This is a genomic window from Campylobacter concisus (genome assembly GCF_003049085.1).
GTDB lineage: Bacteria > Campylobacterota > Campylobacteria > Campylobacterales > Campylobacteraceae > Campylobacter_A > Campylobacter_A concisus_H.
Window position 1 is genome coordinate 57,672 of record NZ_PIQX01000005.1, and the last position, 57,025, is coordinate 114,696.

The window sequence follows — 57,025 nt, forward strand, 5'->3', positions numbered from 1 at the left end:
CAACCGACATTTTCCTTATCCAAGAGTCTGATTTTAAACCCATTTTTGCTCCTTTTTTGGGGCGATTATAACGCTTTGCGTCTTTAAAGTAAATTTAATGGCACTTTGCAATAAATTTTGAGAAAATCAGTATAATTTTGAGAGAAAAATTTAATAAAGGACAAAAATGCAAGAGAGAAACGCTGAAATTTTCACAGGAGAACGAGCGATGTTTGGGGCAAAGGGGATAAATTTTATTAACTGCATCTTTAAAGATGGCGAGTCACCGCTAAAACACAGCTCAAATTTAAAGCTAAATGAGTGCGTTTTTGCCTACAAATATCCACTTTGGTACGCAAGCGACATCACGCTAAATGGCGGATACTTGGAGCCTCTAGCAAGGGCTGGCATGTGGTACAGTACAAATTTAAGCTTCAAAGACGTGCTCATAAATGCGCCAAAAAGTTTTAGAAAAAGCTCGCAAATTTCACTTGAAAATGTAAATTTCTCAGATGCCGCCGAGACACTTTGGGGGTGCGTGGACGTGAAGATAAAAAACGTCTTTGCAAAAGGGGATTACTTCGGGGCAAATAGTGAAAATTTAGAGGTTGATGGGCTAAATTTAGACGGCAACTACTGCTTTGATAGTTGCAAAAATCTTCGCATCACAAACTCAAAACTCATCTCAAAAGATGCCTTTTGGAACTGCGAAAACGTGGTCGCGCAAAACTGCCTCATCTCAGGCGAGTACCTAGCCTGGAACGCGAAAAATGTGACACTCATAAACTGCACGATAAAGAGCTTGCAAGCGCTTTGCTACGTGGAAAATTTGGTCGTGAAAGATTGCATTTTTATGGATACGAGTCTTGCGTTTGAATATTCAAGTGTCGATGTAAGCACAAGCGGAGCGATAAAAAGCATAAAAAATCCAAAAAGTGGCGTGATAAGAGCAGCAAAGATAGATGAGATCATCATCGATGAAAGTTTAGTTGATACTAAAGGTATTAAGATAATTATTACTGAAAAATAACTTAGCAAAAAAGAGTAGCTTTGAGTTCTCGTTTTTGCTTCATAAAAAAATTTTTTATCTAATTTTCGCTACAATTAGACGCTTATATAAAAATTTAGGAGAAATTTCTATGAAAAAAGAAGATATAAAAGAGCTTATCGAATTTTTTAATGATATGGAGATGAATCATATCAAAATAAAAAGTGGTGATTTTGAGGTAGAGCTTGAAAAATTTTCAGATTATTGCGCGCCTGCTAAACCAGCAGCACAAGCACCAGCTCCAGCACCTGTAAATGTAGTCGTTAATTCAGAGGTAAAACCAGCTGCAAACTCGCCAAAAGATAGCATAAAATCTCCTATGGTAGGTACTTTCTATGCTGCTCCAAGCCCAGGTGCTGCTCCATTTGTAAAAGTAGGTCAAAGAGTAAGAAAAGGCGATGTAGTAGGTATCATCGAGGCTATGAAGATCATGAACGAGATCGAGGCTGAGTTTGACTGCCAGATCACTGAGATGCTAGTCTCTGACGGACAGCCAGTTGAGTTTGGATTGCCGTTATTTGGCGTGGAGAAAAATTAATGGAATTAAAAAGAATTTTAATCGCAAACCGAGGCGAAATCGCTCTTCGTGCTTTGCGAACGATAAAGGAGATGGGTAAAGAAGCCGTTGTAGTTTATTCAACCGCTGATAAAGACGCACTTTATGTAAAATACGCCGACGTGGCCATTTGCATCGGTAAAGAGCGCTCAAGCGATAGCTATCTAAATATCCCAGCTATCATAAGTGCAGCTGAGATCAGCGAAGCAGACGCTATTTTTCCTGGATATGGCTTTTTAAGTGAAAATCAAAATTTTGTTGAAATTTGCTCACATCACAAGATCAAATTTATAGGACCAAGTGTCGCTGCGATGGCTTTGATGAGCGATAAAAGTAAGGCAAAGCAAGTCATGCAAAGAGCTGGCGTACCAGTCATTCCCGGCTCAGACGGCGCTGTGGCTGACACAAAAGCTGCAAAAGAGCTAGCTAAAAAGATCGGCTATCCAGTCATTTTAAAAGCTGCTGCAGGTGGTGGCGGACGTGGTATGCGCGTGGTTGAAAAAGAGGCTGATTTAGAAAAAGCATTTTGGTCTGCTGAGAGCGAGGCGATGAGTGCATTTGGCGATGGCACAATGTATATGGAAAAATATATCCTAAACCCACGCCACATCGAAGTTCAAGTAATTGGCGATAGCCATGGCAATGTACTTCACATCGGCGAGCGTGACTGCTCGATGCAGCGTCGCCACCAAAAGCTGATCGAAGAAAGTCCAGCTATTTTACTTGATGAAAAAACAAGAGAGAGACTTCACGAAACAGCCATAAAAGCGGCAAAAGCGATTGGTTACGAGGGAGCTGGTACGTTTGAGTTTTTAGTTGATAAAAATTTAGACTTTTATTTCATTGAGATGAATACAAGACTTCAAGTTGAGCACACAGTGAGCGAAATGGTAAGCGGACTTGATATCATCGAGCTTATGATAAAAGTGGCTGAAGGCGAGGCACTACCATCACAAGAGAGCATCGAGCTAAAAGGTCATGCGATCGAGTGTAGGATAACAGCTGAAGATCCAAATACATTTACGCCGTGTCCTGGTAAGATCACAAAATATGTCTGCCCAGGTGGCCGCAATGTAAGAATGGATAGCCATATCTATCAAGATTATTCTATACCGCCGTATTACGATAGTATGATTGGCAAACTGGTAGTTTGGGATACTGATAGAAATAGAGCGATCCATAAGATGAAAGTAGCTCTTGATCAACTCATAATAAATGGCATCAAAACAACAAAAGATTTTCACATCGCTATGATGGAAAACAAAGACTTTTTAAACAATAACTACGATACAAATTATCTTTCAAGACACTAAATTTTTAAGTCAGGATTTGCAAAAAGCAGATCTTGGCTTAAATATATTAAATTTTTTTAAGTTTATCTTAGGGGAAGCATGGTAAACAAAATCAAAGATCAAAATACAAAATTTTTCTCAAATGCTGATCTTGCGAAGCTATTTTTCCCTATTGCGGTTGAGCAGTTTTTAGAGTATAGCCTAGGGCTTGCAAACTCGCTAATGGCAGCAAGTGTTAGTGAAAGCGCTGTAAGTGCGATTAGTCTTGTAGAATTTGTCATGGCGCTATTTATTAGCATATTTACTGCTATCGCTACTGGCGGCTCAGTGGTTGCTAGCCAGTATCTTGGTAATAAACAAAGTGGCAACGCCAAAATCACAGCAAATCAGCTCGTTTGGTTTAGTTTTATCTTTGCCCTTTTTATCGCAGCGGTCATCATAGTTTTAAAAGATATTATCCTAGATTATGTCTTTGGCGATATTGGCGAGCAAGTAAGGCATGATGCTAGCCACTATCTTGTTTTCTCGGCCATTTCTGCGCCATTTTTGGCTGTCTATGCAGCAGCTGCGGCGATCTTTCGCACAATGTCAAACGCAAAGCTTCCTATGTATATTATGGCGGCTGCAAATTTATTAAATGTACTTCTAACTGCCATTAGTATTTATACATTTCATACTGATATTTTAGGTATCGCCATCAGTACGCTTATAGCTAAGGTGCTTGCTTGCTTTGTCATAGTCTATCTACTCCTTGATATAAAGCTAAAACTTCACATAAGAAAGAGCTTTATCTATAAATTTGACTACGAGATCATCAAGAAAATTTTAAATATCGGAGTGCCTTATGGTTTTGAAAATTCGATGTTTTACGTAGGGCGCATCATCGTTTTGAGCCTTGTTTCACTCTTTGGTACAGCAAGTATCGCTGCAAATGCCGTGGGAGGGACGATCGTGATGTTTCAAGTTCTTCCTGGTATGGCGATAGGTACAGGGCTTAGTGTGGTTATCTCAAGGTGCGTTGGCGCAAACGACTTTGCTCAGGCTAAATTTTACGTAAGAAAATCGATGATAAGCATCTATATTGTCCAGCTTTTTAGCACAGCTGTGATTTTACTACTTCTTGAGCCACTACTTAGGGTTTATAATCTCTCAAGCGAAGCCATAAATTTAACAAGACAGATCGTTTGGTATCACGGTATCGCGATGTGCCTTATCTGGCCGCTTGCCTACACATATCCGACCGTTTTTCGAGCAGCTGGGGATGCTAAATATCCTATGATTGTAAATTTAGTTTGTATGTTTGCTTGTAGAGTCATCTTGGCCTATGTCTTTGCACTCACATTTGATCTTGGCATGATAGGTACTTGGTTTGCAATGTTTGCTGACTGGGCTGTAAAGGCGGTGCTTTTTACGATTAGATACCTAAAAGGCACATGGATGAAATTTAAAGCTATTTAAAAAGAAATTTAGTAATATACAAGCGATTTTGTCGCAAAGGATAAAAAATGAAAAATGTATTTAAATTTGGTGCAGTTTTGCTTACGGCAGCTCTTTTTGCTGGATGCGCGAGTGAGAGCTCAAGAGTTGTTGAGTCTCCAAAAGTAGCAAGCTACGGCACAGTTTACAATGGTCAAAAAATTTCGGTTTCGATAGGTCGATTTAATAATCAATCAGCTTACCAAAATGGTGTATTTGCTGATGGTGAAGATAGGCTTGGTAACCAAGCTCAAAGCATTTTGATCACAAATTTACAGCAAAGTGGCAGATTTTTGGTGCTTGATAGATCAAATATGAAAGTGATCAAACAAGAGAGCGAGCTAAGCAAAACCACTCAAAATTTAAAAGGTGCAAGATACGTAATAACTGGTGATGTGACCGAGTTTGGACGAAAAACTACGGGTGATCATCAGCTATTTGGCATACTTGGCAAAGGTAAGCAACAAACTGCCTATTCAAAGGTAAATTTAAATATCGTTGATACCAAAACAGCTGAGGTTGTCTATTCGGTTAGCGGTGCTGGCGAATATACCCTTTCAAACAGAGAGATCATCGGCTTTGGTGGCACAGCAGGATACGACTCTACGCTAAATGGCAAGGTTTTAAGTCTAGCTATTATTGAAGCGGTAAATAATCTAGTAAATGGCATAGAAAGTGGAGCATGGCAAGTAAAATAAGGCTTGCCTGCCTTGCACTTTTTGCACTATTTTTAGCGGGTTGCAGTCATTCAAGTGGCCCAAGATCACTTTATTATTGGGACGGATCATATAGTAGCTCGCTATATAGCTACCTAAATGAAGAGGGCGATACAAACGAGCAAATTTCACGCTTAGAAAATTTGGTGCAGATATCAATACAAAATGGTTACAAGATCGCTCCTGGCGTATACGCACACCTTGGACTTTTGTATCTAAATAATGGAAATTTAGGTGCTGCAAATGCAAATTTTGACAAAGAGGCACAAAATTTCCCAGAGTCAAGGGAGTATATAAATTTCATCAAAGGCTCTAAAAATTTGACTCCAAAAAAAGTAGAGCAAAAAGAGGGAGCAAATAATGAAAAATAGCCTGAAATTTATAGCCTTTGCATTTTTAGCAGTATTTTTTACGGGCTGCTCTATAAAAGAGCCTGAGCCATACGACTACTCAGAATTTTTACAAAAAAGACCTCACTCTATCTTAGTGCTTATGCCAACAAACGATAGCACAGAAATTTCAGGTCCAGCAGCAGTTTTAGCAAATGCAGTCGCGCCACTAAGTGAGGCAGGATACTATGTATTTCCAGTAGCTCTTGTAAATGATACCTTTAAGCTAAATGGCATAACCGAGCCAAGCGAGATCGCGGCAGTGCCACTAAATAAGCTTGATAAAATTTTTCATACAGATAGTGTGCTTTACATAAATATAAAAGATTATGGTACGAGCTATGCGGTCATCTCAAGCTCAACAAAGGTTGTCCTTGAAGCAAAGCTTATCGATATAAAAAGCGGCGCTACTCTTTGGCAAGGTAGTGCTATGGCAGCAGAAGATAGCAGCAGCGGCCAAAGTAGCCTACTTGGCATGTTAGTCTCAGCCGTCATTTCACAGGTGGCAAATACCATCTCAGATAGATCATACGATCTAGCAGTAATGGCAGATGCTTATTTATTTTCAAGAGATTGCCATAACTGCATACTTTATGGACCATATTCGCCGTATTACGGCAAAGATGCACAGCTTCATAAAGATAGATAATTAATGAACACTCATCGTCTTGGGATACTCCTTACTTTAGTTGGCGGTATCCTTTGGGGATTTAGTGGGGTTTGTGGGCAGTATCTATTTTCACTTGGTATAAATTCTGATTTTTTGGTGCCATATAGACTGATGCTAGCTGGCATTGTTATTGTGATTTTTTATGCTTTTAAAGAACCAAGTACCGTTTTTGCTCCGATTAAAGATATAAAGCTACTTGGTGAGTTTTTAGTCTATGCTTTGCTTGGGCTTATGATGACGCAGTACGCCTACTTTTACTCCATTGAGCTTTCAAATGCCGCAGTAGCGACTGTTATTCAATACACCGCGCCAGTTCTCATCCTAGCCGTCATCTGCCTAAAAGAGAAGCGAGCACCAAGACCACTTGAAATTTTAGCTCTGCTTTGCGCGATGCTTGGCGTATTTTTCCTGAGCACACATGCTCAAATTTCATCTCTTGTCATCTCGCCAAAAGCGCTATTTTGGTGCTTAGTTAGTGCCGTTTGTGTTTGTGTTTATAATCTTGCTCCAGCAAGGCTGAATGCTAAATATTCAGTCACTCTCACGCTTGGCTGGGGCATGGTTATGGGCGGAGTAGTGCTTGCTTGTTATATGAGAGTTTGGGATTTTGCTGGGCTTAATGGGATAAATCAATGGCTGGCATTTATTGCTGTTATTACGCTTGGCACCATTTTTGCATTTAGCTTTTATATGATAGGTGTTAAGCTAATAGGAGCAGCAAAAGCTAGTTTATTAGCCTGCATAGAACCACTAAGTGCAGCATTTTTTGGCTACTTTTGGCTTGGAACAAAATTTGTATTTTGGGATTTTTTAGGATTTGCTCTAATAATCTCTTGTATATTTTTACTATCAAAAAGAGAAAAAATATGATATTTCTAGCACAAACTGATACGACAGCTGGCTTTTTAAGTAAAGATTATAAAGAGATAAATAAGGCCAAAATGCGTGATGAGAATAAACCTTGTCTTATCACGACGGCAAAATTTAGCGTTTTAAATGAGCTTGTTAGAGTGCCAAAAAAGTATAAAAATTTTATACGCCGTTCAAGAAAAACTACATTTTTGTATCCAAATTTAAAGGCCATTAGAGTCGTAAAAGAGTGCGAGCACGAAAAATTTTTAGCTAAATTTGACTGGCTTTATTCAAGTAGTGCGAACAAAAATGGACAAAATTTTAATGAAGCTTGGGCTATGAGCGTGGCCGATGAAATAGTAGATGATCATTTTTTCGAAGATACTCCATCAAAAATTTATAAAATTTCTCGAAAAAAGATAAAGCGTTTAAGATAACTAGTGAATTTATACAGCCACCACCTTTTTAAACTCATCTAAATTTTTTAGCGCTTCATCTATGCCAATCAGCCAAAATTCGCACTTTGTCGTATCTTTTTTAAAGTGTTTTTTCATTAGCTCTTCCACGCTTTTTGTGCCACACTCTATTAAAAATTGTTTATAAATTTTGCAAAATTTTGCTTCATCTTTTTTAAACTCACTTAGAAAGAATTGTGATAGCAGATAACCGACGCTATAAGGATAGTTGTAGATATAGTTGTCTGTTTTATAAAAATGTAATTTTTTGCTTTCTTGCTTGTAAAAGTCTCGCTCTGGCAAGCATTTTTAATCTACTTTTAGCTTTTTAGCGATATGATTCCGCAAATTTTAACAAAGGAAACAACATGAAAACTCTTGTGATTTTATCGCACCCAAATCTCGCCGCATCGCGCGTAAACAAAGCCTTATCTCAGGTAGCAAAGGCCGCAGCGGACGCTAAGGTGCGGCATTTGGAGGGGCTTTACGGCTTAGATATCGCGCGCATAGACGCCCGCGCAGAGCAAGACGCGTTAGCGGCTGCCGAGCGCATCGTATTTTTGTACCCGATGCACTGGCTAAACGTGCCGCCTATGCTAAAAGCCTATATCGACATCGTCTTTTCGCACGAGCTGGTGGGTTCCGGCGCGCTTAAAGGCAAGGTCTTGCAGCTTGCGCTAAGCGTCAGTACTCCGCTTAGCGAATACTCTAAACAGGGCGCGATCGGCTTTAGCTTGGATGAAATTTTAACGCCGCTTAAGATCGCGGCAAACTACTGCGGGATGGAGTTTGCCGTGCCGTTTATTAGTAGCGGATTTGAGCCGGGCGAGTTTGGCGACGATGCCGTAGATGCCGCAGCTGCGCGCTTTGGCAAGCTTTTACGAGGAGAGCTAAGCCCAGGCGAATATCAAATTTAGCCTCGTCTTTTGCGACCGCGAGTTAAAATTTCGCGACAACAACGTGGCTAAAAGCATTGCAATACGTCTGACTGGTACGTGTTATACGATGTTTGCGTGATATTAAAAAATACGTTTTTTAGTAAAATTTGCGCTTAAAACCGGAAGATCACGCATCAAGTAGTAGTGCCAAGCATGCCCAAGCTCATGAGCTTGCTGGATTAAGTGCGAAAGAGTATTCATGTAGGTGGTAAAAATTCTTGGTTGCTTAAATTTTGGCAAACTTACAAAAAATGCTCCACCAGCTTTATTTTCTCGCACATCGCTTTCTATCCAGTGTTTGTCTATCATAAGCTCTATAAAACTATCTTCGCCCAGTGGTTTTAATGCTTTTTTGATGATTTTATAGATGAGATTGCTACTTTTATGACTAAGATGCAAAAGATAAATATAAAATTTTAATATTAAGTACGACTATTGCGGTGTTATTTAAAGCCAATTAAAATATGTAAAATACAAAAGGACGTAAATATTTGGTTTGGTAAAAATTCAAATGATGCCAGTAGCAACTTATTTTAGTATTTATTCCCTCGGAAGTCCGTTTTTACCCCGCTTATCGCTGATTAGCTTACCCGCTTCGTCGTATTTTTTGGCGCGGATGAGCCTTCCGCGCTCAAACTCGCCCTGGGCTTCGAGTTTGCCGTTTGCAAAAGACGCTGTAGGTTTGGCGTCTAGCATTGCCGACGTCGGCGTAGTTACTACGAAAACGTCGAAATTTTCGGAGATTTTGCTTGAAAATTTAGGGGTCTTAAATTTTATAAAAGTAGTGGTAGGCCGCGACGACGTGCTAAATCCAAAACCTAACGCGGAGCCCGTAAATTTAGCTCTCGCAAAACTTGGAAAAGATAAGCGAAACGCATTTATGATAGGCGATACGCAAATGGATCTAATGGTGGCAAAGAACGCCGGCATCAAAGGTATCGGCCTAACTTGCGGATACGCGGATGCGCAAAGTCTAAAAGAGCATTCGGATTTAATCTTTCAAAACGCTTATGAAGCGGTAAAATTTTTAGCAAGCAACTAAAATTAGTGGATTTTATCAAACGACCTTGCTTACCGCTCGGCTAAGTCATTTCCTTCGTCTAGCGACCGTTTTGATTAAGCATAGACAGCGCCGCCTCAACCGCCGCGTCAATGTGTATCTGCGTCGTATCAAAAAGCCGCAAGTCCGTATCTGCCTGCGATATTAGCATGCCTATCTCGGTGCAGCCAAGTATCGCTCCTTGCGCACCGCGCGACCCAAAATCCTCGATGATGCGCAAGAAATTCGCCTTTGAGCTAGGCGCGATTTTGCCGCAGCAAAGCTCCTCAAAGATGACGCGATTTATTTCCGCCATATCCCCCGCGCTTGGCAAAAGCACCTCCGCGCCGCCCTCTATCAACCGACTCTTGTAAAAATCCTGCGTCATCGTATAAACGGTGCCGAGCAGCCCTACCTTGGCGACGCCGGCGTTTTTTAGCGCTTTTAGCGTGGCGTCCGCGATGTGCGCCACAGGCACGCTAACGGCGCTTTGCACGGCGTCAAAGCACCTATGCATCGTATTTGTGCAGATGAAGATAAAATCCGCCCCGCCGCCTTGCAAAATCCTAGCGTGCCGCGCCAAAATTTCGTCCGCATCCTCCCATCTGTTTTCGCGCTGGCAGGCCTCGATCTCCTCGAAATTTACGCTGCTTAGCAGTATCTCCGCGCTGCTAAGGCCGCCTAAGCGCTCGTTTATTTTGCGATTTATTTGCTCGTAATACGTTATCGTAGACTCAAAACTCATCCCGCCGATTAGGCCGATTTTTTTCATTTTTTCTCCTTAAATTTCAGCGATTTTACGGTTTTAAATTAAATTTGCTCTAAATTTAAATTTCGTCCGCCGCGTTAAATTCGGCTGCAACTGCCTAAAATAACGAGTATAAATTAACTGCGTAAATTTTTAGCCTGCGACGTAAAAGAGCAAATTTAACGAAATAAACGCGCTAAATTTAACGAACCGATGGGGCCGAATTTACAAAGGAAATTTAAACGCTCGGCTCGGAAGATAGCTTAAATGAAGAGAGTTTAAATTCGGCGCTTGCGATCCGAATTTGCGAGCAAATTTTCTCTTTGGCGCGTAAATTTTATCGGCTCAAAGCGGCGTTTTGATTACTTCGCTGGGGGTGGATTAAATTTACGGCTTTTCGGTTTGGTAAAGTTTTATTTTTTGCAAGAAAAACCGTCTGCGGATTTTGTCCGTTCGCGTCCGCAAGTCTCGCGCCTACGTTTTGGCGCGCTTTGCCAGAAGTCGTTTCGGCGTCTTTAAATGCGAGCTTGACGCCCAAACCGCCTCTATTTTACGCCCGCAAACGCCAAAACGCGAGTTTTGGCGTCAAATTCGCGCAAATATCGCCGCTTTACGATTTAGCGCTTTAATCTCGCGCCGTGAAATTTAAGCGCCGTTTGCGCGTAGTCGTTTCGCGCGGTAAAATTTCTAAATTTTCGCAGATTTTGCTCGGCTTTTATCGCTTCACCGCTTTTTTGAGCTTTACACGCCAAATTCCCCGCCAAAGCGATATAAACGTTAAATTTACGGCTAAAAGCTAAAATTTAAAGAGCGAATTTAAACCGCAAAGGCATAAATTTAGCTAAATTTACTCCCTCGGAAGTCCGTTTTTATCAGACTTGTCGCTGATTAGCTTGCCCGCTTCGTCGTATTTTTTGGCGCGGATGAGCCTGCCGCGCTCAAACTCGCCATGGGCCTCTAGTTTGCCGTTTGCGTAGTAGTGGCGCGCCTCGCCGACCTCCAGCCCGTCCTCAAACATCACTCTGGCTTTTAGCTTGCCGTTTTCGTGATACTCCTCGTACAGTCCGTGATAGCGCCCGTTTTTAAACATCACTTTTGCCGCCAGCGCCCCGCTCTCGTAGTAGTCCAACCCCGCGCCCGTTTGGCGGCCGTCTTTGTACTCGTATTCGCCTCGTAGCTTGCCGCTTGGGTAGTATTCGCGCGCGACGCCGTCCTTTTCGCCGTCTTTGTAATTTTCTACCACGCGCGTTTTGCCGTTTTCGTAAAATCGCTTCCAAACGCCTTGTTTACGGTCGTTTTTGTATTCGCCCGTCTTCTCCACGGGGCCGCTTTCGTAGTACCATGTCTCCGCACCCTCTCGCTTGCCCTCTTTATACGTTCGCTTGCCGCGGATCTTGCCGCTTTTGTAGTAGTCGACGTTCTCGCCGTTTCGAAGCCCGCCCGCGTACGGGCTACGCGCGCTAACCTCTCCGCTAACGTAATAGTCGGTAAACACGCCCTCTCGCTTGTCTGCCTTGTAGGTGCCCTCCTGCTTTAACGCGCCACCCTCGTCAAAATAGTAGCGGCGGTAGCGCCCGTCGCGGACGTTATTTTTGTATTCGCTCTCGCCCATCAGAGCACCGCTATCTGCGTGATAGTGCTTCGCCGTGCCCTCGCGAACGCCGTTTTTTAGGTGGTATTCGTTTGAGGGTTTGTCCCTGCCGTCAAAATAGTCCCTGTATCGCACCGCCGTGCCGCCCTGCACGTCTATCTCGCGTATGAGCGTAGGCGGCAGAGGTTTTAGCCTCGGATAGATCATGCCCATCGCATTTACGTCATATAGGTCCTCGACGCTGTAACGTAGCATCTTTAACGTACCGTCGTAGAGCTTGCCTTTTACGTAGTAAAGCCCGTTTTTTAGGGTAGCTTCGGGCTTCATTACGACTTTTGGCTCTAGAGCTTGCGCACCGATGGCTAGAAGCGGAAGTAAAAATAGAATTTTTAGGATTTTCATGGTTCTCCTGCTTTGTTTGATTTAGGTAATTTTAAAATTTGAAATTAAATTTAAGGTGAAGATGATGCTAAAATCTGTTGTTTGTTTTTATTTATTGATAATTAATTTACAAGTTGGTTTTTGATAGTATTTCGCATAACGTAAATTTTTAGCATATGCATGATAGCGAGGTTTAAAAATGGGTTTAGATATAGATAAAATTTTGCAAGTACCAAGAGAAGAGATCGAGCAAAATGATCTTGAAAGACTTAAAGAGCTTGGAATTATTAGCGAAAATATATATCTTTTTGATACACTAGAGCGGCCTAAAAAACAGTATTGGGTTAAAAAATGCGAATATGACGGTCAATCTTTTTTCATTTTTAATTATTTTTTCTTTAGCTCGGATCCAGGTCTAAAAAATCATATAGATTTAGAAAAGTATCTACAAAGCGATGAACCAAATATAATCCTACAAAACTGCCTTATAGGAAATCAAAAAGATATAAAAAATTTAAACAAAATCAAGCAAGCTATTATAGCTATCAACTCTGAATTTCCCAATATCATCTCTTGCGAATTTGAAAACGAAATATTTTTACGCAACATCAGCAATAACAGCACATTTGGTGTATGCGAATTTGCAAAAAAAGTTTACGTAGATGGATATGCGTTTTTTTCAGGCATGCACGTTTAACGGCGATTTCATATCTGCAAATGCCATAAACGGTGTTTTCATACCCGAAAAAAATGCTAAACAAGATATATCCTTTGCAAGTAGTATCTTTAATAAATCTTTTGAATTAGTTACAAAGAATGAGTTGGAAGGGTTAAAATTTGAAGCCGCCTATTTTAAACAAAAATTTATTATGGATATAGGGAAATTTAGCGTTCTAGATTTCTAAAGTGCCGAATTTGATTGCGAGCTTAATTTGCACTCAATGCAGTTTGACGGGATAAATATAAATTTTACCAAGGCCAGATTTAATCAAAAGCTAAGTTTTCATAGGAGCGTAATTAACTGCGAAGTGCTTTTCAAAGAAGCTTGTTTTGAGGATGATTTGATTTTTACAAAAGCTAAATTTAATGATCTGGTAAATTTAAGTAAAGTAGTTTTTAAAAAAGAGGTACATTTCCATGGAACTAAATTTAATAAAGCGATAATAAGTGAAACAAATTTTGAAAATAAAGTTGATTTTTCAAATGCAATATTCAAAGAAAAAGCACATTTCAGAAATGCTATTTTTACAAAAGACGTAAAATTAAATAATATATTGTTTAAAAATAATGCATACTTCAAAAATACATTATTTAAAGATTTTGTTAATTTTAGTGAGACAAATTTTGAAAAGAATGCCAACTTTTATAGCGCAAATTTTGAAAAGCCGGTTAATTTCTCGTCAATCATTTTTAACGGCGCTTTAAATTTTGTAAATGCAAAAACAGATTTTACATATGATGAGCTTAAAAAGTTTATCGAAGATACAAGCACCAACAATATAAGTGCAACCAATGATTTTAGAGACGGGTTTAGACTCATGAAACACGCTTTAAACAACAAAGGCAATGCGCTAGACGCAAGCTTGTTTCACCGCCTAGAACTATACTGCAAAGAGTTGGAGCTGGAATTTACTCTTGAAAATGCAAAGGCTAAAGATAGCAAAAACGATAAAAAAGTAAAATCTGCCAATGAAGTAGAAGCCAGGCCTAAAAGCAAAAATCGTATTGAGCTTTTTTTAGATTTGATAACACTAAAATTATATAGAAACACTAGCGATCATCATACAAATTTATTTAAGATAATAAACTTTACTATTCTAACTATTGCTATGTATGGATTGTCTTTTTGGGTTTTAGATGATTTTTTGTTGAAAGCAATGATTGATAGTCCTAAAATATTGGTGCTATTGTTGCTGTTTATTTTTTTAATTGGACCACTAACATGTTTATTGTATTTTGTAGCGGAGTATAAAATACTATGGGCAACTGCGCCGATAGGAATTTTTGCATATATCATTTTCATTACACCAGGCTTAGTTAATGTCTTTGACTATTCTGTTTATGTTATTGTTTTTATACTTTTATATGTGACATTATATGTTTTGTCGTTTTATTTATTTAGATTTAGTTTTGTGCGTTTTATGACATATTTAATTTTTATGGCTATTTTTTGGATAAACCTGTATTAATAACTCCGTTTATTGGTATTTTTACATCAGAAAAAATAGCTGAAAGCAAATTTGAAGAATACATAATAAAATACAATAATAATGGCTTGGACGATATGCTTTTGGATGCAAATTTTACCAATACAAAAGCAGAACATAAGATCAATTTTATAGTTAAAAATAGAAAAATAATTTTAGAAAGATTGGATAATAGTAGAACAAGCACTCCTTTAATTGATTTTGTGAAAAAATACATAAAATATTCAAAGGAACCCATGGATAATAATGTCAGCTACAAAAATTTAAATGAAACTACTAAAAAATCGTATGAAAAGGTTCTAAATGCTCTAAAATACGATGAAGCAATGCAATCAATACAAAAAAGTGCAAATTTACTTTATGTTTTTATTATGCTACTCGTCATCTACTCTCTTACAAAAACTGCACGTAGAAATTCTGTAGTGCCTAGCTAGAGGTTTATGTCGCTATTAGTGGCAATAAGGTGAACAAGCCTTTTTAAATTTTGCTCGCTTCTTAAATAGATATTGGCGAAATTTGTCAGGGTCTTTACTTTAGATTTTGCCACTTGTGATAACAGATAAGTAAATTAGCTAAATTTAGATAGATAAAAATTTAGCCGTCTTTTAGCGCCTCTGCGACTACCGTCCACTCTTGCGCAAGCTTTTCAAAGCTAAAATTTGCGTTTGCCGGGCTAGTCGAGGGTAATTTGAGGGGCGGTTTGCCCGTTGCGTTTAAAATTTTATCTTTTAGGTATTTTTCGCAGATTTCGTGAGCTTTGCCGCCGTTTGCGAATACCTGCACTATGCGCGCTCCGCTAAAAATCGGTTCTAAATTTGCGGGCGAGACGGCGGTCATTTTAGCATCGCTCGAGCCCTTTATCTCGCACGAGATCGCAGCGTCGTAGATAGCGATGCGGCGGGCGAGCAGGAAATTTATCTTTTCATCCGTGCTTGTAGGCAGCGGAGCGTTTAAAATCCCGGCCAGCACCCGCCAAAAGCGATTTTGCGGATTTGCGTAGTAAAAGCCAAATTTACGAGAAACTACGGAAGGGAAGGATCCGAGGATTAAAATTTTAGAGTTTTTATCAAAAATCGGTTTAAAAGGATGGGTTTGGCTCATTTTGCGCCTTTTAAATTTGCCGCGTTAAATTTAAAATTTCAAATTTGAAAGCAAATTTAACCGCCCAAACGAGCAGCCAAATTTACAGATATTTTCTCTCGCCCGTCAAATTTAGGCGAGAGAAATTTGCTCCTTACTCGGCTACGCTGCCGGCAGAGACATCCTCGGCGCTCCCAGGCGCGTCAGACTCGATCTCGTCGCTAAAATCAGCCAAGCTTAGGCGTTTTAGCTGGCGGTAGCGTCTTTGCGCGTCGGCCTTGTTTTTAGCTAGCAGCTCGTCTGCGTGCTGCGGGTTAGTTTTCTTAAGCGAGTTGTAGCGAACCTCGTTTAGCAAAAACTCCTCGTAAAGCGACCAATCCGGCTCTTTTGAGGTCATTTTGAGCGGATTTTTGCCCTCTTTGATTAGACGCGGATCGTAGACGTAGGTCGGCCAGTAGCCACACTTGGTCGCTAGCTCGCCTTGACCGCCGGAGTAGGCCATGCCGCCTTTTATACCGTGCGCGATACACGGCGAATACGCGATCACGAGGCTAGGTCCGTCGTAGGCTTCGGCTGCGGCGATGGCTTTTATCGTGTTTGCCTGGCTCGCGTTTGAGTTGATTTGAGCTACGAAGATATTTCCGTAGGTCATCGCGATGTAGCCCAAATCTTTTTTCTGCATCGGCTTGCCGCTAGCGGTAAACTGCGCTATGGAGCCCGCGCGACTTGATTTTGAGCTTTGGCCGCCGGTGTTTGAGTAGACTTCGGTGTCAAGTACGAGCACGTTTACGTTCTCGCCGCTAGCTAGTACGTGGTCAAGCCCGCCAAAGCCGATATCGTACGCCCAGCCGTCGCCGCCGATGATCCACTGGGACTTTTTGACGAGATATCTTTTTAGCTCTAAAATTTCTTTAACGCCCTCTACGTCTAAATTTTGCTCCAAAATCGGCGTTAAAATTTTAGCGATTTGCGTCGTTTTCTCGCCGTCGTTTTTGTGCGTTATCCAGTCGGAGTATAGCGCGGCTAGGGCATTTGGCGCGGCGTCTTTGGTGCGTAGCATGACGTCTTCGATACGGTGGCGCAGCGTCTCTACCGCGACATTCATACCCATGCCAAACTCCGCGTTATCCTCAAACAGCGAATTTGCCCACGCTACGCCCTTGCCCTCTTTGTTCGTCGTATAAGGCGTCGAAGGCGCGCTACCGCCGTAGATCGAGCTACATCCGGTGGCGTTTGCCACGATCATACGGTCGCCGAAAAGTCTCGTAACAAGCCCGATATAAGGCGTCTCGCCGCATCCGGGACACGCACCGTGAAACTCAAATAGCGGCTGCGCAAATCCCACGCCCTTGACGCTATCTTTGCTCATCAGGTCGTCTTTGTAGGTTACTTTTTTAAATAAATAATCGGCGTTTTCCTGCTCGTGTCGCTCCATTTCCTCGGCTAGCGGCACCATGACGAGCGATTTTTCCTTGCTCGGACAAATTTGAGCGCACAGCTCGCAGCCCGTGCAGTCAAGCGGGCTAACTTGGATTTTGTATTTTAGTCCTTTTGTCTCTTTGCCTTTGGCGTCTAGGACGCGATCTTGCACGGTTTGCGGCGCGGCGGCGAGCTCGTTTTCGTCGATGAGAAATGGCCTGATGACCGCGTGCGGGCAGACGAAGGCACACTGGTTACACTGGATGCAGTTGCTCTCGATCCACTTTGGCACCATTACGCCGATGCCGCGTTTTTCGTAGGCCGTGGTGCCTGATTTAAAGTGTCCGTCTTCAAAGCCCACAAATGCCGAAACGGGCAAGCTATCGCCCCTGGCGGCGTTTATAGGCTTGACGATTTTTTCTATAAATTCGTCGCCGACGTATTTTTCCTCCGCACTCGCGTCATCCGTCAAATTTGCCCAGCTAGGATCAACCGCAACCTTAACCAGCCCATCCGCGCCCATATCGATGGCCTTGTAGTTCATCTCTACGATCGCTTCGCCCTTTTTGGCGTAGGCTTTGTGCGCGTACTCTTTCATGTATTTTTGCGCGTCGGCAAACGGGATGATGTCGGCGAGCTTAAAAAACGCCGACTGCATGATGGTGTTCGTGCGGTTTTTTAGCCCGATCTCGCGAGCTAGCTTGGTAGCGTTGATGATGTAGAAATTTACCTTTTTAGCGGCCAAAATTTTCTTTACTTTGTTCGGCAGTTTAGCGACCGTCTGCTCGGCGTCCCAGATCGAGTTTAGCAAGAACGTCCCACCCTCGCGGATACCGTCTATGACGTCGTAAATCTCAAGATACGCCGCGACCGAGCAGGCTACGAAGTGAGGATTTGAGACGAGATAGGTCGAGCGGATCGGGTTTTTACCGAAACGCAGATGTGAGCGCGTGTAGCCACCCGATTTTTTGCTGTCGTAGGCAAAATACGCCTGCGCGTAAAGATCGGTTTTATCGCCGATGATTTTGATTGAGTTTTTATTCGCCCCAACGGTACCGTCCGCGCCAAGGCCGTAAAATAGGCACTCTTTCACGCTTGCGTCGCTTAGCGAAATTTTCTCGCCGACTTTTAGCGAGGTGAAGGTCACGTCGTCATCGATACCGACGGTAAAGCCGTTTTTAGGCTCACTCAAATTTAAATTTTCAAAGACGGCTAGCATTTGCGCAGGATCGACGTCTTTTGAGCTCAGACCGTAGCGACCGCCCACGATCACGGGCTGATTTTTGCGTCCGTAAAACGCTGCCTTAACGTCCAGATATAGCGGCTCGCCGAGGCTTCCCGGCTCTTTCGTGCGGTCTAGCACGGCGATCTTTTCTACCGTATCAGGCATCACGTCAAAGAGGTATTTTAGGCTAAACGGACGGTATAGATGCACCTTTAGCACGCCCACCTTTTCGCCCTTTGCGCGTAGGTGATCGACAACCTCTTCGAGCGTCTGCGTTACCGAACCCATCGCGACCACGATGCGCGTAGCGTGCGGATCGCCGTAATAATTAAACGGCTTATAGTCTCGTCCCGTGATTTTTGAAATTTCTTTTAGATACTCGGCTACGATGTCAGGGACGGCGTCGTAGTAGCGATTAGCTAGCTCGCGCGTCTGAAAGTAGATATCGTCGTTTTGCGCCGTACCGCGAGTTTTAGGACTCTCTGGACTTAGCGCCTCGTCTCTAAATTTTTGTAGCGCCTCGCGGTCAAGAAGCCTATCAAAGTGCGCGTAGTCAAGCACCTCAACCTTTTGTATCTCGTGGCTCGTACGAAATCCGTCGAAAAAGTGCAAAAACGGCACGCGACCCTTGATTGCAGCTAGGTGTGCGACGCCGGCGATATCCATGACTTCCTGCACGGAGCCGCTTGCCAGCATCGCAAATCCCGTCTGGCGACAGGCATAAATATCCTGATGATCGCCAAAGATAGAAAGCGCCTGGGCCGCGATAGAGCGCGCGCTCACGTGGATAACGCCGGGCAGTAACTGGCCTGCGATTTTGTACATATTCGGGATTTTTAGCAAAAGTCCTTGCGAAGCCGTATATGTCGTAGTTAGCGCGCCTACTTGCAGCGAGCCGTGCACGGTGCCCGCAGCCCCGCCCTCGCTTTGCATTTCGACTACCTTAACTGGCATACCGAATAGATTTTTCTTGCCCTGAGCCGCCCACATATCAGTGTAATCAGCCATCGGCGAGCTAGGGGTGATCGGGTAGATGCCCGCAACCTCCGTAAATGCGTAAGCCGCGTGCGCCGCAGCCTCGTTTCCGTCCATAGTTTTCATTATTTTAGCCATTTTTCCGCCTTAAATTTTCTTACGATTTTTAAAAATCTTTTATTATAGAGATAGTTTCCAAAATCTACTATTAATCTATGTCATTAATAAATTCTGAGAATTTTGTCTTTTGAATTACTAACTTTAAGCAAAATTCCATTACCGTAATGAAAAAATAAGATTAAGGATAAAATTTGATAAGTGTTCATAGGGTAGCCTATTTAAGGGTTATAGCTCTTGCTTTTTGTGCTTTTATATTTAACACTACTGAGTTTGTTCCAGTGCCACTTTTAAGTGATATTGCAAAAGACTTTGATATGAGCACGGCTGATACCGGTCTTATCATCACGATTTATGCGTGGAGCGTCACTATACTCTCTTTACCGCTTATGCTTTTAACTGCAAATTTAGAACGAAGATCTCTTCTTTTAAAAGTTTTTATCGTATTTGTTGTAGCTCATACGCTTTGTGCCTTTGCTTGGAATTTTAAAATTTTAATCATTGCTAGGTTGATGATAGCTATTGCTCATGCCATTTTTTGGGCTATCACTGCTTCACTTGCTGTTAGGCTAGCTCCGATAAATAAAAGCTCGCAAGCTCTTGGATTGCTAGCTCTTGGTACATCGCTAGCGATGATACTTGGTCTGCCACTTGGAAGAATTTTAGGTGACGCACTTGGTTGGCGTGTGACCTTTGGGCTGATCGGAATTTTTGCTGTTGGTGTTGGAGCTTGGCTATATAAAATTTTGCCACTTCTGCCAAGCAAAAACTCAGGCTCGCTTAAAAGCTTGCCAGAGCTTGCAAGAAATGGCCTTTTAATGGTCGTATTTTTACTAACTGCAATTATCATAAGCGCGCATTTTAGCACCTATAGCTACATTGAGCCATTTACAAAAGATATCAGTGGCTTTGATGGAAAATTTATCACAATATTCTTGCTTATATTTGGTGTTGCTGGTGTAGTTGCAAGCCTGCTTTTCTCTAAATTTTATAAGCTTATTCCAAATGCATTTTCAGCAATTTCTATCATGCTTATTTTATGTTGCTTGCTTGTGTTAAATTTTATTGCTAAAAATGAAGTTTTAATGCTAGTTTTGGCCTTTGTTTGGGGGCTTGGCATAGCTGGTGTAAATATGAGCTTTCAAATAAAAGTGCTAAATTTAGCCTCAAACGCTACTGATGCCGCAATGGCGATATTTTCAGCTATTTATAACATAGGTATCGGAGCAGGAGCGCTAATAGGGCATCAGACGATAGTTCATTTAGGCGAGCAAAATATCGGTAATGTTGGTAGTTTTTTCGCCGCAAGCGGACTTATCATATTTTTATTTGCGGTATCTAAGGTTAAGAGAATTTAGATGTTTAAACATCTAAGTAAAACGTTACAAATTTCTACATATAAGTGATAATAAATATCATAACTAAGAAAAATTTTAGTTAAGCTTCCTTATAATCATTATCAGAAAATGAATAAATTTTAGGAGCTTATTATGTCAGTTTTAGTTATCGGTGCAGATGAGATAACGCCTATCAAGGCAGTTTTACATGATTTGGGAGCTGAGAAGATAGAGCACTGGGATGCTAGAAATGAAAACCGCGTAAATCGCAAGCCAATCCCTCAAGATACTGAGTGCGTGGTGATGCTAACTAGTTTTTTAAACCACAATACGATGAAGACTATTAAAACTCAAGCAAAAAAGAGAAATATTCCAATTGTTTGTGCAAAAAGAAGCGTTAGTTGCGTATTTTGTGAGTACTGCAAGGTCTTTGGGCTAGATAAGGAATTTGGATGCAAAGAATAATCAATGAGATTCGGGCTTTTATCAGATATTGGCGAAATAACTCCAAATATTTTTGCAAAGCTTGATAGGCTTTCACGTGCAAAAATTTTTATTGCACTTTATAATTCTGGTGTAGAAAGTGAGCTAAAAATACCACTTTCTTACGCTAAATTTCTAAATTTCAAAGAAATTTTTGAGGCTAGGATAAATTTCCTACTTCGAGGAAAATGTCTAAATTTTAAGCCAGCAGATCGCTTTTGTATTTCATCAAATATCATCATAAATGCTTATTTAAAAGGCGACTTTTCAAAGATAAAATTTATAGCAAGAGAGCCAAAAATCGTGGCTGCAAAGATGATAAAAATGCTTTATGCAAGTGGAAAATTTGAGTTTTGTATCGATGCGGCACAGATGTTTTGTCAATTTGTTTATGATAAAATACGCCTCCGCCATCAAGACAAAGAGGTCGTGCTAAATGGTGGTGTCATCTCGGTCAAAAAAGATGGTAAAAATTTGCTCAGCGTCATGCCAAGCTTTAAAAAAGTGAGCTTTGATGATATGAGAAATTTAAACGACGATATAGATAGAGCCGTAGGTGTGCTTGGTCACGAGTGCGAGATGGTTTATATCGTTTTTCCTAGAAATGAGGAATTTAGGCGACACGTTGAGGTTAGGCACTGTTATGCGAGAGGTTTGATCAAGCTTGTGCCTTATACGATTATTAGTAAAATTTTTTAAAAAGGATAAAAATGATAGGTATAGTTTATGGAAGCAGCATGGGAAATACCGAAGATGCAGCAAAACTTATAAGTGAGGGTTTAGGCCTTGAAAATGAGCTTTTAAACGTTGCTGATGTAGATGCAGCGAAACTAAATAGCTTTGACAAGCTAATCCTTGGTACATCAACCTGGGGTAGTGGCGATCTTCAAGATGACTGGGACGCGTTTGACTTTAAAGCATTAAATCTAAGCGGAAAAACAGTTGCTGTTTTTGGCATGGGCGATAGCGAGAGCTACTCTGATGAGTACTGTAATGGCATGGCAAAGCTTTACGATGAGGTCGTAAAAGCAGGTGCAAAAGTAGTTGGCGAAGTTAGCACTGATGGATATACATTTGATGGCTCTGATGCCGTAAGAAATGGTAAATTTGTAGGTCTAGCGCTTGATGCTGATAACCAGAGCGACAAAACTGAGGGTAGAATTTCAGCTTGGATCGAGCAGATAAAACCATACTTTGCGTAATTAATTTAGCTAGATTTTCTAGCTAAATTTATATATCCATAGCCGAGATGAAGCTTTTTATCCTCTCATTTTGGCTGTTAAAAAACTCATCTACCAAGCCATCAAATGCGATCATGCCTTTATCTAAAAATAAAATTCTATCAGCTATCTTTCTAGCAAAATTCATATTATGAGTGACAATGATCATAGACTTTTTCTCTTTTGCAAGAGATAAAATAACCTTTAAAACTTCAGCCTCAAGCTCTGGATCAAGCGCGCTTGTAGGCTCATCAAGCAGTAAAAAGTATGGATTTACGGCTAGTGCTCTAGCGATGGCTACACGCTGTGCTTGACCGCCTGAGAGCCTGTTTGGATAGGTATCTTCTTTGTGACTAAGCCCCACTTTGGCTAAAAGCTCTTTTGCCTCTTTTATTGCTTCGTTTTTATCTTTCTTTTGAACGTAGATCGGAGCTTCTGTGACATTTTGAAGCGCTGTTAGGTGTGGAAAGAGGTTGAAGTTTTGAAAGACCATGCCTGTTTTTTTGCGAATTTCTAAAAGCTCTTTTGAGCTAAGCTTCTCTTTAAAATTTACAGCTCTATCATCTATCTCTAAAACACCACTTTGTGGGATCTCAAGTAAATTTATGCATCTAAGAAGCGTTGATTTGCCACAACCAGATGAGCCAACTATCACGGTCGTTTGACCCTCTTTGAAGCTTGTATTTATGTTATCTAGCACCAAATGATCGCCGTAAGATTTGCTTATATTTTTAAAATTTATAGCCATTAAACATACCTTGAGACAGCTTTTTCAAGCCTTGATTGAAGATAGGTTAAGAGTGTGCAAACCACCAGGTAGATAAGTGCTGCTAGGATGTAGAGGATGAGTGGCTCAAAGGTTCTTGCTGCGATCCTTTGAGCGACCATAAACATATCTACTATCGTTATAGAAGCTGCTAGTGAAGTGTCTTTAACAAGGCCTATAAATGTGTTTGAAAGCGGTGGCAGAGAGATCCTTACTGCTTGGGGTGCGATGATACGCTTTAAAATTTGATAGTGCGTCATGCCAAGCGATGTGGCAGCCTCCCACTGACCTTTTGGCACAGAAAGTATGGCTGCTCTTACAGACTCAGAGGCATAAGCGCCCACGTTTAGGCTAAATGCGATAGTCGCCGCACTCCAAGTATCAAGCGTGACGCCGATGCTAGGAAGTCCGTAAAATACGATAAAAAGCTGCACAAGAAGTGGCGTGCCGCGAAATATCCAAACATAGGTGGCAAATATAAATTTTAAAATTTTTATATTTGAAAGCCTCGCTACTGCTGTGATAATGGCGATGACAAGCCCTAGCGAAAACGAGAGCAAAGTAAGTGGGATCGTCACTTTTAAAAGCGCGATGATCATCGGTAGCGTCGAGCTTGAAACAAGCTCGATCACTCTATCTAAATTTTCCATTTTTGCCTTGTTGGTTTATAAATTTATTTTGAGACGTCTTTGCCAAAGTAGCTTTTTGAGATAGCTTCTAGTTTGCCTTCTTTTGAAAGTTCATTTAGAGCATTTGAAATTTGCTCTGCAAGCTCGGCATTGTCTTTTTTAACAGCTGCTGCTGTGTAGTCTTTCTCATCAAGTGAGGCGGCTATCTTTACAGGTGCGTTTGGACGCTCTTTTATGAAGTCGTAAAATACGATGTTGTCTCTTACAACAGCATCTACGCGTCTTGATATAAGAAGCTCCATACTTTTAGCAAAACTATCTGTTATGACGTGTTCAGCGCCGTATTTTACGGCTACTTTTGCCCAGTTGCTCGTAGCTGAGTCGGCATTTCTTTTGCCTTTTAGGTCGGCAAAGCTTTTTATGTCGTTATTATCTTTTCTAGTGATGATGGCACCAAATGTTACAGTATAAGGCACTGAAAAAGCATATTTTTTCTTTCTCTCATCAGTTATGCTTACTTGATTAAATACAACATCGGCCTTACCAGCGTCAAATGCAGCTAGCATTGCATCCCAAGGAGCTGTTAGAAACTCAACTTTTAAATTTAGTTTTTGTGCTACCGCTCTTGCGATATCTACATCGTATCCTACTAGCTCATTTTTATCATTATAAAATGTAAAAGGAGCGTAAGTACCTTCAGTTGCTACTGTTAGCACGCCGTCTTTTATAGTTTTTGCTTGTAAATTTAGAGCCATTGCAAGCACAGCTACTACTTTTAATAAATTTGTAAATTTCATTTTAATCCTTTATTTTGAAATATCTTTTCCAAAATATTTCATCGAAATTTCACTTATCTTGCCCTCGGCTTTTAGTTCATCAAGCGCTTTGTTTATCGCTTCTAGTAGCTCGGTGTTGCCTTTTTTAACGATTGCAGCTGTTGGCATCGGCTCGTTGCTTGTGTATGCGATTTTTAGTGGCGCATTTGGGCGTTGTTTGATGTAGTCAAAAAATGTAACGTTATCGTTTATCGTATCATCAGCTCTTTTTGAGATGATAAGCTCCACGCCTTTGCTAAAGCCATCAGCTACGACCACTGTTGCGCCGTTTTTCTCGGCTATCGCCGCCCAGTTGCTAGTCGCAGAGTGCACACTCTTTTTGCCTTTTAGATCAGCAAAACTTTTGATGTCGTTATTGTCTTTATGCACTACAATTACCGGATATGGAATAGTGTAAGGTACGCTCATACCATACTTTTTCTTTCTATCTTCGTTTATACTAACTTGATTAAATACAACATCTGCTTTGCCAGCATCAAATGCAGCTAGCATCGCATCCCAAGGAGCTGTTAAAAACTCGACTTTTAAATTTAGCTTTTGCGCTACTACTCTTGCAATATCTACGTCATATCCTACTAGCTCGCCCTTTTCATCGTAAAATGAGTAAGGTGAGTAAGTGCCTTCAGTTGCGACGATAAGTTCGCCTTTTTTGATAGTTGAAGCATTTAAATTTAAAGCTAAAAAAGCACCTGCGATAAAGCCAAAAATGGGCTTAAAATTCATTAATTCTCCTTATTTAGAAATATCTTTGCCGAAGTATTTAAGCGAAATTTCGCTTAAGCTCCTTCCTTGCTAAGCTCATTTAGGGCAAAATTTATCTTAATTAGCAGCACTTTGTTACCTTTTTCTACGTTATAGCCCATTTGTTCACTATTTGTATAGCATCATCTTTTATGATCTGCCAGTAAAATTTTGTAAAGGCAGAATTTAGCAAACAATCGCACGAATTGCACCAAATTTAAAAAGCAATAGAAATTTTTATACAAAACTCTTTGCAAAAAATTTTTAAGATTTATGCAAATGTTAGTCGCAACTGCGACTTGGGTAGTGTTTTGGCGCTATTTTATTACAAAAAAGAGGCGGTGCCTCACTCCGCTAGAAGTGAGACCGCTAAGGCTTTTACGCCCTTAAAATCAACCTTGCCGCTTGCAAGCGTTGGGATATCATCAACGATGAAGATATAGCTTGGCATCATGATCGGAGCTAGGTTGCTCTCTTTTAAAATTTGCTCAATATTCTCAGGCTCTGTGCCACTTTTTACTAAAAGCGCGATCGCTTCGCCTTTTTTGCTATCTGGCACGTTTGCGCTGCTGAAGACAACGTCGCTTCCAAGCACCTTTGTAAGCTCTTCTTCGACGCATCCAAGGCTTATCATCTCGCCACCTATCTTGGCAAATCTTGAGTATCTATCGACGATAAACACAAAGCCGTTTTCATCGATGTGGCCTTTATCGCCAGTTTTATAGTATCTTACGCCATTGATATAAGTGATAACGTCATTTGTTTTAGTTTTGTCATTTAGATAGCCCTTCATTACCTGCGATCCGCCGATCACGATGAGCCCATCTATGCCAGTTTCTAGCTCTTCAAGAGTCTCTGGGTCGATTATCTTGATGATGGTGCCAGGCAGAGGCATACCAACGCTACCAGGTCTATTAAATGTAAGCTCTTTTAGGCTCTCTTTTTCTAGGATATTTGGCATATTTACAGCAGCTACTGGCGCTGTTTCGGTTGCGCCATAACCTTCATAAATTTCTATGCCAAATTTGAGTCTAAACTCATCTTTTATCTCAGGTTTTAGCTTTTCAGCCCCAGCTACGACCATTCTGGCACTTTGAAACATTAGCGGATGAAGCTTTTTATTTCTTGTGTAGAGCCTAAAGAACGTTGAGGTGCCAAAAATGATGCTAGCGCTGTGTCTTGCCGCCATTTTGCCGATAGTCGCTCCATCTGTTGGATCAGGTACGCTTACCATTTTTATGCCCTCGCAAAGTGGCATGAGTGTGGTGACTGTTAGCCCAAATGAGTGAAAAACAGGGAGTGAGTTTAAGATCACGTCATCTTTTTTGAAATTTAGAAGTTCGCTTATTTGCTTAATATTTGCAAGTAAATTTTTGTGGCTTAGCTCGATGCCTTTTGGCTCGCCCTCGCTGCCACTACTGAATAAAATAGTAGCCGTATCTTCTAAGCTTACACGCTTAAAATAGCAAAGCTTGATGAGCCAAACTGGTGCAAAAAACGCAGTTAAAAGTGCTAAAAATTTCTCTTTTTTTGAGACGCTAGCTGAGAGATCTTCTGCAAATTTAGTCTTACCGCTCATCGCATCTTTTAGATCAAAGCCCTTAAGTGCTAACTTCTCAAGAAATTTACTAGAGGTGATGACTGTGTTTATATCTGCCTTTCTTAGGGCGTGATTTAGCGAGGTAACATTAAGCGTATAGTTTAAATTTACGCTCACTTTGCCCATGGCAAGAAGCGCCATATTGACGATAGCTGCGATGCTTGAGCTAGGTAGCAAGATGCCTATATTTTTCTCATCTTTTAGCTCGCGTTTGAAAATTTTGATAAAGACTAAAACGGCTGTTATAAATTTCAAGTTGCTTAAATTTAGCCCAGTGCTGTCGCTCACGCACTCTTTAAATTTATCCTCTTTTGCGTTATTTAGCCACTCACTCGTTAGTGGTTTTTGCCTTGAGATGAAGCTCTCCCACGATGAAAAGCTAAGCTCAAGCACCTTTTGCTTCATCTTTGCAGCGTTTATAAATGTGGTTATTGGCTTGCCAAAGGCGACGATGATGTCGCGTCTGCCGTTTTTAGAAGTGAGGTCTTTGTAAAATTTACTAGCTCTTGAAAAGCTAGATCCCCAAAGGCCGCGAAGGTAAAATGGTACTATGCAAATTTCTTCTAGATCTCTGATGATAAGCTCAAAACCCTTTTGAAATTCATTTATCTGGCCGTTATAGCTGATGTGGCCCTCTGGAAAAAGTGCGACCACTTCGCCATTTTTTAGGCACTCTCTAACTAGCTCTATCGACTCTTTGCTAGCGCCTGCGCCTATTGGGATCACTTTAAAAAATTTAAAAATTTGTTTTAGATACCATTTGTTATAGATCGTTCTATACATGACAAATCTTATGCCTCTTGGGCTTGCAGCTTGAAGCACGAGCCAGTCGATCCAGCTGATGTGATTGCCAAGAAGTAGCGCGCCGCCACTTTGCGGTAAATTTTGAAGTCCTTCAACGAAAAAGCGGTACTTTGTCTTTAAAAATGGCAACAAAAGTAGCCTTGTAAAAAGGTGTGGAAGCTGTAAAATGGCGTAAAAACTGCCGACTAAGCAAACAAGCGCTGTAAAGACAAAGAGCCCAGTGGTTGAAATTTTAAAATATACTAAACCTATGCCAATAGCTAAAAATAGCAGCATTGAGACATTTTGTAAGAAGTTGTTTGCCGCCATTATCTTGCCGGTGGTCTTTTGCGGGGCAAAGTACTGGATCATCGCATTTAGTGGCACTATAAAAATTCCACCAAAAAAGCCAAACGCAAATGAGCTAAGGCTCACTACGCCGATGCTTGAGCCAAATGCGAAAAATAAAAGCGAGAAAAATATACCAATAGCACCCATCGGCACGATACCAAGCTCGATATGTAGCTTTGACATAGAGCCAGCCACGTATGAGCCAAATGCGATGCCTATGGCGCTTGCTGCTAGAATTGCTTGCACCGCTAGCGAGCTGTCGTCGTTAAAAACGGCTTTGTAATGAGCTGGGAAAGCTGCGATGATGATCTGAGAAATTCCCCAAAATATACTAAGGCCAGCGATACTTAACCAGATATTTTTATCTGACCTTACCTCTTTTAAATTCTCTCTTAAATAGCTAAGGCGAATATATTTTTTAATATCAAAATTTTCGTTTGTTTCGTCTTTTTCATCGGTGCAAGGTAACTTATAAGCAAAATACGCTTCAAGTGCGCTAAATACGACTAAAAAGATGCCAATAGGATAGACGCTTTTTAAAATTTCTTCTGAGTTTTCGCCTTGGATATATAAATTTTCAAATATAAATGAAAATAAAAATGAGCTAAAAAGTATCGCAACGATGGTGAGCGCTTGGATGATGCCATTTGCTGTGCCAAGGCGCTCAGGACCGACTAGGGCTTTGATGATGCCGTATTTTGCTGGTGAGTAGATCGCACTTTGAGCGGCTAGTATGAGCGTTAAAGCAAAAGCTACGCCAAAAGCGCCTGCAAGATAGCTAAAAAGCACCGCGACACTGATAACAACGCCAAAAATGGCACAAATTCTTATGACCTTTATTTTTGCGAATTTATCGTTTATAAAGCTTGAGGGCGAAAATAAAAAGATAAATGGTAGCAAGATCATTGCGTTTATGACGGCTGTTAGGATAAAAAGTATGTCGCCATCATATGTTTTTAAAAGAACATTTTGTATGGTGATTTTGTGTGCTAGATCGACGCTTGCATTTAAAAATGCGATCGCAAGGTAGGGCAAAAAGCCAGCAACTTTTAATAAACTCATCATAGAAATACCTTTGTGATTTTAAAAATTTTGTAAATCTAACAGCAAAATATTTAAAATATTATTAATAAAAAACTCTACATTAAATTTGGTAATAAAAATTTTTAAAAAATTTAAATTTTATATGCTTTTGGATAAAATCACGCAATCAAAAAATTAGGAAAAATTTATCATGAACTATGAAATAATCGTCGTTGGCGGCGGACATGCTGGCATTGAGGCAAGTCTTGCGGCTGCTAGAATGGGCAAGCAAACTTTACTTATCACGATCTTAGCCGAGCAAATAGGCGCTGCAAGCTGTAACCCAGCCATCGGAGGCCTTGCAAAGGGACATCTTGTAAAAGAGATCGACGCGCTTGGCGGTCAAATGGGACTTACGACTGATGCTGTTGGCATCCAGTTTCGCGTGCTAAATGAGAGTAAAGGCCCAGCAGTGCGTGGTAGCCGTGCTCAGATAGATATGGATAGATACCGCGTTTATATGAGAAATTTGCTTTTAAACACTCCAAATTTAGAAATTTCTCAAGAGATCGCCACTGAAATTTTAAGCGAAAATGGTGAGGTAACCGGCGTTAAAACCCATCTAAATAACATCTATAATGCAAAAAAGGTGATAATCACCACTGGTACATTTTTAAACGGGCTAATTCACGTTGGATTTAACAAACTTGAAGCTGGCCGTGTGGGCGAGCTAAGCGCAAAGGATCTTAGTGGCAGTTTAAGAGAGCTTGGGCTAAATTTAGGTAGGCTAAAGACTGGAACATGCCCAAGGATCGATGCAAAAACGATAAATTTTAAAATTTTAGAAAAGCAAGATGGCGACGCAAAGCCAGTTGCATTTAGCTTTAGAACTAAAAATTTCTCCCCAACGCAGCTACCATGCTACATCGCCTATACAAACGAAACCACGCATGAGATAATTCGCTCAAATTTCGACAAAGCGCCACTTTTTACAGGTCAGATCGAGGGCATCGGACCAAGATATTGCCCAAGTATCGAGGATAAGATAAACCGCTTTGGCGACCGCGACAGACACCACCTTTTCATCGAGCCTCAGACCCTTGAGGCGACAGAATACTACATAAATGGCTTTTCAACGAGCCTGCCTTATGAAGTGCAAGTGCAAATGCTCCGCTCCGTAAAGGGCTTTGAAAACGCCAAAATAGTAAGGCATGGATATGCCATAGAGTACGACTATGTCGAGCCAACGCAGCTAAAACACAGCTTGGAGACCAAAAAGGTAAAAGGGCTATACTTGGCTGGGCAGATAAATGGCACGACTGGATACGAGGAGGCCGGCGCTCAGGGGCTAATGGCTGGTATAAACGCAGCGCTTTCGCTTGATAACAAAGAACCGCTCATCTTGCGCCGTGATGAGGCTTATATCGGTGTTTTGATCGATGATCTTGTCACAAAAGGGACAAAAGAGCCATATAGGATGTTTACGAGTAGGGCGGAGTATCGCTTGCTTTTGCGTGAGGAAAATGCCATTTTAAGGCTTGGCGGATATGGTCATGAGCTTGGGCTGCTTGATGATGAGACTTTTAACGAGATCGAAAATATAAGAAGAAATTTAAAAGAGGAGCTGGAGTTTTTAAATGAGACTCAGATCACGCCAAGCAAGCAAAATTTAGAGCTTTTAGCTAGCCTTGATGAAGAGCCGATTAGTCAAAATGTGAGCCTTCAAAAGATAGTCGCTAGAAAGAGCTTTACGGCTGAGAAACTAAGAAAGCTTGATGAGAGATTTGTAAATTTAGACGATGCGAGTATGGATCAAATTTTAACCGAGTGCAAGTATCAGCACTACATCAGCGAGCAAAAAAATCAGATAGAAAAAATGAAAGATATGATGGATGTGAAAATTCCTGAAAATTTCGACTTTAGAAGCATAAGCGGACTTAGCAACGAAGTGGTCGAAAAGCTTGAGAAATTTGCCCCGCCAACGCTCTTTGCGGCGAGTGAAATTTCAGGTATCACGCCAGCAGCGATCGATATCTTGCATATCTACATAAAGATGAGCGAGAAAAAGGCTTAAATTTAAGCCTTTTATGGTTTTAAAATTTAAAACAAAGCTTATCATTTTTAATAGTTGTTATTTATAATTTTTTAAGATTAATAAATTTTATTATTAAAATTTTCTATTTTACGAGAGCTAAAATAGAAAATTTTTTTATCTTAATGTTTAGATATTAGATCAAATTTCTCTTTTATAAAAAGTTTAAATTTACGATATATAGGTACTTTTAGATAAATTTATCTCAAATTTTGGTGTAAAAAAAGCTTAAATTCACTTTATTTTTACAAACTATATTGTGAGATTATAGTTTTTTAATTTTTTGAGAGTATAATCGTTTAAATTTTATTTATAGAAAGGAAATTAATGTCAGTAAAGCAAGAAAGACGAAGCTTTATCGGCCTTGCGTTTGGTGCCGTGGCAGCTGTTGGTGGCGCGATGTCACTAGTTGCCATGAAAAAGACCTGGGATCCGCTTCCAAGTGTAAAAGCTGCTGGTTTCACAACAGTTGATCTAAGTCCGATCAAAGATGGCGAGATGAGACAGGTTGAGTGGCGTAAAAAGCCTATTTTCATCCTCAAAAAAAGTCCTGATATGGCTAAAAATGACAAAAGAGATGTTGTCGTAGGGGATGCTAGATACGTAGTTCTTATCGGACTTTGCACGCATCTTGGCTGTATACCTGAGTATAAAGCAAGTAAACAAATGTTTGTATGTGCCTGTCATGGCGGCGAATTTAATGCCGACGGAATGCAAACATACGGACCTCCTCCAAGACCACTTGATATACCACCATTTAAGATCGATGGAACCAAGCTAGTTCTAGGCGAAACAAGCCCAGAATACGAAAAATTAGTAGCAAAAGCTTAGGAGGATAGCAATGTCTTTAGCTCATAAATCAACTGGCGTTATTGACTGGCTTGATCAACGCCTAGCTTTTACAAAACTTATGAAGGTTCTAGTTAGCGAATACTGGATACCAAAAAATATAAATTTCCTTTGGGCAATGGGCGTTATTTTAACAACGCTTTTTATGCTCTTAATCGTTACTGGTTTTTTACTTTTAATGTATTACAAACCAGATGTAAATTTAGCATTTGATAGTGTAAATTATACTATCATGCAAGAGGTCGAGTATGGCTGGCTTTGGCGTCATATCCACGCAGTTTCAGCTTCTACGATATTTCTTATTATGTATATTCACCTACTTACTGGACTTTACTATGGTTCATACAAAAGAGGCAGAGAGGTCATTTGGATAAGTGGTATGGTGCTATTTATCTGTTTTTCAGCAGAGGCATTTAGTGGTTATATGCTCCCATGGGGACAGATGAGCTACTGGGCGGCAACTGTTATCACTCAGCTTTTTGGCGGTGTACCAGTTATTGGTGATGCTTTAGTTGAGTGGATTAGAGGCGATTACGCAGTTGGCGACTCAACACTTACTAGATTTTTTATGCTTCATGTTTGTCTATTGCCACTTGTAACGATAGCTGTTTTGGTTATTCACTTCTACTCTTTAAGAGTTCCGCATGTTAATAACCTGACAAGCGAAGATATAGACTTTGAAGTAGAGGCACAAGAGTATCTACACGGCGATAGAGCAAAATCTAAAGTTATACCATTTTGGCCAGGATTTTTGGCAAAAGACTTTATGTATGTATCATTCTTTATGATATTTGTCATCTATCTTGTTTGCTATCACTTCAATTTTGCAATGGATCCTATCAACTTTGAGCCAGCAAATCCACTAAAAACCCCACCACATATCTACCCAGAGTGGTATTTCTTGTGGCAATATGAAATTTTACGTGGCTTCTTCTTTGATATAGCCGGAATTTCTGCTTATAATATCGGTCTTATCGCATTTGCGTTTGCGGGTGTTGCATTTATGCTTATACCTCTTCTTGATAGAAGCGACCTTGTAGCTCCAGCTCACAAAAGACCACTATTTTTTATATGGTTTTGGGTCTTAGTTGTCGATCTTATCGTTTTATCTATATATGGCAAGCTCCCAACAGGTGGTTATAATGACTGGATAGGATTTTATTCATCATTGCTATTCTTGTTCTTATTTATAATTGCGTTGCCAGTTATAACAATACTTGAAAGAAAAAGGGGCTAATCATGAAAGAGCTTAAAATTTTTGCCATTGTTGTTATTCTTTCAGGTGTTTTATATTGGGGTATCGAGCCTTATGCTCATACAAAACTTCATCCTCATACTGCAAATGCCGAGTATAACTTCTCAAAAGAAGATACTGACTATGCAAAGCACTTTTTAGAGCAAAAAAAGGCAGCTCTTGAGACTGCTAAGGCTAGCGGAAATAAGGCAAGTATAGACGCGGCTACAAAAGATGTAGAAGTAGCACAAAAAATTCTTGATGACTATACAGCATTTTGGAATGACATTAACTCTATCGACCTTACAAAAGGTGACGCTACAAAGGGTGCTGACACTTTTGTAGCAGCAGGATGTACAGGATGTCACGGTATAGAAGCAGCAGGTATGCCAGCTGGTATGGATGCTGAGACAGCTAGTCAAAGCTTTGGTGTAGTGCCACCAGATCTTAGTACCGCTGGTAAAATTTATGACGATAAATTCTTGGCCGCACTTATTAAAAATCCAACTATGGCTTTAAAGCTAACTCATAAATTTAACGATGAGCATCCATTTCCGATGACTGCATTTATGGGTACTGGTGGCGATATAAATGCTGAAACTGCTGATATAGTAGCTTATTTGAAAAAGGTATCTGCTGATTATGAAAAGGCAAATAATAAGATCACTGAAGAAAAGGTTTTCGCTGATGCATGTCAAAGATGTCATGATATAAAATATGACAAAAAATATGCATTTAGCAACAAAGTAAGCCTTTCAACTTATATGGGCTCAAACCCGCCTGATCTATCTATGATGATTCGTTCAAAAGGCGATGAGTATTTACATAAATTTATAAATGATACTCAAAAGATGCTACCAGGTACAGCAATGCCAAGAGTTGGTTTAAATAAAGCCGCTGAAGACGACGTGGTAGCTTATATCCAAAAAGTAGGTGACAAGAAGAAGGCTGAGCGCGAGAGCACAGGGCTTTATGTCATGATCTACTTCTTTATATTAGGAATTTTTGCTTGGCTTTGGAAACGCAAAGTTTGGAGCGAACTACACTAAAATTTAAGAGCCTCTTTGGCTCTTAAATTCTATCTGGTAAATTTACATATATAAATAGGTATGTGAATTCTTTTTTAAATTTATTCTTTTTTACAAATTTTAAAATTCCATTCGCTCGCAAGAATTGACTACTGATTTTTGTATGTTTGCATTTACATTTTTGGCTGTTAGGATAGGATGATAAAAGGCATTATTTAAACCGTTTATAGCATCTACTGGATGTAAGATAATATTTCCTAAATCAGCAAGTCCTTCAAGTCCGCCTACTACAAATCCACCTAGGCCATACACGGTTGATTTTGTATAATCTAATATGCCGGGGTTTGTTTTAATATACAAATTATCTTTGTAAAAATCTGAATTTTCATATGCCTTTGAAGCATAGATATACCTATCCTCGTATTGCTTCTTATCTGGATTAAAGGCATTTGTGTTATCTAGGCTCGTATTATAAAAGCTACTTTGTTTTATGAAATTCGTTGCTAGTTCTATATCGTAAAGATCATTTGAGCTTAGGCTTTGTCTATATGTTTCATTAAATGATTTATCCGTTAAAGATACCGCTGCTTTTGCTAGGATAGATTTTGCTTCATCGTCGCTATAAATTTTATTTGTTGTAGTTTGAAGCTTTGATTTAAAGCTTGCTATATTGTTTTTATTGTTTATAAAGTCTATCTCTCTTTGATGAAGCTGCCTATTATAAGTATCTGCGCTTGTGGTTATTTTGTATCCTGCGTTTGCTCCTTTATCGCCGTTTGTGTTATTTAAATTTAGAGAAACTCTACAACCAGTTACAATAAAAATTATAAGTGCTAAGATAAATTTATGAATTTAGTCATTTTCTAATCCTTGTCCTTTATATGCCAAAAAATAATTTTGCGGCACAGAAAATAAATTTGGATAATCAATTCTTATTGCTTTTTCATCAATCAAGTATTCATTAAAATCTGCAATAATTAAACTAGAAATATATCCTACATTATCCAAATCATCATCTGTAATATCTCCATTATATATAAATAATAATTTTATTATGTCGTTTTCCAATGTTACATAAACGGCACGCATATTTTGTGTAGTCTCGCCATTTAATGCTCTCTTTGTGGATGATAAAATTTTAGTAATTATTTCATTCATACAAATTCCTTATCAATTTGGATTACTAGGAACAATATGGGCACCATTTTTACCATAATGAACTATTCCTTTTGTGGTAGACAATTTGTTACCATTTTCATCTATATAATAACCAATTACTTTTCCAAAATCTATTCTTTCTTTTGAACCAGCCAATCCGATTTCTACACTATTCACTTTTTGACCTGTCCCAAATTTTGGCAAAAGATTTTCTACATCTTCTGTTAAAATACTTCTTGTTACGCCATTTTGATTGGCTGTTTTATATTCATTGGTTCCTTGTATATGTTTGTTTTGTTTATTTATATCTATCTTAACACTCTTACCCTCAGCAACAATTATCCCGTCATTGCCATTAGAATTTAGATTATTATTTGTTGTTTTATCTGTTGTTGTGCCTTTTTTACTTAAATTTATATTTGATAACTTATTACCTACCTTTATGGCTGCTTTACCAGCTGCTCCAAGAGAACATATATTTTCACCTAGTGCGTGATAATTTTTATAATTTATAGAGCTTTGATCACCTAAGACACTATCTACAAAATTTTCAGCCATAAATTCTAGGTCTCACAAAGCTTGACACTAAAATCAGAGCCGAAATTACTCGTTCATGAAATTCTAAAAATTGCTGGAATTTTGTGCATTGATAGTGTCATACGCGCTTAGTGTGCAAGAAAAGAAAAGACGGCAAATGTGAAGATGAAAACAGCCTCTAAACGAGTAAATTTGATTTTTTAAGCAAATTTACTCAGCAAAAAGCCACATAAATTTACGCAAAACAGCCAAATTTAGCTAGCGTAAAATCACACTAAACGGCTAAATTTCCTTGGCGATCTTGCTCATTTTATTGAGCAGTTTTTCACGTTCATTTGGCTTTAGGTTGCCGTATTGAAGCTTTGTTATCATCTGCATGAAGTCAAATTGTTTAAACATTTGCGCATCGCTTTTTAACTCTTTTTCTAGCTGTTTATAAATTTTTTCAGTCTCTTTATTTGCTTTTTCTAAATTTTGTAAAAAGCTTCCAGTTGCGCTCATATCAAGGTCGTTTTTTGCAGCTTTATCGATAACATTTTTTAGATTTGCTAAATTTTCAGAAATTTTCATCAGCATTTCCTTTTGGATTTTAAAATTTACAGCAAATTTTATTCCTAAATTTTCTCCCACCACTTTTTTCTAGGCGGATTTTGGGTAGTGAAAACTTCTCCGATCATCGGCGTTGCGTAGTTTAGCTCAAGTTTTATCGCTGCCTTTTCAAAACGCTTGATCGGCTCATCCCAAGCGTGATAAGATAGATCAAATTTGCCCCAGTGCACCGGTACACCAAGCTTTGCACCAAGATCTTTTAGCGCTTGCGCTGACTCCTCTGGCTTCATATGCACGTAAGGCCAGCCATCGCCGTAAGCACCATTTTCGATAAAAACTAGATCAAAGGCACCAAATTTCTCATTTATCATCTTAAAATGCTTGCCGTATCCGCCATCTCCGCTAAAATAAAAGCTAAAGCCAGCCTCTTCAACCGCCCAGCCACCCCAAAGCGTCGTATTTCTTTTAAATGTGCGCCCACTAAAGTGCCTTGAAGGACAAAACATGAAGTTTAAATTTCCTATTTTTTGATCACCAAACCAGTCAAACTCATAAATTTTGTCTTCATCAACGCCCCATTTTACAAGGTGAGCTTTTACGCCAAGCGGCACTAGAAATTTGCAAATTCTATCTTTTAGCTCAAGTATCGTTTTATGATCAAGATGATCGTAGTGATCGTGCGAGATGAGGGCGATATCGATCACATCTGGGTAGTCACTAGCGGTGATAGCATGCTCGTAGGCAAAGGGCTTACCGCCAATTGGCAGTGGAAATGCTCGGTGCAAAACTGGGTCTGTGATAATGGTTTTGTCATCAAGCTTACAGATGAGGCTAACGTGCCCAAGCCAGATAAACTCGCCGTTTTTCAAGGCATTTGCGTCAAATTTTAAATTTGGTAAAGGCTTAGTTGGTAGCTTATCTTTTGGAGGAAAGAGTGCTTGCGGAATGTAATTTAACATAGATGCTTGTGGATTATTTTTTACCATATCAATCGTTGGTTCTAAATTTATAAAAACTTTGCCGTTAAAATTTGGCGAAGCCTTTATCAGCTTTTGGCTTTTAATATCTGGCACGCCACCAAAAACTGGGGCAAATCTCATAAATACAAAAACTGCAACAATAAACAAAACTATAACTATAAAAATTCCCATAAAAAGCCTTTAAATTTAAAGGTCGGATTATATTTTAGATTTTTAAATTTCAGCTTTATTTAATTAACCCGAGCTTAAATAATTAACTTGTAATTTTAAACTTAATTAAGATATTTTTACTCTTTATAGGAAAATTTTATTAATAAATATTATCCTTTAGCAAATAAACATACCTAAAAATCGATATTAAGTAGATAATCTTAAAGATATATAAAATAAAAATTTAATTCTAAAAATACAAAATTTGTCAGATAGATGACGGAATTTATTCATTGTAAGTTATAGAATTATTACAAAAATTAGGAAGGAGCGTTTGAGATGTTAAATAAAAATTTAACTATCTCTATTTTGGTGACTAACCATCACTTTAAAAGTGAGCAGGGCAGTTTAGCCTTGTTTAATGGGAGGAATTTATGAAAAAACATAAATTTGTGATTGCCGATTATAAACGCTGTATAGGATGTGCAACCTGCATGGCTGCATGTTTTAAGAGCGCTTATGAACGCGGTAAGCTGTCACGTGCAAGGCTAAGTGTGCTAAGAGAAGCTACTGGCGTTATGCCAACTCAGTGCAGACAATGCGACGATGGTCCTTGTGCGAATGTGTGTCCAACTGGAGCATTGCGATTTAATGATAATTGCATCGAGCTTCACGAGGAAATTTGTATAGGCTGTAAGATGTGCACGATCGCTTGTCCTTACGGTGCGATAAGCTCAAGTGCAGAGCTTATGCCTTCAGTAAATTACGCTGTCGAGCCAAAGTACAACCTTGAGGTAGAGTCACAATCAGGTGCAAAAAATATCGCTGTCAAATGCGATATGTGCTTTGGTCGTGAGAACGGACCAGCCTGTGTTGATGTCTGTCCGACGAGTGCTCTTGTTATGATTGATCCAGAAGAGGGTAAGCATAAACTTGGCAAAAGGATAGATTATGAGGCAGCGAATAAATTTGCTACTAAAATTTTAAACGGACAAGGAGCATAAGATGACTACGGTTTATATGCTATTTCTTGTAAGTGCCGTCGTTAGCATCTTGCTCTACTGCGCTCCAAAGGCCGCTGTAAAGGTTGGTTTTGGACTAAGCGCTTTAAGCTGCTTTTATGCGATGTGTCACTTCGTTGCAAATATGGGAGTAAACGATAGTTTTGCTCTTGCGGATGGCTTTTTGTATTCGCCAAAATTTGCGCTAAATCCACTTGGAAATTTCTTTAGCTTTGTCGTTGTTTTCATAGGATTTGCAAGTAGCGTTTATGGTATGAGCTATGCAGACGAGTACATCAAAAAAGCAAACGTTGGCGTATTTGCATGTTTGTTTAATACGTTTATACTCTCAATGCTTCTAGTAATTAGCGCTGATAATGTATTTTGCTTTGTTGTTTTATGGGAGCTTATGACTCTTATCTCATCGTTCCTTATCATAGTAAATGATGGCAAAAACACTTTAAAAGCGGTCATGGTATATCTTGGTATCGCACAAATCGGTGCATTTTGTATCACCTGTGGCTTGCTTATCACAGCTTACTATGCAGGAAGCTTTGAATTTAGCGCATTTATGGGTGTTAAGATGCCATTTGGCGCTTCTGTTGCTACATTTATACTATTTCTAGTTGGATTTGGTAGCAAAGCTGGTATGTGGCCATTTCACGTTTGGCTTCCACAAGCTCACCCAGCAGCCCCATCAAATGTTTCAGCCCTTATGTCAGGCGTTATGATTAAAGTTGCTCTATTTACACTAGTTAAATTTACACTTTACCTACCACTTAGTACATATTTTGGTCTTACAATACTCGCTCTTGGTGCAGCTAGCTCACTATTTGGTGTTTTATACGCTCTTTGCCAACACGACTTTAAGGCTTTGCTTGCTTACCACTCAGTTGAGAACATAGGTATCATCTTGCTAGGTCTTGGCACAGGAATTTATGGCGTTGCAGCTGGAAATTTAACACTTGCAGCAGTAGGTTTTCTAGCAGGTTGCTACCACGTAGTTAACCACGCTATATTTAAAGGTCTTCTTTTCCTTTGCGCTGGTTCAGTTATCCACGCTACTCATACACAAAATATGGACATCCTTGGTGGTCTTGCTAAAAAAATGCCATGGACAAGCCTTGGTATGTTTATAGGTATTATGGGTATCGCAGCTTTACCTCCAGTAAATGGCTTTGTTTCAGAGTGGTTTACATATCAAGGTATGCTTCAAGGTGCAATGGGAGAAGGAACATTAGTTAGATATGCATTTACACTTGGCGTCGTAGCTCTTGCGCTAACAGGCGTTTTGGTTGGTATGCACCTTAAACTTTACGCTGTTATCTTTGCAGGTACTCCAAGAGATCAAAAAATTTGGGAAAATGCTAAAGAGAGTCCGATAGGTATGGTTCTTGGTATGATCATCCTAATGATAGGCTGCGTTGGCTTTGGTCTTGGCGCAAACTACATAGTTGATTACATCATGCAAGCTGTAAATTCTATCGCTATAAGCGACTATAAAGCTAGCCTTGGAGCTATAAATGTAACTTCACCAATAGGTAGTATGATCTCAACTCCGCTTATCGCTTTAGTTTTATGTGCGACTATGATTTTGCCATTTATCATCCTTGCTGTTATGAAAGCAAATAGAGATAAACCACGCGAGACTGATCCTTGGGCTTGCGGCTTTAAATATAGCTCACGTATGCAAATGACAGGTGGTCCATTTACAGGCGATCTTAGAAAGATCATGCAATGGCTATTTAGAGCTGATAAAAAGATCGTTACTAGAAATTATTTTGACGCGGTTGAATATCACAACCATCCAAAAGATATCTGGTGGGGAATGTTTTATGAGCCAGTCATTAAATGGTGTATGAAATTTGCCGATAAACTAGGCATCGTTCAAAGCGGATATACAAACATCTATACGCTTTATATCCTAATTTATCTTTGTGCCATACTTGCTGTGGGCTACTTTTTAGTTTAGGAGACGAAAATGCAAACTATACTTTTAATGATATTTCAAGTAGTCGTTATCGTTTTGGTAGCTCCTTTGTTTGATGGTATGGCAAGAAAACTAAGAGCTAGACTTCAATCAAAACAAGGTAGCGATTTCTTTCAAACATATCGTGATATTATAAAACTCTTTAGAAGAGGAAGAACCGTGCCTGAGTGCTCTCACTGGGTATTTAGATGGGCTCCATTTTTCCTTTTTGCAACTTCAGCTGCAGTGCTAGCTGCTATACCTATAACATATAGCAAAGATACTGTTTTTGGAGCGTATTCAGATATATTTGTGATCCTTTATCTTGGCGCATTGCTTAGATTTGTATTTGGTGCAGCTTCAATGGATAGCGGCAACCCATTTGCAGCAACAGGCGGCGGCAGGGAGCAAATGCTGGGTGTATATGTTGAGCCAGTTATGATCATGTGCCTAATCGTAGTAATGCTTGCAGCTAAAACATCAAATTTAATTGAGATCCAAGAGATGGTAAAAACTGGCGTTATAGGATATCAAATCCCAAGCTTTGCCGTAGCTTCTATCGCATTTTTATGGTGTATGTATGTTGAGACCGGTAGAAAACCATTTGACGTAGCTGAAGCTGAACAAGAGCTTCAAGAGGGCTTGCTTGGCGAGTATGCAGGTAGCGACCTTGGTTTAGTTCAAGCATCACTTATATTAAAACAGTTTGCTATGATCGGACTTTTCCTAACTATATTTGAGCCATGGAATTTTAGCAATCCTTTCTTAGCTATTATCGTTTTTGTGATAAAAACTGGAGTATTTTACGTAGCAGCTGTCTTTATAGACAACTTTGGACCACGCTTTAAAATGACTTCATCTTTACGCAAAAATGCACTTGGTGCACTTGCTATCTCGTTTGTTGCACTAACACTTTATGTAGTAGGAGTGTGAGATGCAAACACTTGATATTTTAGCCATTTGCATGATCGTAACTTCGCTTGCGGTTTTTGGTCTTAGAAGCTTGAAACTCTCAATCATCGCTTATGCGATTGAGACACTACTTTTAGTTAGCATATTTTTCTTGCTATCTGAGAAATTTAACGCCGAGCAACTCAAAACTTGGGCGATCGTTGCATTTTTTACCAAAGTTTTACTTGTGCCAGGAATTTTATTCTGGCTTATCAAAAAACTTGGCGTAGTTAGCGAAGATGAGCCAGTTGGTGGATTTTTTGTAAGTCCTGTTATTGCTATGGGATTTTCTCTAGCTCTTTCAATGAGTATCCACCCAATATTTTTAAAATTCTCTCTTATCAAAGAAGAGATCATGCTAATCGCAGCTGGAACAGTCTTTATGATGGGAATTTTTGGCTTCATGCTAAGAAACTCATTTATAAAACAAATTCTAGCTTACTGCTTATTTGAAAACGGTATCCACCTAAGCCTTGCTCTAATGGCTTATAACTCACATGAGTTAGTTGAGCTTGGAATTTTAACAGATGCGATATTTGCCGTTATCATCATGAGCATTCTAGCGATTAGATTTTATAAAGCTTATGATAGCTTAGATACTTCTAAAGCTTCAAATTTAAGGGGTTAGAGATGGATAGTTTAGCTTTAATACTTATCTTACCGCTCCTTGGTGCTTTGGTCTTGTTTTTGAGTCCTAAAAATTATGCGGTATTAAGCGGACTTCACGTTTTGTTTTCTGCTGCGACATCGGTGGCTTTACTTAACAATGTTCTTAAAGTCTTAAGTAGCGGAACTTTTTATAGTTTTAATAAATTTTTGTTTTTAGATAGCTTAGGCTGTGTTTTCTTGGTACTTATCGCTGTAACTGGATTTATAGTAAATTTTTACTCTATCCACTACATGAGATGGGAGCTCGAAGATGGACACATCCACTTAAGCGATCTTAAAAAATACTACGCATTAAGCCATGTATTTATCTTTACAATGACTTTAAGCGTTATTTGTAACAACGTTGCGTTTATGTGGGCAGCTATCGAGGCAACAACTCTTGCTTCAGTATTTTTGGTCGCTATCCACAAAGATCAAAAATCAACAGAGAGTGGTTACAAATACATCGTTCTTTGCTCAATCGGTCTAGCATTTGCACTTTATGCGACTGTTCTTTTATACTCAGCCACATTTAGCACTCTAGGAGATGGCGAAGCTTCTATGCTATTTTCAAGCATAATGGCAAACGCTAAAAATTTAAACCCAGATGCAGCAAAGCTTATCTTTGTATTTGCGCTAATTGGTTTTGGCACAAAAGCTGGTCTTGCTCCAACTCACACTTGGCTACCAGACGTTCACGCTGAAGGTCCAGCACCTATCTCAGCATTGCTATCAGGCGTACTTTTAAAATGTGCGATGCTTGCGCTCTTAAGATACTACGCTATCACAGCTCAAGCAGTTGGATTTAGCTTTGTTGAGGGCATAATGATCGTTTCAGGAACTATCACACTCTTTGTAGCGGGATTTTTCCTAATCAGACAACACAACGTAAAAAGAATGTTTGCATATCACTCAATCGTTCACATGGGTGTTATCGCATTTGCACTTGGTGTTGGCGGTAAATTTGGTCTATTTGCAGCGATATTTCACTGCTTAGCCCACAGCTTTACTAAAGCTCTTGCGTTTTGCTCAACAGGCAATATCGCAAGAATTTATGGCCACAAAGATATGAGTAAGATGGGCGGCATGGTTAAGATCGCACCGATCACCACTATAATGTTTGGCGCGGCTGTTTGCTCACTAGTTGGTGTTCCAGCATTTGCTATATTTGTTAGCGAGTATAACGTCTTTGTCGGAGCTATCACAAGCGGTCAATATATCGCAGTTGCGCTATTTGCTATTGCACTTGCAGTTATTTTTATAGCTGACTTTGCACACTTTAACATGGCAAGCTTTGGCGAGCCAAAAGGTGTGGTTGTTCATAATAAAGAGATGAGTTTGTTAGAGAATTTACCTCTTATAGCACTTTGTGCCCTTATCATAATCTTTGGCGTATGGCATGTAGATAGCTTTTATACGCTAGTAGATAACGGTGTTAATATAATGATGGGAGCTTTAAAATGAGAGGCGATAAATTTGTTGAAATCCTAAAAACCAAGGTAAAAATTTTAGAAGTAACTCGTCAAGCAGACGATCAGATCACAGTTTTGGTTGATAGAAATGATCTTCCACTAGCTGTTAAAACACTTTATTATGATATTGGCGGCTTCATAAGCACGATGATACCAAATGATGAGCGCCAGATAAATGGCAGCTTTGCGCTTTACTATGCTATCTCAATGGAAGGTAGCAAGATGACAGAAGCGGACGACTTTGCGCCTGAGGATAAGTGCTTTATCACTGTTAAAACACTTATTCCAGGAAGTGATCCGACATTTCCATCAGTTACTCCGCTAGTGCCAGCTTGTGTTTGGTATGAAAGAGAAGCTTATGATATGTTTGGCCTTGTGGCTGAAGGTTTGCCTGATAAAAGGCGTCTAGTTTTAAGTGATGACTGGCCAGACGGACTTCATCCACTTAGAAAAGACGCGATGGATTATCGCTACCGCCCTGATCCAGTTGATCATAGAGACGAGCCTGATGCGGAGTTTTTGTTCCCAACAGGTGATGCAGTAGTTGATGTGCCACTTGGACCACTACATATTACTTCAGATGAGCCAGGTCACTTTAGACTTTTCTGCGACGGCGACGAGATCATCGACGCTGATTACCGCCTCTTTTATCAACACCGCGGTATGGAAAAGCTAGCTGAAAATAGAATGAACTATGATCAAATGGGCTATCTTGCAGAGCGCGTTTGTGGAATTTGTGGTTATGCTCACGCTATTGCTTGTATTGAAGCAGCAGAAAAAGCTATCAAGCTTGAAATTCCACTAAGAGCTCAAGCTATACGCGTCATCTGTCTTGAGATCGAGCGTCTTCACAGCCACCTTTTAAATATCGGTCTAGCTTGTGAGGTCACTGGTAACTACAACGCTTTCATGCACATCTTTAGGGTTCGTGAGTACTCTATGGAGCTAGCTCAGCTAGTAACTGGCGGACGTAAAACATACGGCAACGTCGTTATGGGCGGCTTAAGACGTGATATGACAAACCAAGAGATCAAAAAAGGTATCGAGATCATAAATAAACTTGACGTTCAAATTTCAGAAATTTGGGACGCAGTTATGGAGGATAAACGCCAAATCGGTCGCTGGAAAGGTGTGGGAATCCTAGACCGCCAAATAGCACGTGACTTTAGCCCCGTTGGTCCAAATATGAGAGGCTCTGGCTTTAAACGTGATAACCGCTATGATCACCCATATGACTTCTTCAAACAGATAGAATTTGAAGTAGCAGTTGAGCATGGTTGTGACGTTTTTGCTCGTGAGATGGTTAGATATAAAGAGCTAAAAAGCTCTATCCACATCATCCGCCAGTGCTTTGAGCTAATGCCTCAAACTCCGATCATGATCGATCCTGTGACTATGATCAAACCTGAAAATTTTGCACTTGGTCATGATGAAGCACCACGTGGCGAGAATGTTCACTGGATCATGCAAGGCAGCGCTCAAAAAGTATATCGCTGGAGATGCAGAGCAGCAACATACAACAACTGGCCAAGCCTAAGATATCAATTTAGAGGAAACAACATAAGTGACGCTGCGCTTATCGTTTGCTCACTTGACCCTTGCTACTCATGTACAGAGCGTGTTACATTAGTCGATGTAAGGACTAAAAAGAGCAAAATTTTAACAGAAAAAGACCTTAAAAAATTCTGTCAAGATGGCGGGGTTAGTAAGAAGGATTTAAGATGATGAAGTTATTTGACATCACAGAAAAATATGGAAAAGCGACATACGCCTATCCATTTGAGCCATATATTGTTCCTGAAAATTTCCGTGGTCAGCCAAACTATACATACGATCTTTGCATAGGTTGTGCAGCTTGCGGTATCGCTTGCCCTAGTAACGCGATAGAGCTTAAGATGAACGATGAACAAACAAAGCTTGTTTGGGAATTTGACTGCGGACGCTGCATATTTTGCGGACGCTGCGATGAGGTTTGCCCAACTGGAGCTGTAAGACTTAGCGATAGCTTTGAGCTTGCAGTTAAATTTGATAAGAGCGCTCTTATACAAAGGGGCGAGCTTGAGATGCAAACTTGCAAATGCTGCGGCAAGCCATTTACGCCAAAAAGGCTTATAAATTTCACCCTTGAGAAGCTTGGCACAGCAAATTTACTCCCAGGCAGACTTGAAGAGGCAAAAGACTACCTTTATATCTGCCCAGAGTGCAAGAAAAATCAATCTGCTGAGAGGCTAACAAAAGGCATTGAGGAGGCTATAAAATGAGTCTATATCAAGTCCCAGAGGACATAAAAACAGCAAATGATCTAACTGCAAAGCTAGAGCATCTAAAAAATATCAAAAGAAGCTTTAGCGTTTATAGGATCGACTGCGGAAGCTGTAACGGCTGTGAGATAGAAATTTTTGCAGCTATTACACCGATGTGGGACCCTGAGCGCTTTGGCTTTAAGCTTGTAGCAAACCCAAGACACGCTGATATTTTGCTTTGCACTGGTCCTGTAACAAGACAGATGTATTATCCGCTTCTTCGTGCTTATGAAGCGACTCCAGATCCTAAGATCGTGGTTGCTCTTGGCGCGTGCGGAAGTAGCGGTGGAATTTTCCATGACGCTTATAGCGTTTGGGGCGGCATAGATAAGATAATCCCAGTCGATGTCTATATCCCAGGCTGTCCTCCACATCCAGCAAGCATTATTTACGGCCTTGGCATGGCTCTTGGTATCATCGATCAAAAACTTCATAAAAAAAGCTATGAGGAAGATAATACATTGCCACCTTCAGTTGAGAAGTCAGTCATAGGCGATATCTTATTCGAGCGTGACTTGCAAGCTGAAAGCAGAAGGCTAATGAGCTATATCTTTGGTAGAATCCTTTTTGAAAAATATATGAATGCTATCAAATGTTCAAAAGATGTCCATGACCCAAGCATTTCAAGAGAGGCTGTGCTTACAGCTATCAAAAAAGAGGAAGATCCTAGATATGCCGAGTGCATGGGGCTTTTGCATAATGATGTCTATCTAAAATATGCAAAAGCTGATAAAAGCTTTGCGATAGATGTTGATAGCGAGGTTTGGAGTAAAAGATGATACAAGTTTATAAGCTTACAAAAAGGCATATGGACGACAACGACAAGTTACCACGCGAGCTAAAGGAGATAAAAATTTTCTCCACTTGCGTGGGACATGGCGTTGGCACGATAGATTTTAGCGAGAAAATTTTAGAGCTAAGCGATGAGGAATTTGACGAGATGATCAAAAACTCAGGCGAATATGTGAAATTTAAGATCGGAAATTTAAGCAAATATTTTGAAGTTGAAATTTTTGCTGAGCATATCGCTAAACTCTTGCCACAGCTTTGTGAGTGTAAGCTTAAAGAAATTTTGGCAAATTTAAAAGAGGGTTATATCGTGCTTAGGAAGGACTTTTGATGAAAAAGGCCATCCTTTGCATCGGTAATCCTATGCGTGGTGATGATGATGTGGGTAATGAAGTCGGCCGCATCGTAGAAGCTGAGCTAAAAGAGTGGAAGGTCTTTTTTGGGCAAGATGTGCCTGAAAATGAATTCTCGGCCATTAGAGAATTTGCACCTGATATATTGATAGTGGTTGATGCGATGAGCGGCTTTGATGAGGATAAGATAGAGTTTTTTGACCTAAGTGACGATAGAGACTACATCTACTCGACTCACAATCTACCAACTCCAGTACTTTTAAGCTATTTGCGTAAAATTTGTCCAAAGACGCTTTTTCTTGGCATTAGCGTCTTGCTCGAAAATGTCTTAAATTTTGAAGAGGGACTAAGCGAGCAGGCTAAAAAAAGTGCCAGAAAAGCATTTTTAAGAATTGTAGAGATTGATAAAAATTTAGTCGGTTAAATTTAGCAAATAGCTAAATTTAGTCTTTTTGGTTGCTAAAGACAAAAATTTGCTTGTAATCGCAAGCATTGATTTGACTTTAGTGGTTTTGCAAAGTGTTAAACTTTGGTCGCAAAGATGAGCTTGGCTCATGTGCGAGATTGAAAATAAAAAGGAGAATGTGATGTTAAATCCGGCAGAAACCGCTCAAGCGGTCTCAAGCTCTATGGAGCACAAAGCTCATATGCCACTTGCAAGTATTATTTTTCTTGCTATCATGGCTGGAGCTGCTATTGCTATGGGTGATATTTTTTGGGCTCACTCAACAGTCGGTATGGCTGAAAACCAGTCTATTGGTCTTTCAAATTTTATCGGCGGTATCACATTTAGCTGTGGTCTTATGATGGTTGTCTTTTATGGTGGACATCTTTTTACAAGCTCAGTTTTAAGTGGCGTTAGCGCATATGAAGGAAAGCTAAAACTAGGTAAGACTATCGGATACTGGGCTATCGTTTGGATATTTAACTTCGTTGGTGGCGCATTGATCGCTTATATGTACTACTACTCAGGCTTGCCACTAAAGTATGATGGCTACATCTTACAGCACTTTATACCAGCTGGTATTGGCAAGATCACAGCACCATTTCATGAGCTATTTATCCGCGGAATTTTTTGTAATGTCTTTGTTTGTATGTCTATTTGGACTGCGACAAGTGAGAGTAATCTATCTGGTAAATTCTTTGCCATTATGTGGATGATAGGTGCATTTGTGGCTTGCTCAATGGAGCACTGCGTGGCAAATATGTTCATCATCACCGAAGCCATCATCTCAAAAGCTCACTATATAGCAGCAAATGGCGGAGATATCGCTGCTGCGGCTGCAGCTTTAGGACATGGCATCACGGCTGAAAAGCTAGAAGTTTTAAACTGGGGAAATTTCATCGGTAAAAACTTAGTTCCGGTTACATTTGGTAATATCTGCGGCGGGCTTTTCTTTGTTGGTTTAGTTGGCTTTATGGCAAATAAATTCGATATGAAGAAAAAAGCTTAAAAATTTTAGTCTTTGCTTCTTGGCAAAGACTAATCCTCTAAGGCTACTCTTTGCTAGCCATTATAAAAATTTTTGATTTTTAGTTTGTGTAACTTTCAAGTTTTTCATAATCAATTATTAAAAACTCGTGTGGTGTGATCTTTCTTATGATGTCGTCTTTTATAAGCTCATTAAATGCAGTTGAAGCGCTTTGGCGTTTGAGCCCCACAAAGCTTGAGAGTACCTTTAGAGAAAATGGCAAAAATATGTAGTGATATCCATTTTGCTTTAGATCCTGCTCCTTTGCAAGCTCGATCAAAAAATTTGCAATCCTGCCTTTTGCATCTTCAAAAAGTATGGATTTTATGATCTGGCGTTGCACGATTACTGCATTTAACACAGCTTTTAAAATTTCATCTGCGACATTTGCATTTGATAAAATTTCACCTATTTTGTTTAAATTTATAGCATAAATTTCAGCATCTTCAAGTATTTCAAAAGCGCAATTATCATCAAGCACGGCGATATTGCTCGCTTCTAAATGATAAAGGATAAATTCTTCCCCATCTTCAAAAAATGAGAGCTTTGCACAGCCACTTTTTAAGATGATGATCTTGATCTCTTCTGCGTAGATGATGCTTGCTTTTGGTAGCTCTTTGTACTCAAATTTATCAAGCTCATTTTGAGTTAGGATCTTTGTGATTTGTGTTTGCAAAAGACCTAGACGTGATTTTTTCATTTTTCTCCCAAAAAATGTATAAAGCCTGATTTTACTTCACAAAGCATTTAAAGAAGTTGAAAAATATTGCTTTTAGTTTAAGAATTTCAATAATTTTTAAAAGTAGTATTAATTTTCAAGGAAGGTTGCATAAAATGCAACCAAATTTTTAAAATCCATGAAGCTGTTTTAGCTTCTCATCGATTGGCTTTTTAAGTCCATCTTTCGTCACGCTTACGTAAGTTGCAATAGCGCTTGTGACATGTATAGTCTCTCTAAAGCCACCGTCATTTAGCCTCAGCGCAGTCACTTCTATCTGTGTTGTTATAGATGTTTTGCCAACTGCGATGATCTTTGCGTAGCAGCTTAGCACATCGCCAACAAAGACAGGTTGTTTAAAGATGATCTCTTTCATAGAAATCGTCACAACGCGTTCAGGAGAAATTTCTCTTGCAGCTTGTGCACCTGCAAGGTCGATCTGACTCATTATCCAGCCACCAAAAATATTTCCAGCTGAGTTTGTGTCCTTTGGCAACATAACTTGTTTGATACGTGGCTCACCAAAATCTTTTAAAATATCCATTTTTTGCCTTTTAGATGTTAAAATTTTTGGTTGATTGTAGCAAATTTTAAGGCTTTATGCTAAAATCTTGCAACTTCAGGGGATGAAAATATGAACGATTTTAAAAGATTAAATGAACTCACAAAAGAGCAAAAAAACAAGCTAAATGCTATTTATAAAAATTTAGACGATGATATCATAAACGAGGCTGTTAAAATTTGTGGCCTTTCTGGCACACCAAGCGAGAAACTAGCTCTTGCAAGAAGGATAGTAGATCTTAAAGTAGATCCGCTTCAAAATGAGCTAAAAAAGCTAAATTTAGGCGAAGACGAGCAAAAACGAGTGCTAAATTTAATGTATGGCTACGTTAGAAATTTATATGAAAATCTGCACGCTAAGCTTTTAGAAAAGGCCAAAGAAGAGAAAATTTTAGATCCATTTAACCAAGCCTTTGTGCAGGCTATGCACGAGCTTGGACTTAGTCTAAATGCGTGGCAAATTTCATGGCAGGATCGTATTATCGACACCACAAATAAAGAGTTTGAGGCTAAATTTAAAGATCTAAGCCAGGCAAATGAGTTTATTACTAAAAACGGCTTATTTCAGTGTGACGCTAACGGCGTAAGGGCTGATAGAACGTATGGCGCGGTAGTAAAAGAAGGTGATAAATTTAGCTTTTTGCCTTATGCACTCGCTTTTAAGGATGAGGTTAGAGAGCTTAAAAGTGTTTTTGCTAAAAATCTTGAAATTTTAAGAAATTTAGCCCAAAATGACGAGCAAAAATCCTACGTAAAATACCTCGAAAAGCTACAAAGCGCCTTTTGTGAAGAGGATAATGCAAAGGTGATAAATGCTTGGCAAGAAGCCGAGATAGCGTGGATGGATGTAAAAGGCGCACTTCAGCCGGGCCATCCGCTAGAGTATTACGAGGATGCCTATACGCATGCAGTCGCACTTGAGTGGGACATCAGACTTGTTGATAGCGAGGGCATTGACGAGCTTAAATTTAAAGAAAAAGTGACAAAAACTTATAAGAGCGTTTGCGAAAAGATAAAATTTGATAACGCTGAGACAAACAGAGCAGTTAGTGAAAATATTGCTAGAACGCAGCTTTATATAAGCGTGCCGATGATCTATTACGGCGCGGAGCTAAACGGGCTTTTTAGTGCTCAAGTCGTGCCAAATGATGAGAGTGTGAGTGCAAAATGTGGTAAGAAAATTTTTGCCTTTGTAAATCACGTCTATGAGGGAGCAAAGGCAAAGCCTTTTATGAAGCTTGGGGCTGAAATTTTTAGCAAGGAATTTTTGGATTTTGGTAGGGAAATTTTATTTTTAAAGCCAAAAATTTGGAAAAAAGTCTATGAAATTTCAACGATCGGCCATGAGTTTGGACACATCCTCTTTATCGGGCTTGATACTGAGATGATGATGAATAAAAGTGGCGTCTTTAAATTTATAGAAGAGTATAAGGCGACGACTGGTGGGTTAGTAAATTTTTTCTTGCACGAAGAGGCGGAGTATAAAATGGCCGTTTTTCATGAGCTAATAGCTCGTGCTGTTGGGCTTATCGCGTGGCGAAAGGTCGATGAGGTGAGGGCTTATTACTGCGAGGGACTCATACATCTTAGCTTGCTTTTTAGAGCTGGAGTGCTTAAATTTGATGGCAAACTAAGCGTGGATATGAGCGAGCAAGCTTACGCTAAATTTAAAGAAATTTGCTTAGAGAACTACTTTAACCTAGCACAAATATACGCTGAAAAAGTTGATGCGAGCACATTTTTGGAGAAATTTTGCCAAAAAGATGAACTAAGCTATCTGCCAAAAGATGAAGAGTGCAAGAAATTTGTTGAGCATTTTTACGCTAGATACGAAGCTATCGGCAACGACGTCGATGAAAGTGGCGAGTGGCAAAGATGGCAAAGCTTAGCCAAAAAGGCAGAGAAAGATAGATAAAGACGGAACATGATAAGTAAAATAAGCAACGAAAATCAAGTATCTTTTGTATTTATGTTGATACTTTTTTGTGTATATGTTGTTAGTTATTTTATTGCTAGTGGTTTTTATGAAGACATAATTACTACTCTATTTGATTTTATGATCACATTATTTATCTTTTTAAAGCTAAAAGAGACAAGAAATTTAAAAACATATTGGATATATATATTACTAGGCCTTACTTGTTGGGTAGCATCAGACACTATGTGGATGCTATATGATAAGGTTGATTTTCTTAAACAATTTCTTTCTAAAGTCAATTTTATACAAATCTCATACGTAGTCTCATATTTTATGTTTGCATTTTCTGCTTTTTATATTTTGATTAAAAATTTGAAAAATTTATTTTTAATGCAAGTATTTGTGGACTCAGTTTCTATTTCCGCAATATATTTTAGCTTTATGTGGTTTATGATTTTTAATAGAAATTTAACTCAAGTCTTAAGTCAAAAAGATTTTTTTAATCTAAGTTACATTGCCATAGATTTATTTATGTTTTGTACTTCATTTATTGCATTTTTTTCACTCAGATTTTCAAAAAGAAGGCTATCTATACTTTTATGCTTGATAGCGCTTATTGCAATAAGCACTTATGATGTTTTTACCACTACAATGGATTTTTGGATAGATGAAATATCCTTTTTTGGATACGACATTGTATTTAAGAGTTCATTTTTTATGTTGTTTGTTGCTGCGCTTCATTTAAGAGAGGGCGAGGCAAATCTAAAATTTAGGGCACTCAGAAACGATTTTGATAAAATTTTAATACAAAAGCTATTTGTTTTTGCCGCATTTTTGACAATTATGATCTTGTACTCTTGGAAGATAAATTTGACATGGTTATTTTCTATTTTAGTTACTTTGCTTGCATACGGGGCATTATCTTATACATTTTCTAACGTTAGAAAGATGGATATTTTAATTAAACGTGAAATACATATCAAAAAAGTGTTAAATAATCAGATAGAAAGTAAAGTAAAAGAGCTTGAAGAGACAAATAGGCACCTACAAAGGATCAGTAAATATGATTATCTAACGAATGCTCTAAATCGCCAGTATTTTATCGCAAGGCTTGAAGAGATGATAAAGTCAAAGGCACTTGGCGAAAAGATAGATATTTATAGTATTGACATAAACCATTTTAAAGCGATAAATGACTCATATGGGCACTATATCGGCGATGATGTAATAGCAAAGTTTGCTTCAAATATTGAGTCAATATTGCCACCAAATGATTCTTTATTTGCAAGGTCTGGCGGAGATGACTTTATCGTTGTTGTCAAGCAAAATGAAAATGTACATTGCAGGGAATTTTTACGCTATCTACTAAAAGCTATTTCAGAGCCAATAGTTATAGATGATTATAAAATTGTACTTGATGCGAAAATAGGGATTAGCTCGACACAAACCAGTGAAATTTTGGCTGATGATTTTATCATGCAATCAGAAGCAGCACTAGAAGCAGCAAAGAAAGATGCATCTGAAAAGTATGTTTTTTATAGTGATATAAAAAGTATGATTCAGGATAGAAACTATATAGAAATATTGCTAAATAGCATAAGCTTTGATGAAGAATTTGAGCTAAAATTTCAGCCCCAGTATCTAATAGAAGGTAAAAAAATAGTAGGAGCAGAGGCTCTTGTTAGGTGGAACTCTCCTATAAAAGGTCCGGTAGATCAATCAAAATTTATTCCAATAGCCGAACAAAGCTCTATTATCAATGCGATAGGAAAATGGGTAGCAAAAAACGCTATAAAACAAATGGCCTTTTGGAATGAGAAATATAATACAAACCTAAAAATAGGCATAAATATCTCACCAAAACAGATTGATAATATAAATTTTGCATCTAAATTTTTAAGCTATATAGATAGATACGGCATCGATCCATCTTGTGTAGATATTGAGATCACTGAGGCCAGCCTTGTCAATGCAGAAGAGATGATGCAAAGTGTGTTATCTGAGCTTTCAAATAGAGGAATTTGCATCTCTATAGATGATTTTGGTACAGGTTTTTCATCGATGAGTTACATCAAAAAATATCCTATGAGTCGCCTAAAGATCGCTAAAGAGCTGATAGATAATATTGCTAAAAATGATATAGATAAAGACGTAGTAAAAAGCGTTATAGCTTTAGCTAAAAATGTGGAGTTAAAGACTATTGCTGAAGGCGTCGAAGATGAAACTCAGCTTGAAATTTTAAGAGAGCTTGGATGCGATGAGGTGCAAGGGTATCTTTGGGGCAAGCCAATGAGTGTAGAGGATTTTGAAAAGCTTATAATAAGTGCTATTTAAGCACGCTCTTTGCGCTAAAATTTTCAAATTTCAAAATATCTTTATAGCAAAGTTTGGCCAGCTCATTTATCATTTTTGAGCTAGTTTCATCTTTTGGGATTATTAGATGAATTTTTTCTTCTAAAAAAATGATAAAGATATTTTTTAGCTCATAAATTTCACTAACTTTATTTAGGTCAAATTTTTCATTTTCTTTGGGTTCGCCTTCATAGTAAGCCAGAAATTTCTCATTTACTTCAAAATTCATTTGCTTTTGAACGTCTGAAATTTCAATTCTCTTTAATGCAGCTATGCGACTTCTTTTTAAAAAAATAGGATAAAAAATGATCCAAAATATAGCAAAAATGGCTCCGATAACAGTAAAAATTTTACTTTTTAATAGCATATCAGCAACAAAACCAGCTATGATGGCTTCAGTAAATATCATAAAAGTGTTTATAAAATACTGCTTTCTTGCCGCCTTTGAGAAAAATAAGATAAAAGATTTATAATCTATTAAATTTTGTCCATTTATGACGATATTGCACTTCATAAGATACCTTTGTGAATTTTAAAATTTTTGGGAAATTATAACCAAAAGCAAAGTCAATTTTTGTATAATTTGGACTATTTCTTAGGAGAGGGACACTATTTTTTTAATATCAAAATCATCTATAACTGGTATGCGAAAATGGATTTTAATTGCAGTTGTAGTGCTATTCGTATTTGCACTATTAGCATCTTTACTAGACTATAATCTAATTGGAAAAATTTCTATTTTGCTTAGTTTCTTTATGATAACTTTTGGCATTTATACTTCAATGGATAAAGTAAAAACCAAAATAACGCATTGGCTTGCAATATGTTTTGGTGTTTTTTTATGGTCTATTTGTGATGCATTAATGGTGTTAAATCAAGATATACTATTGCGGGCTCATAGTTCTTATGCATATCTTGATGTGTTTTTTATGTTGCCGATGATATCTATTTTAGCTGGCGTTAGTATATTTTTGTATTCAAAATTTGCAGCCAGCCAAGAAAAGCTAGCCATCATTATGGATAGCATAAGTGTCTTTTTTTTAATAGTAATTTTAATATATGGTATTTTTGATGAAGTAGATATCTTATCGATGATAAATAATAGATCAAATATCGTTTTTCTCTCTATTGTAGCCATAAATTTTCTTATACTTTTTATTACTTTAAGTGAGATTTTTACAAGCAGTTTGCTTCATATAAAAATTAGTGGCTTTTACCTTATATCGGCTAGCATTTTATTTACGATGCTAAATTTATTTATTTTTTATAGTCAGATCTCAAATGTAAATTTTGGCCATAAAATAGATTTTTTATATATCGTTCCTTTCTTCTTCTTGATGATAGGAGCTTTTCATTTAAAAGCTAAAAATGAGTATGTTACAAATACCGATAAAGATATCTCAATAGGATCAAAATGGCTACCAATAATAATAGTTTTACCTTTGCTATTACAAGAAGATCTAACATCTTTTAGTGCGCTCATCTCACTTTTTGTTTTAGTTGTAAATGCTATTGTTAATTACTATGTTAAAAGCTCTATTGCAAGTAGAAAAATATTAGATTATGAGAGAAATCTTCATAGAGAGATGGAAAAGTCGATGCATGAGCGGACCAATGAACTTATGCTCGCAAATTTAAGACTTCAAGATATGTCTGAGAAAGACTATCTAACAGACCTTGGCAATAGAAATTTTATAGTAAATGAGCTTGAAAGAATGTGCAAAAGTATCTCTGAAGATGAGGAAATCGCAGTTTATTATATAAATTTAAGCCGTTTTAAAAGTATAAATACATCTTACGGACATGAAATAGGTGATAGAATTTTAAAATTAGTTGCAAAAAGGATACTTGAAGTTTGCAATAGACAAGAAGCCATAGCAAGGATTAGTGCGGACGAATTTATCGTACTAGCAAAAATGGAGATAAATAGTCATACAAAACGCTTAAATCTTGGTATTGCCTTAAAAGATGCTATTGAAAAGCCAATTCAAATAGATAGATATCACTTTGGGCTTAAGTGCATAATAGGCATAGATGTAGCAACAAAAAATAGTACGGCAAATCCAAGAAATATTATAAAAAATGCAGATATGGCAATGTATTACGCCAAGAAAAATCCAGCTTTAAATCCTATGGTTTATAGCGATAAAATTAGCAATGAAATGCACTTAAGCTCAAGCATCGAGATCGCGCTTAAAAAAGCTAATTTGCAAGAAGACCTTCATGTGTATTTTCAACCAATATTTGATCTAAAAATCGAAAAAATGATCTACGCAGAGGTTTTTTTATATTGGAAATCAGAAAAATTTGGCTTGATGGAAGCAAGCAAATTTATGAAAGAGGTAAATGTAAATAGCAATATTTTAAACGATATTTGCTCGCTTTTAGTTTCAAAGACCATAGAGTATGTAGATAGATGGCAAAAAGAAAAACTCTTGATACCAAAAATAAGTATAAATGTTGCACAGATTCAAAGTAAATCAGAAAAATTTGTTTTAGACTTTGTTTCTAGCTTACGTTCGCATCATATAAATCCAGAGCTTTTTGAAATAGAATTTGGCGAAGAAATATGGACAAATAATTCTAAAACGCTTGATAAAATTTTTTCTATTCTTAAAGAAAATAATATAGACGTTTGCATAGATAATTTTGGCTCTGGATATACTTCATTTATTTATATTAGAAAGTACGGTGTTAAGCGTATAAAAATAGCAAGTGAATTTGTTGCTCAAGCATCAAATAGCAAAATAGATGCACAAATCGTATCTGCAATTATCGATTTAGCAAAGGCAATGAAGATAAAAGTTGGCGCAAAAGGCGTAGAAAAAGAAGAAGATATTCATTTCTTAAAAGAGCTTGATTGTAATGAAGTGCAAGGACTTTTCTTATCTCGTCCTATGAGTGCAGAAGAATTTGAAGACCTTGTAAGGCAAGATCCTCAAATGATAGCTAAAGTTTAAATTTCAGCCTTTATCTCTTCGTTTGATTTTACAACCATGCCTGAACCATGGATTACGCT

At 38.8% G+C, this 57,025-nt stretch carries 59 protein-coding genes (2 of these 59 only partly in view); 36 read left to right on the plus strand and 23 right to left on the minus strand.

Translation table 11 applies throughout. The features are described from left to right. Positions 1 to 43, minus strand: the 5' end (the start) of a protein-coding gene (gene dcd, locus CVT13_RS07015; protein ID WP_021091674.1) for a dCTP deaminase. 518 nt of this gene lie to the left of the window's left edge; the window shows 43 of its 561 coding nt (coding positions 1–43); the start codon lies at positions 41 to 43; its stop codon lies beyond the left edge, outside the window. A gap of 123 nt (positions 44 to 166) precedes the next feature. Between dcd and CVT13_RS07020 the strand changes: the two genes are divergently transcribed. The 9 genes from CVT13_RS07020 to CVT13_RS07060 all read left to right on the plus strand — a co-directional run bounded on the left by CVT13_RS07020 (position 167) and on the right by CVT13_RS07060 (position 7,415). Beyond that, positions 167 to 1,009: a DUF3737 family protein gene (locus CVT13_RS07020; protein ID WP_107812067.1), complete on the plus strand. Its 843-nt coding sequence runs from the start codon at positions 167 to 169 to the stop codon at positions 1,007 to 1,009. Between the two features lie 109 nt (positions 1,010 to 1,118). Next, a complete protein-coding gene (gene accB / locus CVT13_RS07025; RefSeq protein ID WP_084041901.1) occupies positions 1,119 to 1,565 on the plus strand; it encodes an acetyl-CoA carboxylase biotin carboxyl carrier protein in 447 nt (148 codons plus the stop codon). Next, positions 1,565 to 2,896, plus strand: coding sequence for an acetyl-CoA carboxylase biotin carboxylase subunit (locus tag CVT13_RS07030; RefSeq protein ID WP_107812068.1), 1,332 nt, complete (start codon positions 1,565 to 1,567; stop codon positions 2,894 to 2,896). Before accB ends, CVT13_RS07030 begins: the two co-directional genes overlap by 1 nt. Positions 2,897 to 2,974: 78 nt before the next feature. Then, positions 2,975 to 4,333: an MATE family efflux transporter gene (locus tag CVT13_RS07035; RefSeq protein ID WP_107812069.1), complete on the plus strand. Its 1,359-nt coding sequence runs from the start codon at positions 2,975 to 2,977 to the stop codon at positions 4,331 to 4,333. 47 nt (positions 4,334 to 4,380) lie between these two features. Continuing rightward, entirely contained in the window at positions 4,381 to 5,049 is a 669-nt protein-coding gene (locus tag CVT13_RS07040) for a CsgG/HfaB family protein (RefSeq protein ID WP_107812070.1), read from the plus strand. After that, a complete protein-coding gene (locus CVT13_RS07045; protein ID WP_107812071.1) occupies positions 5,034 to 5,438 on the plus strand; it encodes a DUF4810 domain-containing protein in 405 nt (134 codons plus the stop codon). The genes CVT13_RS07040 and CVT13_RS07045 overlap by 16 nt, the downstream gene beginning before the upstream one ends. Next, complete coding sequence (locus tag CVT13_RS07050; protein WP_107812072.1) at positions 5,428 to 6,105, plus strand: DUF799 domain-containing protein; 678 nt, start codon at positions 5,428 to 5,430, stop codon at positions 6,103 to 6,105. Before CVT13_RS07045 ends, CVT13_RS07050 begins: the two co-directional genes overlap by 11 nt. A 3-nt stretch (positions 6,106 to 6,108) precedes the next feature. Next, complete coding sequence (locus tag CVT13_RS07055; protein ID WP_107812073.1) at positions 6,109 to 6,996, plus strand: DMT family transporter; 888 nt, start codon at positions 6,109 to 6,111, stop codon at positions 6,994 to 6,996. Then, positions 6,993 to 7,415: a Sua5 YciO YrdC YwlC family protein gene (locus CVT13_RS07060; RefSeq protein WP_103583218.1), complete on the plus strand. Its 423-nt coding sequence runs from the start codon at positions 6,993 to 6,995 to the stop codon at positions 7,413 to 7,415. Before CVT13_RS07055 ends, CVT13_RS07060 begins: the two co-directional genes overlap by 4 nt. A 9-nt stretch (positions 7,416 to 7,424) precedes the next feature. On the opposite strand, the gene CVT13_RS07065 is transcribed toward CVT13_RS07060, so the two are convergent. Continuing rightward, complete coding sequence (locus tag CVT13_RS07065) at positions 7,425 to 7,736, minus strand: hypothetical protein (protein ID WP_103583463.1); 312 nt, start codon at positions 7,734 to 7,736, stop codon at positions 7,425 to 7,427. 65 nt (positions 7,737 to 7,801) lie between these two features. On the opposite strand from CVT13_RS07065, the gene CVT13_RS07070 reads away from it, so the two are divergent. After that, positions 7,802 to 8,350 (plus strand): NAD(P)H-dependent oxidoreductase, encoded by a 549-nt coding sequence (locus CVT13_RS07070; RefSeq protein WP_054197179.1) that lies wholly within the window; start codon positions 7,802 to 7,804, stop codon positions 8,348 to 8,350. A gap of 102 nt (positions 8,351 to 8,452) precedes the next feature. Here CVT13_RS07070 and CVT13_RS07075 read toward each other — a convergent pair whose 3' ends face one another. Next, positions 8,453 to 8,770 carry a hypothetical protein gene (locus CVT13_RS07075; protein ID WP_054197178.1) on the minus strand — a complete coding sequence of 106 codons (318 nt, stop codon included), beginning with the start codon at positions 8,768 to 8,770 and terminating at the stop codon, positions 8,453 to 8,455. Positions 8,771 to 8,987: 217 nt separating this feature from the next. On the opposite strand from CVT13_RS07075, the gene CVT13_RS07080 reads away from it, so the two are divergent. Continuing rightward, positions 8,988 to 9,413, plus strand: a complete 426-nt coding sequence (locus tag CVT13_RS07080) for an HAD family hydrolase (protein WP_320205054.1) — start codon at positions 8,988 to 8,990, stop codon at positions 9,411 to 9,413. A gap of 58 nt (positions 9,414 to 9,471) precedes the next feature. Here the strand turns inward: CVT13_RS07080 and CVT13_RS07085 are convergent, their stop codons facing one another. The 4 genes from CVT13_RS07085 to CVT13_RS07095 form a co-directional block, all read right to left on the minus strand. Then, positions 9,472 to 10,182, minus strand: a complete 711-nt coding sequence (locus tag CVT13_RS07085) for an aspartate/glutamate racemase family protein (RefSeq protein WP_107812075.1) — start codon at positions 10,180 to 10,182, stop codon at positions 9,472 to 9,474. A 313-nt stretch (positions 10,183 to 10,495) separates the two neighbouring features. Further along, on the minus strand, positions 10,496 to 10,696 hold the full coding sequence (locus tag CVT13_RS07090; protein WP_107812076.1) for a hypothetical protein: 201 nt from the start codon (positions 10,694 to 10,696) through the stop codon (positions 10,496 to 10,498). A gap of 79 nt (positions 10,697 to 10,775) precedes the next feature. Beyond that, positions 10,776 to 10,910, minus strand: a complete 135-nt coding sequence (locus CVT13_RS10555; protein WP_265094426.1) for a hypothetical protein — start codon at positions 10,908 to 10,910, stop codon at positions 10,776 to 10,778. 95 nt (positions 10,911 to 11,005) lie between these two features. Beyond that, positions 11,006 to 12,151 carry a toxin-antitoxin system YwqK family antitoxin gene (locus tag CVT13_RS07095; protein ID WP_107812077.1) on the minus strand — a complete coding sequence of 382 codons (1,146 nt, stop codon included), beginning with the start codon at positions 12,149 to 12,151 and terminating at the stop codon, positions 11,006 to 11,008. Positions 12,152 to 12,329: 178 nt separating this feature from the next. Here CVT13_RS07095 and CVT13_RS07100 point away from each other — a divergent pair, with 178 nt between their 5' ends. From CVT13_RS07100 to CVT13_RS07115, 3 genes are all read left to right on the plus strand, one after another. After that, complete coding sequence (locus CVT13_RS07100) at positions 12,330 to 12,827, plus strand: hypothetical protein (protein ID WP_107812078.1); 498 nt, start codon at positions 12,330 to 12,332, stop codon at positions 12,825 to 12,827. Between the two features lie 244 nt (positions 12,828 to 13,071). Further along, the gene (locus CVT13_RS07110; RefSeq protein ID WP_107812080.1) at positions 13,072 to 14,319 is read left to right on the plus strand and encodes a pentapeptide repeat-containing protein; all 1,248 of its coding nucleotides are present in this window, start codon (positions 13,072 to 13,074) and stop codon (positions 14,317 to 14,319) included. Beyond that, the gene (locus CVT13_RS07115; protein ID WP_107793276.1) at positions 14,301 to 14,771 is read left to right on the plus strand and encodes a hypothetical protein; all 471 of its coding nucleotides are present in this window, start codon (positions 14,301 to 14,303) and stop codon (positions 14,769 to 14,771) included. Before CVT13_RS07110 ends, CVT13_RS07115 begins: the two co-directional genes overlap by 19 nt. Before the next feature lie 160 nt (positions 14,772 to 14,931). On the opposite strand, the gene CVT13_RS07120 is transcribed toward CVT13_RS07115, so the two are convergent. Further along, positions 14,932 to 15,438 (minus strand): DNA-deoxyinosine glycosylase, encoded by a 507-nt coding sequence (locus CVT13_RS07120; RefSeq protein ID WP_107812081.1) that lies wholly within the window; start codon positions 15,436 to 15,438, stop codon positions 14,932 to 14,934. Positions 15,439 to 15,571: 133 nt separating this feature from the next. Further along, entirely contained in the window at positions 15,572 to 19,174 is a 3,603-nt protein-coding gene (nifJ, locus tag CVT13_RS07125) for a pyruvate:ferredoxin (flavodoxin) oxidoreductase (RefSeq protein ID WP_107812082.1), read from the minus strand. Positions 19,175 to 19,347: 173 nt separating this feature from the next. On the opposite strand from nifJ, the gene CVT13_RS07130 reads away from it, so the two are divergent. From CVT13_RS07130 to fldA, 4 genes are all read left to right on the plus strand, one after another. Continuing rightward, positions 19,348 to 20,511, plus strand: a complete 1,164-nt coding sequence (locus CVT13_RS07130; protein WP_107812083.1) for a sugar transporter — start codon at positions 19,348 to 19,350, stop codon at positions 20,509 to 20,511. Positions 20,512 to 20,643: 132 nt separating this feature from the next. Continuing rightward, on the plus strand, positions 20,644 to 20,955 hold the full coding sequence (locus CVT13_RS07135) for a DUF2325 domain-containing protein (protein WP_002939277.1): 312 nt from the start codon (positions 20,644 to 20,646) through the stop codon (positions 20,953 to 20,955). Positions 20,956 to 20,958: 3 nt separating this feature from the next. Next, positions 20,959 to 21,672, plus strand: a complete 714-nt coding sequence (locus CVT13_RS07140) for a UDP-N-acetylmuramate--alanine ligase (RefSeq protein ID WP_107793280.1) — start codon at positions 20,959 to 20,961, stop codon at positions 21,670 to 21,672. An 11-nt stretch (positions 21,673 to 21,683) separates the two neighbouring features. Continuing rightward, positions 21,684 to 22,175, plus strand: coding sequence for a flavodoxin FldA (gene fldA / locus CVT13_RS07145; protein WP_087579226.1), 492 nt, complete (start codon positions 21,684 to 21,686; stop codon positions 22,173 to 22,175). Between the two features lie 28 nt (positions 22,176 to 22,203). On the opposite strand, the gene CVT13_RS07150 is transcribed toward fldA, so the two are convergent. The 5 genes from CVT13_RS07150 to CVT13_RS07170 all read right to left on the minus strand — a co-directional run bounded on the left by CVT13_RS07150 (position 22,204) and on the right by CVT13_RS07170 (position 28,964). Further along, on the minus strand, positions 22,204 to 22,941 hold the full coding sequence (locus tag CVT13_RS07150) for an amino acid ABC transporter ATP-binding protein (protein WP_107812084.1): 738 nt from the start codon (positions 22,939 to 22,941) through the stop codon (positions 22,204 to 22,206). After that, positions 22,941 to 23,609, minus strand: coding sequence for an amino acid ABC transporter permease (locus CVT13_RS07155; protein WP_107812085.1), 669 nt, complete (start codon positions 23,607 to 23,609; stop codon positions 22,941 to 22,943). The genes CVT13_RS07150 and CVT13_RS07155 overlap by 1 nt, the downstream gene beginning before the upstream one ends. 23 nt (positions 23,610 to 23,632) lie before the next feature. Next, positions 23,633 to 24,385, minus strand: a complete 753-nt coding sequence (locus CVT13_RS07160) for an amino acid ABC transporter substrate-binding protein (protein WP_107812086.1) — start codon at positions 24,383 to 24,385, stop codon at positions 23,633 to 23,635. Positions 24,386 to 24,394: 9 nt separating this feature from the next. Beyond that, positions 24,395 to 25,147 carry an amino acid ABC transporter substrate-binding protein gene (locus CVT13_RS07165; RefSeq protein WP_107812087.1) on the minus strand — a complete coding sequence of 251 codons (753 nt, stop codon included), beginning with the start codon at positions 25,145 to 25,147 and terminating at the stop codon, positions 24,395 to 24,397. A 364-nt stretch (positions 25,148 to 25,511) separates the two neighbouring features. Continuing rightward, the gene (locus CVT13_RS07170; RefSeq protein ID WP_107812088.1) at positions 25,512 to 28,964 is read right to left on the minus strand and encodes an acyl-[ACP]--phospholipid O-acyltransferase; all 3,453 of its coding nucleotides are present in this window, start codon (positions 28,962 to 28,964) and stop codon (positions 25,512 to 25,514) included. 169 nt (positions 28,965 to 29,133) lie between these two features. On the opposite strand from CVT13_RS07170, the gene mnmG reads away from it, so the two are divergent. The 4 genes from mnmG to CVT13_RS07190 all read left to right on the plus strand — a co-directional run bounded on the left by mnmG (position 29,134) and on the right by CVT13_RS07190 (position 34,146). Further along, on the plus strand, positions 29,134 to 30,996 hold the full coding sequence (gene mnmG / locus CVT13_RS07175) for a tRNA uridine-5-carboxymethylaminomethyl(34) synthesis enzyme MnmG (RefSeq protein WP_107812089.1): 1,863 nt from the start codon (positions 29,134 to 29,136) through the stop codon (positions 30,994 to 30,996). A 345-nt stretch (positions 30,997 to 31,341) separates the two neighbouring features. Further along, positions 31,342 to 31,845 carry a ubiquinol-cytochrome c reductase iron-sulfur subunit gene (petA, locus tag CVT13_RS07180; RefSeq protein WP_103648701.1) on the plus strand — a complete coding sequence of 168 codons (504 nt, stop codon included), beginning with the start codon at positions 31,342 to 31,344 and terminating at the stop codon, positions 31,843 to 31,845. Positions 31,846 to 31,855: 10 nt separating this feature from the next. Then, positions 31,856 to 33,100 carry a cytochrome b gene (locus tag CVT13_RS07185; protein WP_084041924.1) on the plus strand — a complete coding sequence of 415 codons (1,245 nt, stop codon included), beginning with the start codon at positions 31,856 to 31,858 and terminating at the stop codon, positions 33,098 to 33,100. Positions 33,101 to 33,102: 2 nt separating this feature from the next. Then, complete coding sequence (locus CVT13_RS07190) at positions 33,103 to 34,146, plus strand: c-type cytochrome (protein WP_107812090.1); 1,044 nt, start codon at positions 33,103 to 33,105, stop codon at positions 34,144 to 34,146. 99 nt (positions 34,147 to 34,245) lie between these two features. Here the strand turns inward: CVT13_RS07190 and CVT13_RS07195 are convergent, their stop codons facing one another. The 5 genes from CVT13_RS07195 to CVT13_RS07220 form a co-directional block, all read right to left on the minus strand. Beyond that, complete coding sequence (locus CVT13_RS07195; protein ID WP_107793288.1) at positions 34,246 to 34,485, minus strand: hypothetical protein; 240 nt, start codon at positions 34,483 to 34,485, stop codon at positions 34,246 to 34,248. 492 nt (positions 34,486 to 34,977) lie between these two features. Continuing rightward, complete coding sequence (locus tag CVT13_RS07205) at positions 34,978 to 35,283, minus strand: hypothetical protein (RefSeq protein WP_107812091.1); 306 nt, start codon at positions 35,281 to 35,283, stop codon at positions 34,978 to 34,980. A gap of 12 nt (positions 35,284 to 35,295) precedes the next feature. Next, the gene (locus CVT13_RS07210) at positions 35,296 to 35,841 is read right to left on the minus strand and encodes a polymorphic toxin type 50 domain-containing protein (RefSeq protein WP_107812092.1); all 546 of its coding nucleotides are present in this window, start codon (positions 35,839 to 35,841) and stop codon (positions 35,296 to 35,298) included. Positions 35,842 to 36,102: 261 nt separating this feature from the next. Then, on the minus strand, positions 36,103 to 36,390 hold the full coding sequence (locus CVT13_RS07215) for a hypothetical protein (RefSeq protein WP_021091759.1): 288 nt from the start codon (positions 36,388 to 36,390) through the stop codon (positions 36,103 to 36,105). A gap of 44 nt (positions 36,391 to 36,434) precedes the next feature. Next, entirely contained in the window at positions 36,435 to 37,520 is a 1,086-nt protein-coding gene (locus CVT13_RS07220; protein ID WP_107812093.1) for an MBL fold metallo-hydrolase, read from the minus strand. 413 nt (positions 37,521 to 37,933) lie between these two features. Here CVT13_RS07220 and CVT13_RS07225 point away from each other — a divergent pair, with 413 nt between their 5' ends. The 11 genes from CVT13_RS07225 (at position 37,934) to CVT13_RS07275 (ending at position 48,439) form a co-directional block, all read left to right on the plus strand. After that, positions 37,934 to 38,503, plus strand: coding sequence for a 4Fe-4S dicluster domain-containing protein (locus CVT13_RS07225; protein WP_103577080.1), 570 nt, complete (start codon positions 37,934 to 37,936; stop codon positions 38,501 to 38,503). Position 38,504: 1 nt separating this feature from the next. Further along, positions 38,505 to 40,472, plus strand: coding sequence for a proton-conducting transporter membrane subunit (locus tag CVT13_RS07230; RefSeq protein WP_107812094.1), 1,968 nt, complete (start codon positions 38,505 to 38,507; stop codon positions 40,470 to 40,472). 9 nt (positions 40,473 to 40,481) lie between these two features. Continuing rightward, positions 40,482 to 41,402 carry a respiratory chain complex I subunit 1 family protein gene (locus CVT13_RS07235; protein ID WP_084041928.1) on the plus strand — a complete coding sequence of 307 codons (921 nt, stop codon included), beginning with the start codon at positions 40,482 to 40,484 and terminating at the stop codon, positions 41,400 to 41,402. Between the two features lies 1 nt (position 41,403). Further along, a complete protein-coding gene (gene hyfE, locus CVT13_RS07240) occupies positions 41,404 to 42,048 on the plus strand; it encodes a hydrogenase 4 membrane subunit (RefSeq protein WP_021091711.1) in 645 nt (214 codons plus the stop codon). Positions 42,049 to 42,050: 2 nt separating this feature from the next. After that, positions 42,051 to 43,532 (plus strand): hydrogenase 4 subunit F, encoded by a 1,482-nt coding sequence (locus tag CVT13_RS07245; protein ID WP_107812095.1) that lies wholly within the window; start codon positions 42,051 to 42,053, stop codon positions 43,530 to 43,532. Next, positions 43,529 to 45,265, plus strand: a complete 1,737-nt coding sequence (locus CVT13_RS07250; protein ID WP_107812096.1) for an NADH-quinone oxidoreductase subunit C — start codon at positions 43,529 to 43,531, stop codon at positions 45,263 to 45,265. The genes CVT13_RS07245 and CVT13_RS07250 overlap by 4 nt, the downstream gene beginning before the upstream one ends. After that, entirely contained in the window at positions 45,262 to 45,801 is a 540-nt protein-coding gene (locus tag CVT13_RS07255) for a formate hydrogenlyase complex iron-sulfur subunit (RefSeq protein ID WP_021091765.1), read from the plus strand. The genes CVT13_RS07250 and CVT13_RS07255 overlap by 4 nt, the downstream gene beginning before the upstream one ends. Next, complete coding sequence (locus CVT13_RS07260; RefSeq protein WP_021091627.1) at positions 45,798 to 46,622, plus strand: NADH-quinone oxidoreductase subunit B family protein; 825 nt, start codon at positions 45,798 to 45,800, stop codon at positions 46,620 to 46,622. The genes CVT13_RS07255 and CVT13_RS07260 overlap by 4 nt, the downstream gene beginning before the upstream one ends. Further along, entirely contained in the window at positions 46,619 to 46,963 is a 345-nt protein-coding gene (locus tag CVT13_RS07265; protein ID WP_021091884.1) for a formate hydrogenlyase maturation HycH family protein, read from the plus strand. The genes CVT13_RS07260 and CVT13_RS07265 overlap by 4 nt, the downstream gene beginning before the upstream one ends. Next, the gene (locus CVT13_RS07270) at positions 46,963 to 47,409 is read left to right on the plus strand and encodes a hydrogenase 3 maturation endopeptidase HyCI (protein WP_021091859.1); all 447 of its coding nucleotides are present in this window, start codon (positions 46,963 to 46,965) and stop codon (positions 47,407 to 47,409) included. Before CVT13_RS07265 ends, CVT13_RS07270 begins: the two co-directional genes overlap by 1 nt. Positions 47,410 to 47,572: 163 nt before the next feature. Next, positions 47,573 to 48,439, plus strand: a complete 867-nt coding sequence (locus CVT13_RS07275) for a formate/nitrite transporter family protein (protein ID WP_107812097.1) — start codon at positions 47,573 to 47,575, stop codon at positions 48,437 to 48,439. A gap of 79 nt (positions 48,440 to 48,518) precedes the next feature. On the opposite strand, the gene CVT13_RS07280 is transcribed toward CVT13_RS07275, so the two are convergent. Then, positions 48,519 to 49,157, minus strand: coding sequence for a Crp/Fnr family transcriptional regulator (locus CVT13_RS07280; RefSeq protein ID WP_107812098.1), 639 nt, complete (start codon positions 49,155 to 49,157; stop codon positions 48,519 to 48,521). 148 nt (positions 49,158 to 49,305) lie between these two features. Then, entirely contained in the window at positions 49,306 to 49,719 is a 414-nt protein-coding gene (locus CVT13_RS07285) for an acyl-CoA thioesterase (RefSeq protein WP_107812099.1), read from the minus strand. Between the two features lie 90 nt (positions 49,720 to 49,809). On the opposite strand from CVT13_RS07285, the gene ciaB reads away from it, so the two are divergent. Both ciaB and CVT13_RS07295 read left to right on the plus strand, forming a co-directional pair. Beyond that, positions 49,810 to 51,651, plus strand: a complete 1,842-nt coding sequence (gene ciaB / locus CVT13_RS07290) for an invasion protein CiaB (protein WP_107812100.1) — start codon at positions 49,810 to 49,812, stop codon at positions 51,649 to 51,651. 654 nt (positions 51,652 to 52,305) lie between these two features. Beyond that, entirely contained in the window at positions 52,306 to 53,988 is a 1,683-nt protein-coding gene (locus CVT13_RS07295) for a putative bifunctional diguanylate cyclase/phosphodiesterase (RefSeq protein WP_234411997.1), read from the plus strand. Here the strand turns inward: CVT13_RS07295 and CVT13_RS07300 are convergent. Continuing rightward, the gene (locus tag CVT13_RS07300) at positions 53,981 to 54,520 is read right to left on the minus strand and encodes a hypothetical protein (protein WP_107812102.1); all 540 of its coding nucleotides are present in this window, start codon (positions 54,518 to 54,520) and stop codon (positions 53,981 to 53,983) included. The genes CVT13_RS07295 and CVT13_RS07300 overlap by 8 nt on opposite strands. Positions 54,521 to 54,761: 241 nt before the next feature. On the opposite strand from CVT13_RS07300, the gene CVT13_RS07305 reads away from it, so the two are divergent. Then, positions 54,762 to 56,966 carry a GGDEF domain-containing protein gene (locus CVT13_RS07305; protein ID WP_234411998.1) on the plus strand — a complete coding sequence of 735 codons (2,205 nt, stop codon included), beginning with the start codon at positions 54,762 to 54,764 and terminating at the stop codon, positions 56,964 to 56,966. Here the strand turns inward: CVT13_RS07305 and CVT13_RS07310 are convergent. After that, a protein-coding gene (locus CVT13_RS07310; protein ID WP_021091806.1) for a hypothetical protein crosses the window boundary here: on the minus strand, positions 56,963 to 57,025 show its final stretch. It continues 126 nt past the right edge of the window; 63 of the gene's 189 nt are visible here — the last part of the coding sequence; its start codon lies beyond the right edge, outside the window; its stop codon occupies positions 56,963 to 56,965. The genes CVT13_RS07305 and CVT13_RS07310 overlap by 4 nt on opposite strands.

Excerpts from the sequence above, each read along its gene's own strand:
- CVT13_RS07020 (WP_107812067.1), top strand. The coding sequence starts at position 167 with ATGCAAGAGAGAAACGCTGAAATTTTCACAGGAGAACGAGCGATGTTT.
- accB (WP_084041901.1), top strand. The coding sequence starts at position 1,119 with ATGAAAAAAGAAGATATAAAAGAGCTTATCGAATTTTTTAATGATATG.
- CVT13_RS07030 (WP_107812068.1), top strand. The coding sequence starts at position 1,565 with ATGGAATTAAAAAGAATTTTAATCGCAAACCGAGGCGAAATCGCTCTT.
- CVT13_RS07035 (WP_107812069.1), top strand. The coding sequence starts at position 2,975 with ATGGTAAACAAAATCAAAGATCAAAATACAAAATTTTTCTCAAATGCT.
- CVT13_RS07040 (WP_107812070.1), top strand. The coding sequence starts at position 4,381 with ATGAAAAATGTATTTAAATTTGGTGCAGTTTTGCTTACGGCAGCTCTT.
- CVT13_RS07045 (WP_107812071.1), top strand. The coding sequence starts at position 5,034 with ATGGCAAGTAAAATAAGGCTTGCCTGCCTTGCACTTTTTGCACTATTT.
- CVT13_RS07050 (WP_107812072.1), top strand. The coding sequence starts at position 5,428 with ATGAAAAATAGCCTGAAATTTATAGCCTTTGCATTTTTAGCAGTATTT.
- CVT13_RS07055 (WP_107812073.1), top strand. The coding sequence starts at position 6,109 with ATGAACACTCATCGTCTTGGGATACTCCTTACTTTAGTTGGCGGTATC.
- CVT13_RS07060 (WP_103583218.1), top strand. The coding sequence starts at position 6,993 with ATGATATTTCTAGCACAAACTGATACGACAGCTGGCTTTTTAAGTAAA.
- CVT13_RS07070 (WP_054197179.1), top strand. The coding sequence starts at position 7,802 with ATGAAAACTCTTGTGATTTTATCGCACCCAAATCTCGCCGCATCGCGC.
- CVT13_RS07080 (WP_320205054.1), top strand. The coding sequence starts at position 8,988 with ATGAGCCTTCCGCGCTCAAACTCGCCCTGGGCTTCGAGTTTGCCGTTT.
- CVT13_RS07085 (WP_107812075.1), bottom strand. The coding sequence starts at position 10,182 with ATGAAAAAAATCGGCCTAATCGGCGGGATGAGTTTTGAGTCTACGATA.
- CVT13_RS07095 (WP_107812077.1), bottom strand. The coding sequence starts at position 12,151 with ATGAAAATCCTAAAAATTCTATTTTTACTTCCGCTTCTAGCCATCGGT.
- CVT13_RS07100 (WP_107812078.1), top strand. The coding sequence starts at position 12,330 with ATGGGTTTAGATATAGATAAAATTTTGCAAGTACCAAGAGAAGAGATC.
- CVT13_RS07110 (WP_107812080.1), top strand. The coding sequence starts at position 13,072 with ATGCAGTTTGACGGGATAAATATAAATTTTACCAAGGCCAGATTTAAT.
- CVT13_RS07120 (WP_107812081.1), bottom strand. The coding sequence starts at position 15,438 with ATGAGCCAAACCCATCCTTTTAAACCGATTTTTGATAAAAACTCTAAA.
- nifJ (WP_107812082.1), bottom strand. The coding sequence starts at position 19,174 with ATGGCTAAAATAATGAAAACTATGGACGGAAACGAGGCTGCGGCGCAC.
- CVT13_RS07135 (WP_002939277.1), top strand. The coding sequence starts at position 20,644 with ATGTCAGTTTTAGTTATCGGTGCAGATGAGATAACGCCTATCAAGGCA.
- CVT13_RS07140 (WP_107793280.1), top strand. The coding sequence starts at position 20,959 with ATGAGATTCGGGCTTTTATCAGATATTGGCGAAATAACTCCAAATATT.
- fldA (WP_087579226.1), top strand. The coding sequence starts at position 21,684 with ATGATAGGTATAGTTTATGGAAGCAGCATGGGAAATACCGAAGATGCA.
- CVT13_RS07150 (WP_107812084.1), bottom strand. The coding sequence starts at position 22,941 with ATGGCTATAAATTTTAAAAATATAAGCAAATCTTACGGCGATCATTTG.
- CVT13_RS07155 (WP_107812085.1), bottom strand. The coding sequence starts at position 23,609 with ATGGAAAATTTAGATAGAGTGATCGAGCTTGTTTCAAGCTCGACGCTA.
- CVT13_RS07160 (WP_107812086.1), bottom strand. The coding sequence starts at position 24,385 with ATGAAATTTACAAATTTATTAAAAGTAGTAGCTGTGCTTGCAATGGCT.
- CVT13_RS07165 (WP_107812087.1), bottom strand. The coding sequence starts at position 25,147 with ATGAATTTTAAGCCCATTTTTGGCTTTATCGCAGGTGCTTTTTTAGCT.
- CVT13_RS07170 (WP_107812088.1), bottom strand. The coding sequence starts at position 28,964 with ATGATGAGTTTATTAAAAGTTGCTGGCTTTTTGCCCTACCTTGCGATC.
- mnmG (WP_107812089.1), top strand. The coding sequence starts at position 29,134 with ATGAACTATGAAATAATCGTCGTTGGCGGCGGACATGCTGGCATTGAG.
- petA (WP_103648701.1), top strand. The coding sequence starts at position 31,342 with ATGTCAGTAAAGCAAGAAAGACGAAGCTTTATCGGCCTTGCGTTTGGT.
- CVT13_RS07185 (WP_084041924.1), top strand. The coding sequence starts at position 31,856 with ATGTCTTTAGCTCATAAATCAACTGGCGTTATTGACTGGCTTGATCAA.
- CVT13_RS07190 (WP_107812090.1), top strand. The coding sequence starts at position 33,103 with ATGAAAGAGCTTAAAATTTTTGCCATTGTTGTTATTCTTTCAGGTGTT.
- CVT13_RS07205 (WP_107812091.1), bottom strand. The coding sequence starts at position 35,283 with ATGAATGAAATAATTACTAAAATTTTATCATCCACAAAGAGAGCATTA.
- CVT13_RS07210 (WP_107812092.1), bottom strand. The coding sequence starts at position 35,841 with ATGGCTGAAAATTTTGTAGATAGTGTCTTAGGTGATCAAAGCTCTATA.
- CVT13_RS07215 (WP_021091759.1), bottom strand. The coding sequence starts at position 36,390 with ATGAAAATTTCTGAAAATTTAGCAAATCTAAAAAATGTTATCGATAAA.
- CVT13_RS07220 (WP_107812093.1), bottom strand. The coding sequence starts at position 37,520 with ATGGGAATTTTTATAGTTATAGTTTTGTTTATTGTTGCAGTTTTTGTA.
- CVT13_RS07225 (WP_103577080.1), top strand. The coding sequence starts at position 37,934 with ATGAAAAAACATAAATTTGTGATTGCCGATTATAAACGCTGTATAGGA.
- CVT13_RS07230 (WP_107812094.1), top strand. The coding sequence starts at position 38,505 with ATGACTACGGTTTATATGCTATTTCTTGTAAGTGCCGTCGTTAGCATC.
- CVT13_RS07235 (WP_084041928.1), top strand. The coding sequence starts at position 40,482 with ATGCAAACTATACTTTTAATGATATTTCAAGTAGTCGTTATCGTTTTG.
- hyfE (WP_021091711.1), top strand. The coding sequence starts at position 41,404 with ATGCAAACACTTGATATTTTAGCCATTTGCATGATCGTAACTTCGCTT.
- CVT13_RS07245 (WP_107812095.1), top strand. The coding sequence starts at position 42,051 with ATGGATAGTTTAGCTTTAATACTTATCTTACCGCTCCTTGGTGCTTTG.
- CVT13_RS07250 (WP_107812096.1), top strand. The coding sequence starts at position 43,529 with ATGAGAGGCGATAAATTTGTTGAAATCCTAAAAACCAAGGTAAAAATT.
- CVT13_RS07255 (WP_021091765.1), top strand. The coding sequence starts at position 45,262 with ATGATGAAGTTATTTGACATCACAGAAAAATATGGAAAAGCGACATAC.
- CVT13_RS07260 (WP_021091627.1), top strand. The coding sequence starts at position 45,798 with ATGAGTCTATATCAAGTCCCAGAGGACATAAAAACAGCAAATGATCTA.
- CVT13_RS07265 (WP_021091884.1), top strand. The coding sequence starts at position 46,619 with ATGATACAAGTTTATAAGCTTACAAAAAGGCATATGGACGACAACGAC.
- CVT13_RS07270 (WP_021091859.1), top strand. The coding sequence starts at position 46,963 with ATGAAAAAGGCCATCCTTTGCATCGGTAATCCTATGCGTGGTGATGAT.
- CVT13_RS07275 (WP_107812097.1), top strand. The coding sequence starts at position 47,573 with ATGTTAAATCCGGCAGAAACCGCTCAAGCGGTCTCAAGCTCTATGGAG.
- CVT13_RS07280 (WP_107812098.1), bottom strand. The coding sequence starts at position 49,157 with ATGAAAAAATCACGTCTAGGTCTTTTGCAAACACAAATCACAAAGATC.
- CVT13_RS07285 (WP_107812099.1), bottom strand. The coding sequence starts at position 49,719 with ATGGATATTTTAAAAGATTTTGGTGAGCCACGTATCAAACAAGTTATG.
- ciaB (WP_107812100.1), top strand. The coding sequence starts at position 49,810 with ATGAACGATTTTAAAAGATTAAATGAACTCACAAAAGAGCAAAAAAAC.
- CVT13_RS07295 (WP_234411997.1), top strand. The coding sequence starts at position 52,306 with ATGGATTTTTGGATAGATGAAATATCCTTTTTTGGATACGACATTGTA.
- CVT13_RS07300 (WP_107812102.1), bottom strand. The coding sequence starts at position 54,520 with ATGAAGTGCAATATCGTCATAAATGGACAAAATTTAATAGATTATAAA.
- CVT13_RS07305 (WP_234411998.1), top strand. The coding sequence starts at position 54,762 with ATGATAACTTTTGGCATTTATACTTCAATGGATAAAGTAAAAACCAAA.